At 49.5% G+C, this 57671-nt stretch carries 53 protein-coding genes; 11 read left to right on the forward strand and 42 right to left on the reverse strand.

Going from position 1 to position 57671, the window contains the following annotated elements; genetic code table 11:
* Positions 1 to 175: 175 nt before the first annotated feature.
* Positions 176 to 1627 (forward strand): 30S ribosomal protein S12 methylthiotransferase RimO, encoded by a 1452-nt coding sequence (gene rimO, locus KDN34_RS15350; RefSeq protein WP_212594577.1) that lies wholly within the window; start codon positions 176 to 178, stop codon positions 1625 to 1627.
* A gap of 67 nt (positions 1628 to 1694) precedes the next feature.
* Here the strand turns inward: rimO and KDN34_RS15355 are convergent, their stop codons facing one another.
* A complete protein-coding gene (locus KDN34_RS15355) occupies positions 1695 to 1910 on the reverse strand; it encodes a ribosome alternative rescue factor ArfA (RefSeq protein ID WP_212594578.1) in 216 nt (71 codons plus the stop codon).
* Between the two features lie 335 nt (positions 1911 to 2245).
* On the opposite strand from KDN34_RS15355, the gene KDN34_RS15360 reads away from it, so the two are divergent.
* Positions 2246 to 2878: a hypothetical protein gene (locus KDN34_RS15360; RefSeq protein WP_212594579.1), complete on the forward strand. Its 633-nt coding sequence runs from the start codon at positions 2246 to 2248 to the stop codon at positions 2876 to 2878.
* Positions 2879 to 2918: 40 nt separating this feature from the next.
* Here KDN34_RS15360 and pmbA read toward each other — a convergent pair whose 3' ends face one another.
* Positions 2919 to 4262 (reverse strand): metalloprotease PmbA, encoded by a 1344-nt coding sequence (pmbA, locus tag KDN34_RS15365; protein ID WP_212594580.1) that lies wholly within the window; start codon positions 4260 to 4262, stop codon positions 2919 to 2921.
* A 158-nt stretch (positions 4263 to 4420) separates the two neighbouring features.
* On the opposite strand from pmbA, the gene yjgA reads away from it, so the two are divergent.
* Positions 4421 to 4951, forward strand: a complete 531-nt coding sequence (gene yjgA, locus KDN34_RS15370) for a ribosome biogenesis factor YjgA (RefSeq protein ID WP_212594581.1) — start codon at positions 4421 to 4423, stop codon at positions 4949 to 4951.
* Positions 4952 to 5159: 208 nt separating this feature from the next.
* Entirely contained in the window at positions 5160 to 5429 is a 270-nt protein-coding gene (locus tag KDN34_RS15375; RefSeq protein ID WP_228730364.1) for a hypothetical protein, read from the forward strand.
* Positions 5430 to 6137: 708 nt separating this feature from the next.
* On the opposite strand, the gene KDN34_RS15380 is transcribed toward KDN34_RS15375, so the two are convergent.
* Complete coding sequence (locus KDN34_RS15380) at positions 6138 to 6350, reverse strand: SHOCT domain-containing protein (protein WP_212594582.1); 213 nt, start codon at positions 6348 to 6350, stop codon at positions 6138 to 6140.
* A gap of 247 nt (positions 6351 to 6597) precedes the next feature.
* The gene (locus KDN34_RS15385; protein WP_212593832.1) at positions 6598 to 7719 is read right to left on the reverse strand and encodes an ISAs1 family transposase; all 1122 of its coding nucleotides are present in this window, start codon (positions 7717 to 7719) and stop codon (positions 6598 to 6600) included.
* Between the two features lie 256 nt (positions 7720 to 7975).
* Here KDN34_RS15385 and KDN34_RS15390 point away from each other — a divergent pair, with 256 nt between their 5' ends.
* The gene (locus tag KDN34_RS15390) at positions 7976 to 8539 is read left to right on the forward strand and encodes a c-type cytochrome (RefSeq protein WP_212594583.1); all 564 of its coding nucleotides are present in this window, start codon (positions 7976 to 7978) and stop codon (positions 8537 to 8539) included.
* A 235-nt stretch (positions 8540 to 8774) separates the two neighbouring features.
* Here the strand turns inward: KDN34_RS15390 and KDN34_RS15395 are convergent, their stop codons facing one another.
* Positions 8775 to 9197, reverse strand: coding sequence for a hypothetical protein (locus KDN34_RS15395; RefSeq protein ID WP_212594584.1), 423 nt, complete (start codon positions 9195 to 9197; stop codon positions 8775 to 8777).
* A 239-nt stretch (positions 9198 to 9436) separates the two neighbouring features.
* Between KDN34_RS15395 and KDN34_RS15400 the strand changes: the two genes are divergently transcribed.
* Positions 9437 to 10465 (forward strand): DUF4382 domain-containing protein, encoded by a 1029-nt coding sequence (locus KDN34_RS15400; RefSeq protein WP_212594585.1) that lies wholly within the window; start codon positions 9437 to 9439, stop codon positions 10463 to 10465.
* A gap of 89 nt (positions 10466 to 10554) precedes the next feature.
* On the opposite strand, the gene KDN34_RS15405 is transcribed toward KDN34_RS15400, so the two are convergent.
* From KDN34_RS15405 to KDN34_RS15425, 5 genes are all read right to left on the reverse strand, one after another.
* A complete protein-coding gene (locus KDN34_RS15405; RefSeq protein ID WP_212594586.1) occupies positions 10555 to 13695 on the reverse strand; it encodes an efflux RND transporter permease subunit in 3141 nt (1046 codons plus the stop codon).
* Positions 13676 to 15277, reverse strand: coding sequence for an efflux RND transporter periplasmic adaptor subunit (locus KDN34_RS15410; RefSeq protein ID WP_212594587.1), 1602 nt, complete (start codon positions 15275 to 15277; stop codon positions 13676 to 13678). Before KDN34_RS15410 ends, KDN34_RS15405 begins: the two co-directional genes overlap by 20 nt.
* A gap of 26 nt (positions 15278 to 15303) precedes the next feature.
* The gene (locus KDN34_RS15415) at positions 15304 to 15627 is read right to left on the reverse strand and encodes a heavy metal-binding domain-containing protein (protein WP_228730365.1); all 324 of its coding nucleotides are present in this window, start codon (positions 15625 to 15627) and stop codon (positions 15304 to 15306) included.
* Positions 15628 to 16038: 411 nt separating this feature from the next.
* A complete protein-coding gene (locus tag KDN34_RS15420) occupies positions 16039 to 16491 on the reverse strand; it encodes a DUF2057 family protein (RefSeq protein ID WP_212594588.1) in 453 nt (150 codons plus the stop codon).
* 73 nt (positions 16492 to 16564) lie between these two features.
* On the reverse strand, positions 16565 to 16930 hold the full coding sequence (locus KDN34_RS15425) for a hypothetical protein (protein ID WP_212594589.1): 366 nt from the start codon (positions 16928 to 16930) through the stop codon (positions 16565 to 16567).
* 343 nt (positions 16931 to 17273) lie between these two features.
* Here KDN34_RS15425 and KDN34_RS15430 point away from each other — a divergent pair, with 343 nt between their 5' ends.
* The 3 genes from KDN34_RS15430 to KDN34_RS15440 all read left to right on the forward strand — a co-directional run bounded on the left by KDN34_RS15430 (position 17274) and on the right by KDN34_RS15440 (position 19016).
* Positions 17274 to 17870 carry a tyrosine-type recombinase/integrase gene (locus KDN34_RS15430; protein ID WP_212594590.1) on the forward strand — a complete coding sequence of 199 codons (597 nt, stop codon included), beginning with the start codon at positions 17274 to 17276 and terminating at the stop codon, positions 17868 to 17870.
* 403 nt (positions 17871 to 18273) lie between these two features.
* Positions 18274 to 18702 carry a DUF4844 domain-containing protein gene (locus KDN34_RS15435; RefSeq protein WP_228730366.1) on the forward strand — a complete coding sequence of 143 codons (429 nt, stop codon included), beginning with the start codon at positions 18274 to 18276 and terminating at the stop codon, positions 18700 to 18702.
* 89 nt (positions 18703 to 18791) lie between these two features.
* Positions 18792 to 19016, forward strand: a complete 225-nt coding sequence (locus KDN34_RS15440) for a hypothetical protein (protein WP_212594591.1) — start codon at positions 18792 to 18794, stop codon at positions 19014 to 19016.
* Positions 19017 to 19048: 32 nt separating this feature from the next.
* On the opposite strand, the gene KDN34_RS15445 is transcribed toward KDN34_RS15440, so the two are convergent.
* Positions 19049 to 20089: an IS481 family transposase gene (locus KDN34_RS15445; RefSeq protein WP_212594394.1), complete on the reverse strand. Its 1041-nt coding sequence runs from the start codon at positions 20087 to 20089 to the stop codon at positions 19049 to 19051.
* A gap of 463 nt (positions 20090 to 20552) precedes the next feature.
* Between KDN34_RS15445 and KDN34_RS15450 the strand changes: the two genes are divergently transcribed.
* Both KDN34_RS15450 and KDN34_RS15455 read left to right on the forward strand, forming a co-directional pair.
* Positions 20553 to 20972 carry a hypothetical protein gene (locus KDN34_RS15450; RefSeq protein ID WP_212594592.1) on the forward strand — a complete coding sequence of 140 codons (420 nt, stop codon included), beginning with the start codon at positions 20553 to 20555 and terminating at the stop codon, positions 20970 to 20972.
* A 121-nt stretch (positions 20973 to 21093) separates the two neighbouring features.
* Entirely contained in the window at positions 21094 to 21648 is a 555-nt protein-coding gene (locus KDN34_RS15455; RefSeq protein WP_212594593.1) for a hypothetical protein, read from the forward strand.
* A 197-nt stretch (positions 21649 to 21845) separates the two neighbouring features.
* On the opposite strand, the gene KDN34_RS15460 is transcribed toward KDN34_RS15455, so the two are convergent.
* From KDN34_RS15460 to KDN34_RS15610, 31 genes are all read right to left on the reverse strand, one after another.
* Positions 21846 to 22994, reverse strand: a complete 1149-nt coding sequence (locus KDN34_RS15460; protein ID WP_212594594.1) for an ABC transporter permease — start codon at positions 22992 to 22994, stop codon at positions 21846 to 21848.
* Positions 22991 to 24151, reverse strand: a complete 1161-nt coding sequence (locus tag KDN34_RS15465) for an ABC transporter permease (RefSeq protein ID WP_212594595.1) — start codon at positions 24149 to 24151, stop codon at positions 22991 to 22993. Before KDN34_RS15465 ends, KDN34_RS15460 begins: the two co-directional genes overlap by 4 nt.
* Entirely contained in the window at positions 24151 to 25128 is a 978-nt protein-coding gene (locus KDN34_RS15470) for an HlyD family secretion protein (protein ID WP_212594596.1), read from the reverse strand. Before KDN34_RS15470 ends, KDN34_RS15465 begins: the two co-directional genes overlap by 1 nt.
* Positions 25118 to 26518 carry a TolC family protein gene (locus KDN34_RS15475; protein WP_212594597.1) on the reverse strand — a complete coding sequence of 467 codons (1401 nt, stop codon included), beginning with the start codon at positions 26516 to 26518 and terminating at the stop codon, positions 25118 to 25120. The genes KDN34_RS15470 and KDN34_RS15475 overlap by 11 nt, the downstream gene beginning before the upstream one ends.
* Positions 26519 to 26605: 87 nt before the next feature.
* Positions 26606 to 28054 (reverse strand): metalloprotease TldD, encoded by a 1449-nt coding sequence (gene tldD, locus KDN34_RS15480; RefSeq protein ID WP_212594598.1) that lies wholly within the window; start codon positions 28052 to 28054, stop codon positions 26606 to 26608.
* Between the two features lie 37 nt (positions 28055 to 28091).
* Positions 28092 to 28937 carry a carbon-nitrogen hydrolase family protein gene (locus KDN34_RS15485; protein ID WP_212594599.1) on the reverse strand — a complete coding sequence of 282 codons (846 nt, stop codon included), beginning with the start codon at positions 28935 to 28937 and terminating at the stop codon, positions 28092 to 28094.
* Complete coding sequence (locus KDN34_RS15490) at positions 28861 to 33120, reverse strand: YhdP family protein (RefSeq protein ID WP_212594600.1); 4260 nt, start codon at positions 33118 to 33120, stop codon at positions 28861 to 28863. The genes KDN34_RS15485 and KDN34_RS15490 overlap by 77 nt, the downstream gene beginning before the upstream one ends.
* The gene (rng, locus tag KDN34_RS15495) at positions 33120 to 34592 is read right to left on the reverse strand and encodes a ribonuclease G (RefSeq protein ID WP_212596687.1); all 1473 of its coding nucleotides are present in this window, start codon (positions 34590 to 34592) and stop codon (positions 33120 to 33122) included. The genes KDN34_RS15490 and rng overlap by 1 nt, the downstream gene beginning before the upstream one ends.
* A gap of 132 nt (positions 34593 to 34724) precedes the next feature.
* Entirely contained in the window at positions 34725 to 35309 is a 585-nt protein-coding gene (locus KDN34_RS15500) for a Maf family protein (RefSeq protein ID WP_212594601.1), read from the reverse strand.
* Positions 35309 to 35797 carry a rod shape-determining protein MreD gene (gene mreD, locus KDN34_RS15505; RefSeq protein WP_212594602.1) on the reverse strand — a complete coding sequence of 163 codons (489 nt, stop codon included), beginning with the start codon at positions 35795 to 35797 and terminating at the stop codon, positions 35309 to 35311. Before mreD ends, KDN34_RS15500 begins: the two co-directional genes overlap by 1 nt.
* Complete coding sequence (gene mreC / locus KDN34_RS15510; protein ID WP_212594603.1) at positions 35794 to 36675, reverse strand: rod shape-determining protein MreC; 882 nt, start codon at positions 36673 to 36675, stop codon at positions 35794 to 35796. The genes mreD and mreC overlap by 4 nt, the downstream gene beginning before the upstream one ends.
* 45 nt (positions 36676 to 36720) lie before the next feature.
* Positions 36721 to 37770 carry a rod shape-determining protein gene (locus KDN34_RS15515; protein ID WP_212594604.1) on the reverse strand — a complete coding sequence of 350 codons (1050 nt, stop codon included), beginning with the start codon at positions 37768 to 37770 and terminating at the stop codon, positions 36721 to 36723.
* A 233-nt stretch (positions 37771 to 38003) separates the two neighbouring features.
* Positions 38004 to 40559, reverse strand: coding sequence for a DUF6701 domain-containing protein (locus KDN34_RS15520; RefSeq protein ID WP_212594605.1), 2556 nt, complete (start codon positions 40557 to 40559; stop codon positions 38004 to 38006).
* 22 nt (positions 40560 to 40581) lie between these two features.
* A complete protein-coding gene (locus tag KDN34_RS15525; protein WP_212594606.1) occupies positions 40582 to 41031 on the reverse strand; it encodes an MSHA biogenesis protein MshP in 450 nt (149 codons plus the stop codon).
* On the reverse strand, positions 41021 to 41809 hold the full coding sequence (locus tag KDN34_RS15530; protein ID WP_212594607.1) for a PilW family protein: 789 nt from the start codon (positions 41807 to 41809) through the stop codon (positions 41021 to 41023). The genes KDN34_RS15525 and KDN34_RS15530 overlap by 11 nt, the downstream gene beginning before the upstream one ends.
* Positions 41809 to 42309, reverse strand: a complete 501-nt coding sequence (locus KDN34_RS15535) for a type IV pilus modification PilV family protein (protein ID WP_212594608.1) — start codon at positions 42307 to 42309, stop codon at positions 41809 to 41811. The genes KDN34_RS15530 and KDN34_RS15535 overlap by 1 nt, the downstream gene beginning before the upstream one ends.
* A complete protein-coding gene (locus KDN34_RS15540) occupies positions 42299 to 42793 on the reverse strand; it encodes a type II secretion system protein (protein WP_212594609.1) in 495 nt (164 codons plus the stop codon). The genes KDN34_RS15535 and KDN34_RS15540 overlap by 11 nt, the downstream gene beginning before the upstream one ends.
* A 51-nt stretch (positions 42794 to 42844) precedes the next feature.
* Entirely contained in the window at positions 42845 to 43369 is a 525-nt protein-coding gene (locus KDN34_RS15545; RefSeq protein ID WP_212594610.1) for a type II secretion system protein, read from the reverse strand.
* 31 nt (positions 43370 to 43400) lie between these two features.
* On the reverse strand, positions 43401 to 44003 hold the full coding sequence (locus KDN34_RS15550; protein WP_212594611.1) for a pilus assembly FimT family protein: 603 nt from the start codon (positions 44001 to 44003) through the stop codon (positions 43401 to 43403).
* Positions 44004 to 44058: 55 nt separating this feature from the next.
* A complete protein-coding gene (locus KDN34_RS15555) occupies positions 44059 to 44556 on the reverse strand; it encodes an MSHA biogenesis protein MshF (RefSeq protein ID WP_212594612.1) in 498 nt (165 codons plus the stop codon).
* Positions 44556 to 45776: a type II secretion system F family protein gene (locus KDN34_RS15560; RefSeq protein ID WP_212594613.1), complete on the reverse strand. Its 1221-nt coding sequence runs from the start codon at positions 45774 to 45776 to the stop codon at positions 44556 to 44558. Before KDN34_RS15560 ends, KDN34_RS15555 begins: the two co-directional genes overlap by 1 nt.
* Complete coding sequence (locus tag KDN34_RS15565; RefSeq protein ID WP_324033318.1) at positions 45776 to 47533, reverse strand: GspE/PulE family protein; 1758 nt, start codon at positions 47531 to 47533, stop codon at positions 45776 to 45778. Before KDN34_RS15565 ends, KDN34_RS15560 begins: the two co-directional genes overlap by 1 nt.
* Positions 47530 to 48738: a tetratricopeptide repeat protein gene (locus tag KDN34_RS15570; RefSeq protein WP_212594614.1), complete on the reverse strand. Its 1209-nt coding sequence runs from the start codon at positions 48736 to 48738 to the stop codon at positions 47530 to 47532. The genes KDN34_RS15565 and KDN34_RS15570 overlap by 4 nt, the downstream gene beginning before the upstream one ends.
* The gene (locus KDN34_RS15575) at positions 48732 to 49631 is read right to left on the reverse strand and encodes an ExeA family protein (RefSeq protein ID WP_212594615.1); all 900 of its coding nucleotides are present in this window, start codon (positions 49629 to 49631) and stop codon (positions 48732 to 48734) included. The genes KDN34_RS15570 and KDN34_RS15575 overlap by 7 nt, the downstream gene beginning before the upstream one ends.
* A 14-nt stretch (positions 49632 to 49645) precedes the next feature.
* Positions 49646 to 51328 carry a pilus (MSHA type) biogenesis protein MshL gene (mshL, locus tag KDN34_RS15580; protein ID WP_212594616.1) on the reverse strand — a complete coding sequence of 561 codons (1683 nt, stop codon included), beginning with the start codon at positions 51326 to 51328 and terminating at the stop codon, positions 49646 to 49648.
* Positions 51329 to 51331: 3 nt separating this feature from the next.
* Positions 51332 to 51661: an MSHA biogenesis protein MshK gene (locus KDN34_RS15585; protein WP_228730367.1), complete on the reverse strand. Its 330-nt coding sequence runs from the start codon at positions 51659 to 51661 to the stop codon at positions 51332 to 51334.
* Complete coding sequence (locus tag KDN34_RS15590) at positions 51645 to 52301, reverse strand: MSHA biogenesis protein MshJ (protein WP_212594617.1); 657 nt, start codon at positions 52299 to 52301, stop codon at positions 51645 to 51647. The genes KDN34_RS15585 and KDN34_RS15590 overlap by 17 nt, the downstream gene beginning before the upstream one ends.
* Positions 52298 to 52900, reverse strand: a complete 603-nt coding sequence (locus KDN34_RS15595) for a PilN domain-containing protein (RefSeq protein ID WP_212594618.1) — start codon at positions 52898 to 52900, stop codon at positions 52298 to 52300. Before KDN34_RS15595 ends, KDN34_RS15590 begins: the two co-directional genes overlap by 4 nt.
* Positions 52897 to 53772: an MSHA biogenesis protein MshI gene (locus tag KDN34_RS15600; RefSeq protein ID WP_212594619.1), complete on the reverse strand. Its 876-nt coding sequence runs from the start codon at positions 53770 to 53772 to the stop codon at positions 52897 to 52899. The genes KDN34_RS15595 and KDN34_RS15600 overlap by 4 nt, the downstream gene beginning before the upstream one ends.
* 173 nt (positions 53773 to 53945) lie before the next feature.
* Entirely contained in the window at positions 53946 to 55841 is a 1896-nt protein-coding gene (gene csrD / locus KDN34_RS15605) for an RNase E specificity factor CsrD (protein ID WP_212594620.1), read from the reverse strand.
* Positions 55842 to 56000: 159 nt separating this feature from the next.
* Positions 56001 to 57248, reverse strand: coding sequence for a malic enzyme-like NAD(P)-binding protein (locus tag KDN34_RS15610; protein ID WP_212594621.1), 1248 nt, complete (start codon positions 57246 to 57248; stop codon positions 56001 to 56003).
* Positions 57249 to 57671: the final 423 nt, after the last annotated feature.

Below are 57671 nucleotides of genomic sequence, written 5' to 3' on the forward strand. Positions count from 1 at the left end.
AATCCGGTGTCTACGCTAGCAAAGCGGTGATATTTGGCAAGTGCAATCAACGACTCATTCAGCTGCGCTTCAGGGTGTTTTTTAATCAACTGATCTGTACCTTTTAGCTGGCTGCGGTATAATCGCCGCCTTCTTCGCCGGGGCACACCCGGCGGCGTTTTAACAGCACAGCGGAATGCCAATCTTGAAAAATCCTGTAGAAACTTTTGACCCCAAACAGACCACCACACTGGAAACACCGGCCAAGACACTGGCGCAGACCACCGTGGAGTCTGACGCTACCGCTGGCGGTAATCGTATTGGTTTTGTCAGTCTGGGTTGTCCCAAGAACCTGGTGGACTCAGAACGCATTCTGACCCAACTGCGCATTGATGGTTATGAAGTCACCAATACCTACGATGATGCCGATTTGGTGATTGTGAACACCTGTGGCTTTATTGATGCGGCGGTGGAAGAGTCGCTGGATGCGATCCGCGAAGCACTGGAAGAAAACGGCAAAGTATTAGTAACTGGTTGCCTCGGGGCAAAAGAAAATCAGATCCGCGAAGTCCATCCTGATGTGCTGGAAATTACCGGCCCACATAGCTATGAAGCGGTTCTGAATCATGTGCATAAATACGTGCCGAAGCCAGACCATAATCCGTTTACCTCGCTGATCCCACAGACCGGCGTCAAACTGACCCCCAAGCATTACGCCTATCTGAAAATTTCCGAAGGCTGCGATAACCGCTGTACTTTCTGCATCATTCCTTCACTGCGTGGCGACCTCGACAGTCGCGATATCGGCAGTGTGCTGGACGAAGCCAAACGCCTGGTAGAAAGCGGCGTCCAGGAGATCCTGGTGGTGAGTCAGGACACCTCTGCTTATGGCAAAGATAAAGCCGGGCGCACCGGGTTCTGGAACGGCATGCCGGTTAAACAGAACATCACCGAGCTGGCAAAGCAGCTTGGTCATATGGGGGCCTGGATCCGCCTACATTATGTTTACCCTTATCCTTGGGTAGATGAGCTGATCCCGCTGATGGAACAGGGCTTAATCCTGCCTTATCTGGATCTGCCGCTGCAACATGCCAGCCCACGCATTCTCAAACTGATGAAACGCCCGGGGCGCATTGACCGTCAGTTAGAGGCCATCCGTAAGTGGCGCGAGATCTGTCCAGATCTGGTGATCCGTTCTACCTTTATCGTGGGCTTTCCCGGCGAAACTGAAGAAGATTTCCAGATGCTGCTGGATTTCCTTAAAGAAGCCCGATTGGATCGTGTTGGCTGCTTCAAATACTCAGAAGTGGAAGGCGCTGCTGCCAACGATTTGGGTGAAGAATTAATCAGCGAAGATGTGAAAGAAGACCGCTATGCCCGCTTTATGGAAGTACAGGCGGAAATCAGTGCAGAACGGCTGGCGCGCCTGGTGGGCCGTGAGCTGGACATTCTGATCGACGATGTCGATGAAGAAGGTGCCATTGGCCGCTGTTATGCAGATGCCCCCGAAATCGACGGCATGGTGTTTATTAATGATGAAACCGAGCTGCAACCGGGGAACTTGGTACGGGCAGTAATCACGCACTCTGATGAACATGATCTGTGGGCCGAGCTGGTTGATATGCCAGATGAAACTGAAGCCGAATAAACGATAGCGTTAGAAGGAAGCGTGCCTCAGGGTGCGCTTTTTTTATGATAAAAATTGATAGTGGCCGTTAGTTAAGCCGCCCATAAAAATCAGAAGGGGCATAGCCCTTGTAAGCTTGCCCCTTCTGGTTGCGTTGTTGGCGTTGAAATGCGCCTTTGCCTTTTTTGGCTTTTTCCGTCCGGCAGCGAAACAGTTGACTGGTCACCAATGCCTTCAGCGCATTGTCTTTGATTTCGCCGCGGCCTACATCATGTGCCGGCAGCATTTGTACATCTTTTGCCATATTGGCTCCTATTGCTTACTGTCACCCATTGGACCTAGCTAACAGCCGATTGTTCAAAATCGCGCAAATAATACCCAATTTTTCCTAAAACACCAGCAGTTTACCGGACAAACTGCAACGCGTCATTTTGGAACAATCGCGACCTTATTACCCGTCGGCGACTAAATGGTTGTTAAAAATATTCATTCTGATGGCACATTCCGGACTGTATTTCTCTCGCCGCTTGTTTTAAATTGGACAAACAGATTAAACGATCCAACAGAGATCGCTGGGTTTTTCTGCAAAGCTGCAAGAAACGAACTCAATAATTACTTTCGATTAAAGGTTCATAATTGATGGCCGTTGGCATTAAAGGATTACTACGCTGCAGTTTGTTGTGCTTGTGTCCCCTCACCGCATGTTGGTGGCTGCCAGCCCATGCGGTTCCGGTCAGCATTCCCCCATTGATGACCGCAGCAGAAATGCTGACCCAACTGAATCAGCGCTTGGTGCATACTAAAAACGCCCCCGCTACACTTGGACATTGGTGCCACAGGCAACTGGCGGACACTGCAGAATTAACCGTTGAACAGGAAGACAAACGCCAACGTCAGGCACCTGCGGATGTCTATGATACGCTTAAAATTTCGCCATCAACCCCCGTCAATTACCTGAAACAACGCTTTATTTGTGGCGGTAAGGTCATCGCCGTATTTGATCATTGGTATCGCACCGATTTGATGACGCCAGCAATGACAAAAACGCTCGCTGAGCACAACAAACCGCTGGGAAGCATTGCCAGGGATGCGGGCTTTTTCCGCCGTAGTTTGAGCAATAATCCGTTATGGCCGGATGAAGGGGCATTGCCCGTATTTGTGCTGGAACATCAAGCGGTGATTTACCGCAGTGATAACACGCCGTTTAGCCTGGTTCAGGAACACTATACCCGGCAGTTGTTGCCAAGAGCGCAGCAGTTAGACCCCTACTAAAAAAGGCGCCAATCGGCGCCTTTTCCTTCACATTCAAGTATTAACTACCGGCAATCTTCATACTGTCGAGCAGGATAGCCCCAGTACGAATTGACGAGCGCATTTCGCGATCGCTAGAAACTGCCTGAATGTTGCGGTACATATCCCGCAAATTGCCCGCAATGGTGATCTCTTCAACCGGGTAACAGATTTCACCCTTTTCCACATAGAAACCGGCAGCACCGCGAGAATAATCCCCGGTTACCGTGTTCACACCCTGCCCCATCACCTCAGTGACGATCAACCCTTTATCCATAGTGCTGATCAGCTCCTGAAAACTCTTACCACTATCACTCACGGTCCAGTTATAGATACCACCGGCATGACCGGTATTCTCCATACCTAGCTTGCGAGCCGAGTAACTGGTCAGGAGATAACTCTGCAACACGCCCTGTTCAACAATGAAACGATCGCGAGTCGCGACCCCTTCACTGTCATAGTTGGCGCTGGCAAAGCCACCTTGTAATTTGGGCTGTTCCTGAATTGCCAGCCATTCGGGAAAAATCGGCTGGCCCAAGGCATCCAACAGAAAACTGGATTTACGGTAAAGTGTTGAGCCACTGATAGCGCTGACCAAGTGCCCCATCAAACCAGTAGCGACATCGGCGGCAAACAGCACGGGCAGATTTCCCGTTGCGATTTTGCGCCCCCCCAGGCGACTGAGGGTCTTGTCGGCGGCACTGACACCCACTAAATCGGCCGCCAGCATATCGTCAAACTGACGCGCTACCGTGTAATCGTAATCACGCTGCATATCGCCGTTATCATCACTGCCAATCACAACACAACTGAGGCTGTAGCGACTGCTGCAATACCCGTGCAAAAAGCCATGACTGTTGCCATAAACCCGCACGCTATTGTGGGCGTTAGCCGAAGCACCGTCGGAATTAGTAATGCGCTTGTCGCGACCGAGCGCAGCGGCTTCGGCAGCAATCGCTAATTGTGCCAGTTCTTCCGGAGTCGTATGTCGCGGATGATACAACTGCAAATCCGGAAACTCGGTCGCCATCAGCGCTTTTTCTGCCAAGCCAGAGGCGGGATCTTCGCTGGTATAACGGGCAATGCTGTCTGCGGCTTTTACCGCTTCGCGAATCGCTTCGGCGGATAAATCCGAAGTCGAAGAGTTGCCCTTGCAACCGTCGCGATACACGGTAATACCGAGGGCGCCGTCTTTATTAAATTCGACGGTCTCCACTTCCTGCAACCGCGAGGAAACACTCAATCCCTGTTGTTTACTGATTGCTACCTCAGCAGCGTTCACGCCCAACCCTTGGGCAAACTCCAGCGCCATAGCGACTGCATCTTTCAGGGACTGCAGTTCACCATCAATAAAATTTGCAGACACAACAATACTCTTCTTTGAAGACATGTTGCCTAGCATAACAAACACTGCTGATATTCGCAGCGCAAACTGGCAATCAAACGGTAAAAATCCACCACAAGACGCGCCTCAGCGACAATGTTACAATTAACAGCAGTAGCCAAATAGAGATGTTAAGTGCCATGAAAATCGTCGATGACTCCGAAAAAATGAAACAGCCCTATGACGATGATGAGAATTACGTCAGTAAATCCGCCCTCAAGCGGGAAAGTACCGCGGCGCAGGAGCTGGGAAAGCAGCTCCTGGGATTGAGCAAAGGTCAGTTAGAACGTATACCGCTGGATGAGACTATGCTGGATGCACTGGCATTAGCCAAACGCATTAAGGTCAATACCGATTCCTATCGGCGGCAAGTGCAATATATTGGCCGACTGATGCGCGATGTTGACCTGGACGCCGTCAAACAGGCGTTGGATAAAGTAACGAACCGTTCCAACCAAGTTGCCGCACAGGATCAAATTACTGAAAAACTGCGCGATAAACTGCTGGCAGAAGGTGATGAGGCCATTCAGCAACTACTGGATGAACAACCACATCTGGACAGACAGAAACTCAGACAGCTGGTGCGTCAGGCCAAGAAAGAGTTAGAAAAGACCCCAGAGTCAAAATCTGCGCGAGAACTGTTCCAGTATCTACGTCAGGAAATCGAATAGTCATAACGCCGGCAACTGCCGGCGTTATGCTGCTTGATCGCCAATAAATCACAGCCTAGTGGCGGTACCGCCAAAATAGCTATCTTATTTTTGCCCCATTCTAAGTCAGCACAATGTTCTGCCGACAAGTTTAGATCCAAACCATTGACCAAATTTTAGTAATGCTACAAAGTCAAAGCAGTATCAATGGTGATTGTGACAAGAGGGAATGATGCCTATTTATATTAAAAATGAATCATCAAATGAACTGCTCGCTGAAATTGCTAAAGATCTCTGGGATCTTCCTACTCAAATTAAAGAGTTGGAAATTTGGTTACTTTCTAATCCGCTAAATTTGACACCTTCGAATTACATAGTAGATATTGGCTTTTCCATCAGAGATAACGCTTGTGGTGGAGGTGCAATTTTATCCCCAAAAGCAATGGCTATTATGGGTAATCTGGGAGTAAAGCTGTACTTGTCCGAGTATGGTGATTAGAACTGAAGGTTGCCCCTTTTCGCTTTATCCGCGCTGCTGGTAACTAACTCTGCATGCTTAAAGTTGACGAAATTTTTGCTTAGCTACAGAGTCTTGAAGATGCTAGCGTCTTACCACGTAATAATACAGAATGAATAGAGTAACATGGGCGATTCACAATAATGTGCACAAGGAAGAATATGAATTTAATTCTAATGATAGTACTTTCATTAGTAGGGGCAGGGTCTATAGCCTACTGCTCTAGGAAGACAGACTTCAGCAGTAGCAAGCTATTTGTAATAGGTTTTTTTTCGCAAGTATTGGCTACTGTTATCCTATTTTGTCCCGTTATGCTTTATCAAATTCACATCGGTAATACCTATGAGATTAGCGATTTGGTCTTCATTATTGGAGGGACTCTATTTATCTGTTTTATCACAGGAATCAAATGTGCGAATGCCAGTGACTAACTCTATAAATACATAATCTATAGAATTGGTGTCAAAAAATTAAGATAATTCCAAAATTCGTAATTTTAGTTATGTGATATAAAATTGTTGCTTTTCTACATTGTGGAGGATGAATAACTCAGGTTTGCCCCTAAATTTGTTTCGAAGACACAAGAGTATTTGGACATTGGTTGGATAGTCGAATAAGATTTTGTATTGTCACAAAGTCGCTACCAATATTTGTAGCGACTCTGTCATGATAACGGCGTAGTGGATAAATTCAAAGATTACGCTTTATCTCATCTAATTCTTCTTTGGTAATTTCACCTTTTGCATAACGTTTTTTTGCAATATCCAGCGGAGTTTCAGATGCGTTAGAATGATAGCTTTTCGCAGATAACAGAAGCCAAACAATGCCAACTAAGATTGCAACCCAAATGATTATCATGAAAAAATGACTAAATCCCAAACTATAGCCGTATAACCCATTCATAAGTCACCTCGAAAATTACGTACAGCTTTCTTATTTCCTTAAATGTATTTCAGCAGATAACGGCGAGTTAAGTGTGTTAAAAATCCAATTATTTATGTCAAATTATGGATTTCCGTTGAACTGACACAATTAGTCATATCGTTGAAACTAATTGGTGTAGCTTTTGCCCTCCACAGCCCGTCAATCAAAGGCGAATTGCATCTAGATTTAATAGCTTGTCGCTGGGTCAGGGTAAGAGCATGAATGCTTAAATATCACCCAACGTCTTTAAACCTGCTGTTAGTACCTGCTCCAGATAATCAGTGCTACCGTGTGCACGCTTCTGTTTGCGTGGAATACTGATTTTTCGAGTTGTTTCCGCTTGGAGCATATTCAACGCTATCTTCCTTGCTCCGGACAATACCTCCGCCGCATTGCCTCTATATATTTGGCATTGGTCTTCCTTCATCGACGCGTCCAGCACCCAATGCAGGCTATTTTCAACCGCCCAGTGGCTGCGTACCGCATTGGCAAAACGGGCCTTGCTCAGTTTGGCTGAACTGATGTAATAACGGTACTCAAGGGATTCATTACCGCTTTTCGTTCGACGATAGCTCAGCGCAACACCGATACTTTTAAGCCCTTTCCATTCTGGGAAGGCGTCGGCTAAGCTGCCTGCGTCCATAACACAATAGGCTCTGGCTTCGTTACGTCCGTGCTGCTTCTCTAAGCAAAGCACTTCTTCGTTAATCTCGCTGGAAAGAACTTTACGAACGGCATCGTGCAGCGCTTTTTGATTACCTTTTACGGCAAGCAAATAATCACCACCGCGCTCAATAATTTGTTCAGCGATATCTGTCTGACATCCCATAGCATCTATCGATATCAGACAACCTTTAATATCCAACAGCGCCAGTAATGCGGGAATGGCGGTAATTTCATTGGACTTACTTTCGGTTTTAACTTGCCCAAGCACGACATTATTTTCTGTTGCGAAGGCATTTACCATGTGGATGGCTGACAGTCTATTCTGGCGATTATATGAACCACATAGCCGTTTACCATCTATCGCAATAAGCTGACCTTCAGATAACTCCACAACAGACTTCATCCAGTCGATAAAGCAATGCTGAAACTGATCGCTATCTATTCTCGATACGACTCGAGCAATAGTGTCATGAACAGGTAACCCATTCTTAAACAGGCCTTTTTCGATAAACCAGTTAAAGTGCAGATCGCCAAAATCTTCGATATCTTCCCAGCCTTGTGCTCCAGCTATTGAGGCACAAACCACGAGGAATAAAATATCAGTGAATAGGTGCTCGACTTTGGCTGACTGACGAGGGTCTTCTAAGGTACTAAAGAACTGTTGAAATGCACCGGAGTTCATAGGGCTCTCCACAAAAGAGAGTATAAGATCACAGCCAGTATGAACCGTCCAGCCCTTTGGGAGAATGTCAGTCTAATAGCTCAAATTATGTTCGTGATCTTGCCCTGGTCGCTGGGTGTATCATCACCTAAATAACAATATTTGCACTGACCTCTTAAAATTCAACTAACCTATTACTTTGGACATTATCTGATGTTTAACTTGTTGTATGGCAACAATCGCTTTTGTCTATAATGTCAAATAATATGGTTACGTAATGATGAATTTTATCAAACATTACTTGCTCATTTTTGTGTCATTTCTTGTTCTAATTTGTCTTGTGAGCACTGCGGTAATATATTCAGGTATCTATAACATCGGCGCAGATGAGCCGCACATACAGCCAGTGTATAAAGCCTTAAATGTGTTACGCCAACGCTCTATTGAGCAGCATGCTAAAGGGATTAGGGTTCCTAATTTGGATGACCCTGCTCTTATCTTAAAGGGCGCAGGTCAATATGCCGCTATGTGTACAGAATGCCATCTTGCCCCCGATATGACCCATTCAGAAATACGTCCAGGGCTCTATCCTCAGCCTCCTAATCTGTCGCTTCACCGCGTTGCACCCAATGAGGCTTTTTGGGTGATTAAACATGGCATAAAAATGAGTGCAATGCCTGCCTGGGGATTTAACCATGACGATCCTACCATCTGGAGCATGGTGGCATTCTTAATGAAACTCCCGGATTTAAGTCCTGCACAATATCGAGAGATGGTCACTAAAGCACCGCCTGATGATGATATGGAGGAAGAGAGTGATCATGAACATATGCACCGCTAGGGAACAGGAACTCAGATGAACAGACTCGTTGATTTTAAAATTTGGGCCTATGCAAACATATGATGGCTGGCTAATGAGGGTGGGATATTGGGTAGGCCGTATGTTGAAATGAAAGCAGCAGCGGCTCCGTATACCATTGAGGGCGTTCAGAATTCGGTGTCAGCTAATTGTGGCTGAATATCTAAGAGCACGTCTAGGCACCCTTAAAAGTACAGTATGCGGAGCCTACAGACTACTACTGATCATGATGTTGCATCTGTTCGTCATGCTCCATCATTTGTTCCATCATCATCTGCATGATACTCATTCGCTGCTCCATCATGTTCATGCGCTGACCCATATCCATGCCATTCATACCTTGATGTTGACTTTGGTCGCCGCCAGTTGATCCCATCATCATTTGCATGCCGTGTTGCATGGCCGCCATGTGTTGCATCAGCATCTGACTGCGCTTTTTGGGGTCCTTTTCGGCTTTAATATCCGTCATCATCGACTGCATATTTCCCATTTGCTTGTGCATGTCCTGCATTTGTTCGTTGCTCATTGGCCCCATCATCATGCCATTCTGCATCCCTTGACCAGCCATCGTATCGTTTGCTGCATATGCCCAACCGGTAAGCAAAGCAGACAAAACAAGCGTTGTAAGTAGTTTCTTCATGGTTTTCCTCCTAAGTGAGTGATGTGCGCCCACGTATAGGTAATAAGGATAGCAACAATCAGGCATTACTACGGGTTTGTGTAATCGGTCACATATTGATCAGCTATATTTTTAAGGTTAATCCATTCTTAAGATTATTTTCATATTTAAATACATTGACACAAATCATTACATTTATTTACCCGTAACAAGATGATCTGACCGTGTACCCACACTTTTAAAGGGTTCTGGAGAAGAAGATGAAGATGATGTACCGCAGTTGGTTATTTTTATCGGCCTGTGCACTACTGACCGCTTGTGGTGGTGGCAGCGGCAGTAGCAGCAATAATAGTGTTACCCCCACAAACCCCACCACTCCGGAACAAACTGGCTCTGTTACCGTCGCACTGACAGATTCACCGATGAGTGGCGTGACTACAGTAGGATTACAATTACACGAATTAGTGATGACCGATGCCTCTGGTGTTGAACATCGCTACTCACTGGGCGATATGCGTTTTAACTTGATGGATTATCAGGGCAGTGACAGTATCAATGTCGTTGATGGTCTGAGTATTCCCGTCGGTGACTACCATGATGTCTATATGACGGTGGTGCAAGGTGACGGCAACAATGGTTGCTATGTAGAAGACGGTCAGGGCATTCACGCATTGCAAGTACAGGATGATGAACTGCCATTGATGGATTTCTCTGTTGCGGCGGCTCAGCAATATAGCTTCACGATGGAAGTGGGGCTGTATATGGGGCTTAATCACGACAGCAACTATAACTATAGCCTCAGTCATGATGGCAGCTGGTCTGTGAATAATATGTCAATGGGCCATCTGATGGGTAATGTGGACCCTCAGTGGATTGCAAGTTGTGAAAGTACTAATGCCGCCTTAACGCCCACCAGTGGCATGTTCAGCCATATGGCATACCTCTATCCTGATACCGTGACTAGTCTGGCGCAGATGGGCGATGTCTATGCTGCGCCAACCGATGGACGTGTGGCTCCGGTTGCGGTTGCGCCGATGCAACAAGATAGCGCGGGAAACTGGTATTTTGCGATGGGCTATCTGCCAGCCGGAACATATCGCGTAGGTTATAGCTGTTTGGGGGATTTGGATAATCCAACCACAGATGACACCACAAATGGCTCATTCACTATGTTTGCGGATGCTGGTTCAGTGACAATTGATGCCGGTACCACCGGTGGCACCCAAACAGTGATGCAGTGTGGCATGGTAAGTGGCGGCCACTATGGCATGATGGGTAATGGTGGTTGATTTGTATTGAACAATAAAAACTCAGGTTAACAAGAAGGCCAGTCAGTAACCTACTGACTGGCCTTCTTTTAGTGCTAGATAATATAAGCCTAACTCAATGTCTGAGGTAACTTACGACGATATATCAGCAGATATAGCGCTGGCAGTACAAACAAGGACAATACCGGCGCGGTGATCATGCCGCCAACCATAGGTGCAGCAATTTTCTGCATCACATCATTGCCCGAACCTGCCCCCCACATGATAGGTAACAAGCCAAAGAAGATGGTCGCTACCGTCATGGCTTTGGGGCGTACGCGCATTACTGCGCCTTCAATCAAGGCTGCTTTCAGGTCGCTGACACTTTGATACATACCATTGTCCTGACGATGCTTAATTGCATTGTCCAGATACACCAGCATCACCACCCCAAATTCTGCCGCCACTCCGGCGAGCGCGATCATCCCCACCGCGACCGCAACAGACATGTTGTAATGAAGGGCATATAGCACCCAGGTACTGCCGACCAATGCAAATGGCAGCGATAACATGATCATGCTGGCCTGTAATGCGGAGTTAAAGGTCAGCATCAACAGAATAAAGATGACGGCGAGCGCCATCGGAATAACCTGTTTTAACTTGTCGGCAACCCGCTGCATATATTCATACTGACCGGCAAAACTGTAGCTGTAACGCGGCGGCAGTTTCACTTGGCTGGCCAGAATGGGCTTCACGGTGTTGATGTATTCACCGATAGACGTGCCACTGATATCCACAAATACCCAGGAGATCAGTCGTCCGTTTTCACTTTTGAGCATCGGCGCGCCGTCGGTGATTTCGATATCCGCAAGATTGCGCAGTGGCAGATAGTTACCGGATTTGGTGATGACCGGCAAATCGCGTAACTTTTCAATATTGTCACGTAAATCTCGGGGATAGCGCAGGTTGATCGGATAGCGCTCAGCGCCCTGCACCGATTCGCCAACATCGGCACCACCAATGGCGTAACGTACAATGTCCTGAATGTCGCTCAGGGTCATGCCATAGCGTGAAGCGACATCGAGCTTTGGCGTAATGTCGATGTAACGACCACCGCCAACGCGTTCTGCATATGCCGAGCGAGTATGCGGTTGTTGCGACAAAATGGCTTCAATTTGTGCGCCGATACGTTGTAGTTCATCGACACTGTCACCGGTGATTTTGATGCCAACCGGTGTCTTGATCCCGGTAGACAGCATATCAATACGCGTCTGGATGGGTTGTACCCAGGCATTGGTTAAGCCGGGGACTTTGACCGTTTTCTGTAATTGCGTAATCACGTCTTCCAGTTTGACGCCGGGACGCCATTCCTCCTTGGGCTTCAGCATAATGGTGGTTTCCAGCATCGTCAGTGGTGCTGGGTCAGTGGCGGTTTCTGCGCGGCCAACTTTACCAAATACCCGTTTTACTTCGGGGACGGTTTTGATCAGCCGGTCCGTCTGTTGTAGCAGTTCTGCGGCTTTACCGGCACTGATCCCCGGCAGCGTGGTGGGCATGTACAACAGATCGCCTTCTTCCAGGCTGGGCATAAATTCACTGCCCATTCGGGTGGCGGGATACCAGGCACTTGCGAGCGCCACTAGGGCGGCCAGGATCGTCACCTTAGGAAAGCGCAATACCAGATTTAATGCCGGTTTATAGCCGGCGATTAACACCCGGCTGATGGGGTTGGCCGTTTCAGAAGGAATTTTGCCACGAATAAATAGCCCCATCAGAATGGGCACTACCGTGACTGAAAGTATCGCCGCTGACGCCATAGCAAAGGTTTTGGTGTAGGCCAGCGGTGTGAATAGCCGACCTTCCTGATCTTCCAACGCAAACACCGGTAAGAAGCTCAAGGTAATAATCAGCAGTGAGAAAAATAACGCCGGCCCCACTTCCTTGGAAGCTTCCGCCACTATTTGCCAGTGTTCAGGGCCTTGCGGTGCACGATCATGTTCATGCCGGAAATGTTCCAGATGTTTGTGCATGTTCTCGATCATGACAATGGCACCATCGACCACCGCACCAATCGCAATGGCAATGCCGCCTAGGCTCATAATGTTGGCGTTCACTCCCATGTGATTCATGACGATAAAGGCCATCAGAATCGACATTGGCAGCGTAAAAATGGCAACCAGGGTCGAACGGGCATGCAGCAAAAACAGCAGGCAGACTAAACTGACGACCACCATCTCTTCAATGACCTTGTGGACCAGGTTATCGACAGAATTCTGGATCAGGTGTGAACGATCATAGGTTGGGACGATTTCGACGCCTTCCGGTAAACCAGCTTTCAACTGTTCCAGTTTGGCCTTGACGGCTTTAATGGTTGCCAGGGCATTTTCGCCATAACGCATCACGATAATGCCGCCGACAGTTTCGCCTTCACCATCAAGTTCGGCAATTCCACGGCGGGCCGCGGGACCTTTACGAATGGTGGCAACATCGCGCAGCAACAGTGGGGTTCCGGATGGACTGGCAATACCTAACGGAATTTCACCAAAATCTTTCAGGGTCTGACGATAACCTTTGGCGCGCACCATATATTCTGCTTCCGCCATTTCGACCACTGAGCCACCGACTTCGCTGTTGGCCTTGGTAATGGCAGATTTCACGCTGGCAATGTCTAGCTTATAGATGGCCAGTTTGTCCGGGTCGAGCACGATTTGATAGGTCTGCTCCATACCGCCAACGGTGGCGACTTCGGAAACCCCAGGGACACTCTGTAATTCCAGCTTCAAGTACCAGTCTTGTAAACTCTTGAGTTGCGACAGATCCAGCTTGCCGGTCTTATCGACTAATGCATATTCGAAAATCCAGCCGACACCGGAAGCATCGGGCCCCAGCGACGGCTGGACGCCATCCGGTAGCCGACTACTGATTTGACTCAGGTATTCCAGCACGCGTGAACGCGCCCAATAGATGTCGGTACCATCTTCAAAAATCACATACACATACGAGTCGCCAAACATGGAATAACCGCGGACGGTCTTCGCCCCCGGGACGGCTAACATGGCGGTCGACAACGGATAAGTGATCTGATCTTCTACCAGCTTGGGGGCCTGACCGGGATAAGAGGTTTTGATGATGACCTGCACATCCGAGAGATCCGGCAAGGCATCCAGCGGCGTTTTTTGTAACGCATGAATGCCCAGCACTGCCACAATCAACGCGATGATGAGGACCATCACGCGCTGACGGATAGCCATATCAATGATGGTCTTCAGCATTATGTGCCTCCTGATGCTGGCTGCTCAGACGCATCAAACTGCCTTTGAGACTGGCTTCAGAATCCAACAGGAACTGGCCGGAAATCACCACGTTTTCACCGTCACTGAGACCGTTGAGGATCTGCACCATGCCGCGGCTCATCATCCCTACATCCACCCGGCGTGCGACAAAATCGTTGTCTGCGGTTTTCACAATGACGCGGTTTTCTTTACCGGTCTGGATCAGTGCTTCTTGTGGCACGACCAGCGCATTTTCGTTCGCGCCGCCAAACAGGGATACCTTGGCGAGGGTATTGGGGCGCAGATGTTCGCCTTTATTTGGCAACACGACGCGCACCCGCAGACTGCGGGTCACCGGATCCAACTCGGGATAGATATAATCAATTTTCCCTTGCAGGCCCTTTATCCCCATGGCGGGAATGCTGACTTCCGCCGGTTGACCTACCGCCAGCCAGCTCTGTTCATTTTCAAACACGTCGGCTATCACCCAGACCTTATCCAAATCCACCATTGACAGAATTTCAGTTGATGGCTGCAAATACATACCGTCACGAATATCGAGATTTTTCACGTAACCATTGGACTCGGCATAAAAAGGTACGCGGAATTGCGTTTTGCCCGTTTTAGCTAACTGCTTAATCTGCTCTGGATTTAATCCCAGCAGCTCCAGTCGCGTTCCTGCTTTACGCAATAATTCCTGATAACGGTCGCTGTTACCGGAGCGCTTGAGCGTATCTTGCGCCAACAGATAATCGTCCTGTGCGTTAACTAAATCCGGCGAATAGATTTCGTAGAGCAGTTGTCCTTTTTTAATCTCGTCACCTTCAGATTGCACTGTGAGCTTCTCTACCCAGCCAGTAACGCGCGAGTGAATGTGGGTGATCTGGCTTTCGTCATAGCCGACTTCGCCGACGGTATCGACAAAGCGCCACATGGTTTGTCGGGTGGCTTTGGCGACTTTGAGTGCCAGCGCTTGCTGCATCTGGCCTGACACGTTGACTTGAACCGTATCCTGATGTCCCCCCATCTCCACTTTTTCTAGGGTCATGCCGCAGATAGGACAGGTTCCGGGGGTATCACTGACAATCTGTGGATGCATCGGGCAGACATATTTAATGGTGCCACCGTGAGAGGGCTGCGCTTTGTCGACACTACTGAAGACCTTTTGCACATTGGCCACTTGTTTGGCAGTTGTTGGCTTTACGGACATATCCATCGTCGCGGTTTTATCCTTGCCCTGTGACATGTCCATCTGCGCATGATCATGCGATGTTTGCAGGGCCATTGCTTGCGGATTCGCATGCTGCATTGCTGTCGCTGATGTTGCCGGTGATTGTTTGGGCTCAGTTGCTTCGTCTTTCACCAGAAACATGCCACAGATAGGGCAGCGACCTGGCTTGTCGCTGCGTTCTTGCGGATGCATTGGGCAATAATATTCTCCCTGGGTAGCCGCAGCAGTCTGGTGCTGATGATCTTGGTGTTCATCTGTTGCCGCCAGTGCATGTAGGCTCCACTGAGAGCCTGTTGCCAGTATCAGACTCAATACACAGGCTAGGTAACGACGTGAATATTTATTGCTCATATGCCTTATCTCCAACGATTATCGAATTACTGCTGATGCATGTTCATATTCGACATATCGTGCATATCAGTGTTGGCCTTGGTGGTTGGTGTCGCAGATTTTTCCTTCATCTGTATATTTGGCATAGTATTTTTACCCTGAGTGTCAGCCGGAACCATTTTCATGCCACAAATCGGGCAACTATCGCCTTTGTGACCCGTTTCTTCCGGATGCATCGGACAGTGATAGACCTGTGCTTGTTCAGCAGTAGCGTGATTATGCTCATGGGTAGCGGTATCTGCCGCATAACTGTAGCCAGTGGAACCTATGCCGAGTAAAGCCGCTAAAACCAGTGTTGTTAAAGATTTCATATTTGACTCCGAGATTGGTGAGGCTGCTAAGAAAGACAGTGATCACCAGAAAATTATTAAGTAAGTGTTTAGTTAACTTCCAGTAATGAACACAGTTTATTAGTCACATCGTGCATTCATATCCGGACGACTATCTGTTAATCGGAAATGAGGCTCCGGCGTAGCGACAGCTGTTTCAAACACCCTAGTTGTCGGCCAGGAACCGGCAGCTAGTTTTATGTTTGTCACAAATGTCACCAGACAATAGTCCCTGTTGCAGTATCCCTTGCAGTCATTGCGATGATGGTGGGTCGTGTCGGGAAGCACTTTGCAACATGTTGCCCATCTTCGCGTCAGGGGACTATTGACTGTTAAGTGTGACAAGTTGTGATATCACAACACCACGCCGAGCCTCGATAACTCCGTGAATGCTCAGCGTTGAGCTGCCAACAAATCTGCAATCACATTAGCTGCAGGCTGTAAAGAAAATCGGCGACTGTCTGCTTTATTGGTAGTGATATCCAGATAAGGGTGTTTTAGATAAGTTTGCGCATCAGCAACGTCATCTAGTGTTGGGGTAGTCAATGCAACGTTCTGGGTATCGACAGAGAACTGCAGATAGAGTGGTTGAGACTTAACCCAAGTGGCCGAGTCATCTGCAGTGATGCCAGAAAACAGATCGCGATAACGAACTACCAGAACATGAGAACCTTTGTTCAGTTGCAAGGTGTCACTGGTGTTGTTGTCTGAGTGCCCATCGATACTGAGTACCTGCAGGTCATCTGGCAAAGAGACTTGCGCGGCCTGAGTGAGTGGTGCAACGAACAGAGTGGACAAAGATAAAGCGGATGCAGCAATAGTTGCTAAAGTAGTTTTTGAGAACATGACCGTACTCCTAAAATTCTATAAACAGTAGTTACTTAGGCATTAAGCCTTTAAAACAAAATGTTAAAAAGAATTACAGGTAGTTAGGCGGTGGTGTTTGGACGCCAACAGTAGCAGTCTGTACACTCCATGTAGGACAAGAAATTTCTTGAGCCAACATAGGTTGTGACTGTAAAGCGGTGATAGGGGTGATGACAGAGATTAAATTACTGCAGTGATTGGCACAATTTCCTACCTGACCACAGTTATCTGCCGCTGAATTACAATGTTTACAATCCATTTTCCCCTGACAGCAGGCCATATTGGCATGAGCTTCTTGGGTATGGGATTGAGCGAACATTTGCTGTGACACAGGCATAGCAGCAACCAGTCTTGGCGCGAGCGCCTGACTGATCAGCATCATTGCCAGTGTTGTTAGTAACAGCAAGTTTCGCATCATTGAAAATTTATGCCGTAGTGAAGATTCGATGGGAAGATGACACATACCTTATATAAGGTTCAAGCACTAACTAAATTTAAATTTTTGTTTTTGATCAAGATCAATTATTTATTGGCTTTCTGGAACTTCTAAAAATGTTCACATATTGTATACATTCCACTCGTAAAGACAGCCAACAATAGAGTTATTATCTATGCACGGGGTCGATATCACCGTACATTATTTAACTCGAAAAATATGATTAGGTACCTAAATCTAAGAAGATTTTGTCGACCGTTTTAACAAATTGTCGGGTGTGGCTGCCAGACTTTATGTTGACCAACAAACCTGAGAGGAGGTCAGCATGAAAAAGTTATCTCCAGGAAAATGTAATGGCATAAAGCGCCCCTTCAAGCTAGAAGAAATCTGGCGGATCAGAACTCGACTTGAACTTGAAAACAACCTGATGCTAATTGCACTGCTAAACCTAGCCATTGATAGTAAGTTGAGAGCGAGCGATTTGCTAAATCTGCACGTTTACGATGTATCTTCGCAAGGAGTGATTTATGAAAGGGTACAATGCGTTCAGCAAAAAACAGGCACCGATGTGCATTATGAAATAACCCCGAGAACGCAACAAAGTATCAGTCGGTGGATCTGCTTTGCTTCCTTAGATTCGGGGAGCTTTCTGTTCCCCAGTAATCGCCATAAAGGGCAACCTATCAGTTACTCGTTCTATCGCTCCATTATCAGGAATTGGGCCTCAAAACTTGGGCTGAACGCCGATTATTATGGAACACATTCTATGCGCCGAACGAAGGCAACACTGATCTACGCCAGAACAAAAAATATTAGGGCCGTACAGCTGTTGTTAGGGCATTCAAAGCTAGATAACACCATCCGTTATCTAGGGGTTGAACTTGAGGATGCTTTGCGACTTTCAGAAGAGACAGAATGTTAGGACAATTGAAACAGGCTTTTCTTGCCTCTGAAAAGCCTGTGCCCCATTACGATTCAGCAGTGTGATTTTGGGTTAACTCTGAAACACAATGATTGACCATACTTTAGTAATGGAGCAAAGTTTATACAAAACCAGTAGGTTAGCGCTGACTAAGTATGTTGCTTTCAGGCACACCTGAAATGTTAGCGTCGCTAGTGAAGCGAGCTTGCACGCAGCCACCGCCAGCCAACTTCAAGTGAGGAACAAACATTCTCAAGGTTGGCGGAATACGGAGAGTTCAGATACAAGGAAGTCAAATAGTCCATCATCATGCGCACCTCCTACGTAATCTGCCACTCACAAAACAAGCCACGGCAACGGACACGGAAAACCGCGCCGTTGCGTTATGATCGTTTGTGAGAACATGAAAAAAATCAGCATATTGCTTTTATTCATAATTAGTCTTTTCGCCATGGCAGGTAACAATATAATGATTCATAACAATACAGAGCGTGTGCAAAAGCTTGAAAAGTTGTTAGTTGAAAAGAAATTTACTGCTGATGAAAAGCTTTTTTATCCTGGTGCTCCCTCAGAAGAAGTTAGGGCAACATGCGAACAAGCAATGAATATTGTAATCCAAGCTTTAATTGATACTCCTGAGGCGGGTATAACGGAAAACGAGTTTTGGAGCCTCCTGGAAAAAGCTGCCACGGTATATAAGCAATTTGACTCAGAAGAAATGGATCGCGGCCTAAGTTACATGGAAGAAATAATGGACATTTACGACATCGAAAGTTCCGATGGTAGGTTAAACACTTGGAGGTATGGGTTTGATCCAGCAAATTCTCACTAACAAGTTAAATCATCGGAAAATCACTCGCTGGCTGCGCCAAAGCGCTCGCGTTTTCCGCTGTTTAAAGCGTTAAATTACTAAGAGATATCGTGAAGAAATTAGCAATTTTAATAATGACAGTTCTTTTATCTGGTTGTGTCGGGGTGGCGACAATGTACAACCCCGAAACGAACCACGAAGATTTAAAATTCAAACTTATGGGGCGGGGGGTTCTTTTTGATTACAAAGAAAAGAACCATAATTATTCTAAATCTGACGTGGTTGCGGCTTGGGGGCAGCCTGATAGTAAGTGTACTAGCTCAGACCTGATCTGACAGTTACCCATTTTTCTGGTGCCTCCGTCAGATTAGATTTGAGCTAAATTCTTTTCAGCCCAAATCGCTTTCCCATCAACGAGTGTCGCCATTGGTGTTCGGCCACAACACATTTTTCCCTGATGAGTCCGTTCATTGTTGTAATACGCCAGCCATTCGTCCAGATCTTTTTGCAGTTCCTCCATATTTCCGTAAAGCTTTTTACGAAACGTTACCTGATAAAACTCATTCAAAATCGTTTTATGGAAGCGTTCACAGATACCATTGGTTTGCGGATGACGCGCCTTAGTTTTGGTGTGCTCTATGTCGTTAATCGCTAGGTACAACTGATAGTCGTGTTGCTCTACTTTGCCACAGTATTCTGTTCCTCGGTCAGTCAAAATACGCAGCATGGGTAATGCTTGAGCCTCAAAGAACGGCAGCACTCGGTCATTGAGCAAATCAGCCGAAGTGATAGGCGTTTTCGTTGTGTACAGCTTGGCAAATGCTACCTTGCTATAGGTATCAACGAAGGTCTGCTGATAGATGCGACCAACACCTTTAAGATTGCCGACATAGAACGTATCTTGCGAGCCCAAATAGCCTGGATGGAAGGTTTCAATTTCACCACAAGCTTCATCATCCTGTTGCTTGCGTTCCAGCGCTGCGACCTGCGCATCTGACAAGATAATACCTTCTTGCTCGACCTTGGCTTCCAAAGCCTTTAAGCGCTTTTTGAAGTTCTCTAAATCGTGCCGCAGCCAGATAGAACGAACACCACTCGCCGACACAAATACGCCTGTTTTGCGCAGTTCATTACTGGTGCGTGATTGGCCGTGGGCAGGAAATGCTATCGCATGTGCGATGACGGCTTGTTCGGTTGCATCATCGACACGGTTCTTGAGGTTAGGCGCTCTTCTGGACTGATTGATAAGCGATTCAACACCACCACTTTCAACCAATTCCTGGTAGCGATAGAAGGTGTCTCGAGATACGCCCATCACCTTACAGGCCTTAGAAACGTTTCCCAGTTCTGCTGCGAGATTGAGTAAACCCGCTTTGTGTTTGATAATCGGATTGTTAGTATGAAGCATGAGAGTTGCCTTATGTTTTGATTTAAGATTCGACACCTTTATCAAAACGGGTAACTCTCATCTTTTCAAGATGATGTGTCAGATCTAGTCTGGACTAATACAAGTAAAGACTTGATAGGTAATACCGAATATTGGCAGTACAAACAAGATAGCCTGGCTTGGGCGGGTATTATTCCTATGGTGGTAATTCCAATACCACTCGTAGTGCCAGTTGGCAAAAATAGTGTAACTCTAGGTTTCTATGGGAATGAGCTTATCTCGGCCACAAGCCAAGACCGGGAGGGTAGTTTAGCTGTGTGTGGTATGTTCCTTATAGATCATCCATCAGGCTTTAAATTTGGTTGTTTTACGGGGTCGAAGTAGTCGTAATTTAACAAGCGCATGTTGTTCACCCCTGAGAGGCTGGGACCTCCGTTCCGCTACGCTTCACTACGGCCCTAAATGCGGGCGTTAGGTGTAAACGATGCAAGTACCACTTTATGATGAAGTACACGGATTAGCCCTCGACATCGTCAATGCTTCGGCTCGTGGCGATGAGGAAGAGGGCGCCATAGCTTATGCGCAGCTAAAAGAACTTTGTGAAAACAACGATGGTTGTGACAATGACCATCCGTTGCAATGGGAAGCATTGGGCGATTTTTCACACGACCATGTTGAAGCTATTGCGGCGTATGACAAGGGGCTCAGGTGTGCACAACGGCTGGGTCTCCTTGAGTACATTGCATCAATTAAACTCGCGATGGCTGAAAGCTACAGTGAAGTAGGTAACTCGGCCGAGGCTTTCGTGCTTGCTAATGATGCAATGGCCGATGCTGAGCATGCAGCTGAGTCAGAATTGCAGGCTGCAATTAAAGATTTTCTGAACGAGCATGGTAACACCTAACCATACGTTCAACGCGGACAGTTTGCAGCGGGGCATTTGCTTCGCAAATTTTACGCCCCGCTGCAAAGCACTTCCGTTCTGCCGATTAACTTGGCGTTAGGCATTAGGAGAAATTATGGTCATGGAAATACTGACGGCGATTCTAGTCGTTGTCACTGGGATTTACGCGTATTTGACATATAAAATGTCGAACATGAGTGAGCGTTCTGTACAGATGATGAAAGAACAAACCGAAGCGATGTCTCGTCCTTATTTGGTAGTTCAACCTATCGTAAGACCTCATACACCTTTCTTGTATTTAAAAATCTACAATAGTGGCAAGACACCTGCATTAAACGTAAAACTAGAACTGGATAAAGACTTCTATCAGTTTGATGAGGCTGATAAAAATCTGAGGGAAGCAAGCGCATTTTCATCTACTTTTGATAGTTTTGCGCCAAACCAAGAGTTATTTTTCGCTCTTGGTCAAGGCTGGCTTATCTTTGGTGAGTCAAAGCATTCTTTGCCCGAACAGTTCGTAGTCACGGCATCTTATAGCTATATGGACAAAGTAGTGGTTGAAAAAAGTCATATTGATCTACGTCCATTTGCACGAAGCGAAGGCGAAAAAAATCCTATCGTGGAAGAACTTGAAAAAATTAGAAAAGCTCAGGAAAAGTTGGCAAAAAATGCCTAACAAGCGACTGCACTCGGAAATTTTACTCGCTTCGCTCCCAAAATTCCTGTGAGTGGGGCGTTAAGTTAAGCCATAGAAATTTTCATCCGAAAATGACAAATTAGAGTTAAGACGCTAACTCGGAAATGTCCAAAAGTGATTTAATAAACTAACTCACATGTCTCCAAAGCGTACCTCGAAATCCTTATTGAACACATTCACGCATTCACTTGCGGCAATTGCTGCAAGCGGCGTTTTACCCCCCACCAGGCGAGCGGCAGATACAATAATAACAAGGCCCACAATTGCAACCAGCGAGGCAGAACCTGACTCCAATCAGCGCCCATCTGATTCAGTTGTAACATGCCCATGATGCCCGGCACCGCGGGCACCAGTTGTGATACCCAGATCAACGGTTCTGGGATGAGAGTTAGCGGCCAGACAAAGCCACTGGCAAACAGGATTGGCATCGAAGACAGCACCAATATCTGCGTTGGCAGATCGCGGCGATTAAACAGGGTGCTTAAGGCCACGCCACAACAGGCAGTTGCCAGCAAAAATGGCAGCATCAGCAACAATACCTGACCAAGCGAGGCCAGTAGCCCGACACCATACAGGTAGTAGCACCAGCCGATATATAGAGCACTGAACACACAATACAGCAGGGTGAAGGAGCCGATGCGGCATAACACTATGCCCAATGGGCTGAGCTGGTGCCAGTAACCTGAGCGTCGCCACTGACCTGCACCTAAAATACCGGTGCCGATCAATAGCGTCTGATGCAGGATCAATAAGAACAATCCTGGGATCACGTAAGCCGGATAGCCAAGGCCTTTATTAAATACCGGCACGGCATTCAGTGCGATGGCGTCCAGGCTCTTTTCCGCTTTGGTTGGGTTAGTCCCTTGTGCCAACAAGCCACGTAATTGCACTTTGTGTGCGATGTCTAACCCCGCCTGCGTTAGCCCCTGCACTACGGCGGAATAGATCAGAAAGTAACTGGCATCACCACCGTAACCAAGGGTAACTTGATTGCCACGCAGCAATTTATGACGGAAATCTTCCGGGATCACCAGAATACTGCTGGCGCGACCATCCTCCAGCCATTGGCGGGCGTCATCGATAGAACCTGCATATCCCTTCACGGAGATCCCCGGATTAGCGTCGGCATGACGGATCATCTGCCGCGATAATGAAGAATGATCCAAATCCACCACGACCAATGCCTGCGCCGTTGGCACGTTATTCAGATAGGGAGACGGATATAAGATGGCGTAAAAACTGATGCCACCGAACAATGTTAGCGCGATGGCGCGGTCTTTCATCACCGACAGTAAATCGAGCCCAATCCAGCGCCACCAGCTCATAGCGGTACTCCGGAGGTTTGACGTTCAGGCAGCAGCGTGCGGCCGTAACGACGGGCAAAATACCAGGCGGGCAGCAGCAACAGTAAAAAACCGAGATAACCGCGGCTTTGCTGCAGCACAGTAAGCAGTCCCTGGCCGTGACTCACCAACGCAATATGCGTTTCAATGTAATGGCTGGAGGGAATTAATGCGCGCCACCACTGTGCCACCAGCGGCATATTCGATGTGGGAAAGGTGATGCCCATAAACGCAAATGCCGGTGCAAACAGCCCGCTGCACATACTGATGATCCGCGCACTGTCAGCCATAACAAAAAACATCGCCTGTACCCACAACCAAACAGCAAGCAACATGATCAACTGCGCGGGCAGTAACCACAGCAGGTTACCGGCAATCGGCAATCCCAGATAACCGTACATCATCACCAACAGCAGCATACCGTGGAGTAGCATCAAAGGGGTATAGAACAGCCATTTAGCGGCCAATACTCGCAGCAATCCCAGTCGATAACAGTCTGCCAGCGATTGCTCGCGCAGTTCTCGGCTAAGACTATTGGCATAACAAAGCATTGCCACCAATTGCCACAATGCGATCAGCATGGGCGGCACTAAGAATCCCACATAATTCATATTGCGGTTGAACAGTGCGGTATTTTGCGTGGCGACCGGCGTCAACCGCACCGCTACCTGCGCTGGATTAACCCCTGCCGCGAGCAACTTCAATCTGGCAAGTTGTTGCAGTCCATCTGCCAGCGTTAACTGCAACTGACTGGATAACAACTTACCCACCAGCAAAAACTGGCCGTTGTAACGCAGGTCGATGGTAGGTTTGTGTCCCGTCAGCAGGTCATGTTGTAGTGCGTATGGCAGCCGCACTACGGCAAAAACTTCGCCGCTACGCATGGCTGCCACAGCTGCTTGCAAATCCGTGTAAGCAATAGGTTCAGTCACCGAGTTGGCATCAATATAACGGCCTAACTCGCGGCTGACACTGGAGTGGTCTTCATCGACCAAGGCGACCGGCAATTGCCGTGGCAAGGCGGCAGAAAACAACCACCACAGAAACAGAAATCCCAGCAATGGAACGTAACTTATCAAGGCCAACTGCCAGCCATCACGCTGCAGGGCCTGAAACTCCCGTTGCAGCAACTGCCACATTACTTATCTCCGGCCAGCAGCACCGACATTCCCACTCGCAGATCAGGGATCGGTTGGGTAGGACGCAGTTCGACTTCGAAAGTACGCATATCAAAATCGTGACCGCTTTCAGTGGCACGCCAGGTAGCAAAATCCCCCAACACGCTGATATAGCTCACCTGATATTGGTAATCCTTACCCAAAGCCGGGATCCGTAACTGCTTTTTATCGCCTTTATGGAACTGGGCCAACTGATCTTCGCGAACCTGAAATACCGCCCAACTGTCACGCATATCCACCAGTGTCACCACTGGGAAGCCGGTAGGTGCCAGTTCGCCAGGTTGCAGTAACACATCGGTAATTTCGCCGGCTTTTGGCGCCTTCATCTGACTGTCCGCCAGTACTGCATTGACCTCCTGCACCGCACCGGCGGCACGTTTGGCATTCCCCGCAGCAGCAGCTTTCTGTTCATCACGCGCACCTTCAGCCGCCATGTCATACATAGCCTTGGCGGCTTGCTCGGTATATTTGGCGGCTTGCCATTGGGTAAAGGCTTCATCGCGTTTCTGCCTTGCCAGTACACCACCGTTAAACAGATTTTCAACGCGATCATAAGTCGTTTTCGCCAACTCGCTGGCAGCTTTGGCTTTGAGCCATTGTTCTTTCGCGGCGGCAATCTGTTGCTTACGGGCACCATTATCGGCCTCTTGCTGCATTGCCTTGGCTGCATCAAGGGCGCCACTGGCCTGGGTCAGTTTGGCGTTGAGCTCTGGGCTCTCAATGGCAAAAAGCAGCTCCCCTGCGGCCACTTCATCACCTTTACGGACTAACACTTGCTCCACACGACCAGCAACCTTTGAGGACACATTGTATTCGCGCGCTTCAATCTGCCCCTGTAACAGATGGGGTTTAGGGCTATAGGCGAGGATTAGTCCATAAATCAGTGCGGCTGCCACTGCCGCCAGTGTCACTGTTGCCAGTAAAGGATTAACCCGCATGACCTGTCTCCTGCTGCTTACTGTGTCCGATAAATTCATCCAGTTGTCCGCTGACTGCCATCAAGCGTGCATAAGCCTGCAGATAACGATAATGTGCCGCTAATTCCTTGGTTTTGACGGCGCTGAGTTTGATTTCTGCGTCGACCCGCTCCAGCGAGGTGGATAATCCCTGACTGAACGCAAGTTCCCGCAGTTTGAGATTTTCCTCGGCCAACGCTTTGGAGCTCTCGAGGGCGTTGATCTCTTCTTGCGCCTGCAACATCTGCCGGTAACTCTGGTCCACCAATAAACTCAGGTCCTGGGTAGTTTGCGCGCGGGTATAACGTGCCTGCAATAAAGCACTTTTTGCGGCCTGTACCTTGCCGCTGAGCCCTTCGCGAGTAAGTAATGGCACTTTCACGCCGACCCCCACCATCCAGTCGGGCGTCATCTGTGACAGTAAGGAGTCATCTTCATACAGCGTGTAATTACCGTATAGATAAACCGTGGGCTTGTATTTGCCTTTTTCAAGATCAATCAAGCCTTTGGCCTGCTGTTCTTTGGCATTCAGTAGCTTCAGCGCTGGGTGCTGCTGTAGCGTTAACTCGGTCAACTGTGGCAGTGATAACGGTGTTTGCAATACAAACATTGGCGAACTGATGCTGGCGTCTGAGTCATGTAGCAACCGCGACAAGGCAATACGCGCCATTTCATACTGCCGCTTCACACTGCCAAGCGTCACTTGGGCATCGTCCAGCGCCACCTGGGCATTCAGCCGTTCCACCTTGGCAATCTGCCCCTGCTGTTCCAGCTTTAATGCATGTTGGTAGTGCTGCTGCAGAGAATCGACCAGTTGCTGCTGGGTTTGCACCAACGCGCCAGCCACGCTGACGGCGTAGTAGCGGTCAACCAGGGTGGTAAACAATTCGCGCCGACTCAGTTCTTGCTGTTGTTGTTCTTCCGCGACTTTGGCCTTTTGAATTCCCTGAGCGGCCGTTATCTGTCCGCCAGTGTAAATCGGCCACATCGCCTGCAGACTGGCATTAAATACATCCTGCTCAGTAAACGGGGTGACAAACATTGAGCTGGGAATGGCACTGAGGATCGCAGCGTATTCGCTGGGAAGCGAGGAGACATCAAGGGAAGCAAGCGGATTGAGTTTGCGCAAATCCAGTTCTATCGGCTGCTGCATGTGAGTATAACTGCCGTTGATACTGAGCGAAGGCAGATAGAGACCGGTGGCAGCATCCTGCTCGGCCTCGGCTCGGCGCAACTGCTGATTATCGGCAGCAAGTTTATCGCTGACGTTAAGCAGGCGCTGCCAGGCACTGTCAAAACTGAAATCTTCAGCAAAAACCGACGGCAGCACCAGTGGCCACAACAGCAGCCAGGCGAATCGCAATCTCTTCATTGACACCTCTAGAGTAAATACTCTAACTCCTTGTCGAATGATAACATTTAAGCAGCGGCCATGCTACCGGCTGCAGACGCATCCAAATTAAGCAGTGCCACCGACGGTGAGTCGATCCAATTTCAGTGTTGGCTGACCAACTCCTACCGGAACGCTCTGACCATCCTTACCACAGACGCCGACACCTTTGTCCAGTGACAGGTCGTTGCCCACCATGGAGATTTGCCCCATCGCTTCCGGCCCATTGCCAATGAGAGTGGCACCTTTAATCGCGTGGGTGATCTCACCTTTTTCGATGAGATAGGCCTCGGAGGCGGAAAACACAAACTTCCCGGAAGTAATGTCGACCTGACCACCACCAAAATTAGGCGCATAGATACCTTTTTCAACTGAGCGAATAATCTCAGCCGGATCCGATTCGCCCGCCAGCATATATGTGTTGGTCATGCGTGGCATTGGCAGATTTGCATAAGACTCACGACGACCATTGCCTGTCGGCTGTTGTCCCATCAGTCGTGCATTGAGTTTGTCCTGCATATAGCCTTTCAAAATGCCGTTTTCAATCAATACGGTACGATGTGTTGGCGTGCCTTCATCATCAATAGTGAGCGAGCCGCGACGATTGGCCATAGTGCCATCATCAACAACCGTGACTAATGGCGATGCCACCTGCTGCCCAATGCGGCCACTAAAGGCGCTACTACCTTTACGGTTAAAATCGCCTTCCAGGCCGTGACCTACTGCTTCATGCAGCAACACCCCAGGCCAGCCGGGGCCAAGTACTACCGGCATTTCACCGGCAGGCGCATCGACGGCATTAAGATTGACCTGCGCTTGACGCACCGCTTCGCGGGCAAAGGCAAAACACACGGGTAAACCATCATCCCCGGCTACCATCAACGCCTGATAATCATGACGACCACCGCCACCGGAGCCACCGCGTTCACGTCGACCATTTTCTTCCAGGATCACTGAACAGTTAAAACGCACTAATGGTCGAATATCGGCCGCCAGGGTACCATCACTGGCCGCGATCAGGATCTCTTCATAGACCCCGGAAAGGCTGATCACCACTTGGATAATCCGCGGGTCAAGACTGCGTACATAGGCATCGGCCTGCTTTAACAACTGGATCTTAGGGGCTTCAGTCATTGCCGCAATCGGGTCTTCGCTTTGGTACAGTGACTTCACGCCGCGACGCTTCCAGGCATGCACTTTGCCTTTGCCACCACTTTGCGCGATGCCTCGAGCGGCTTCCACAGAGGCATTCAAAGCCGCCGGTGTGATATCGTCAGCATAGGCAAATCCCGTTTTTTCACCGGTAATAGCCCGAACCCCGACGCCACGTTCGATGTGGAAGCTGCCCTCTTTGACAATGCCATCTTCCAGTACCCAAGACTCGTGACGGCTGCCCTGAAAATAAAGATCAGCAAAATCCACCTGATGCCGGTGAATGCGCTCAAGATATCGGTGCAGGTCTTCCAGTGTCAGTCCCTGCTGCAGCAAACTTTGTCCTACCTGGGTTAACAATGACATGTATGCTCTCTCAATGGGCCTCAGCCCGTATTCCTGGTTAATGCTTGGCTGGCGGCAACAACGCCGGCAGCGAAAATCGATTGTGTTGTGATACCGGCATGTTACTGCGGATTTTTTGCAGCTCGTCCATATCCAGCCGTGCCTGCACCCAACCGGTGTTCTCTGGTAACTGTGCCATAATCCGGCCCCAAGGGTCGACGATCATGCTCTGCCCCCATGTTTCGCGACCACCTTGGTTATGACGGCCCCACTGCGCCGCCGCCAGCACATAACACTGCGTTTCAATTGCCCGCGCCCGCAACAACACTTCCCAATGGGCCGCCCCAGTGACTCGGGTAAAAGCTGCTGGCACCAGTATGATCTGCGCGCCCGCCTGACGCAATGCCCGGTAAAGATCGGGAAAACGCAAATCGTAGCACACTGACAGGCCGATACGACCAAAAGGGGTATCGACCACACAGACACGATTGCCGGGACAGAAAGTATCGCTCTCCCGGTAATTGCGGGTGTTATCACTGATATCAACATCAAACAGATGCAGTTTGTCATAGTCGCCCAACACTTGTCCTTTATCATCGAACAGGTAAGTGCGACTGTAAACCCGACCATCGCCACTGGCGACAGGAATGGTGCCGGCAGCAAGATACACCTGATGCTTTGCCGCTAATGCCGCTAACTGTTGTTGCAGGGGTGTTTCATCACCCTTACCCGCAAAGGCCAACTGCTCACCTTCATGACCACCGAATAACAAGGCACATTCAGGCAACACGACCAACTGTGGCTCGCCGGGCTGTCGCGGCAATTGCTCAAGCTGCGAGTTGATAAACGCCAAATTCTCTGCGGGCTTGCGACTGCTCTGACACTGAAGAAGATTTACCTGCATCTGCGGGTTCCTCTGTGGGCTTTGGGGTCGGTTCGGATGTTTTAGGTGCTGTGGGGGTGGTTCCGTTCTGTTTCTCTGTTTCAGCCGGTTTCGCATCAGTGGTCGCTTCGGCTGATTTTACTGTTGCTGTAGTCTCGGATGATTCGGTTGTTTTGGCTGCGCTATCGCTGGCCGCAGGCTTAGTCTCTGCAGATGTTGCTGGGGCAGGCGATTTCGTAGTCGCGCCAGCAGCATCATTTGCGGCAGGCTGTTCTGAAGCTGGTAACGCGCTTTTAGGAATTTCGATCTCTTTACTCTTACGCTCCAACTCTTCCAGCTTAGGTTCAGACATGGTGCCGGTTAGCCGGAAACGTATTTCAGAGATCACTTCAATCACCGGTTCTAACACCTTGGTTAACGCAAAAGCGCCAATGCCCATGGTCCAGGCACTGGTACTAAGCAATACCACGGTCGGCACGCTGGAGGCTAACTTAGGTGCAAAGCGGATATCATAGTTAAGGCTTTCTGTATTAAGGTCAGTGTAGCCCCGCACCTTCATATTACCGGCAATAGCATCCATTTCGGTGTTAGTGGTTTTTACCATCCCATTATCGATGCGTAAATCACCACCAAAGGTATTGAAATATAATCCTTTACCAAACACATCGGAGAAATCCAGCGACAGTTTACGTAGCAGCGAATCCAGGCTGAACAGCGAGAAAATGCGGGCGCCTTTGTCACTGATTTGCTCCATATGGCCTTTACCCAATTCAAAATGCACATCACCATTGAGTGTCGGCAGATTGAAATCGACGGGGCCGCCGTGCCACTGCAACGCCGCCTTCATTTTTAACGGCGAATCTTTCACCCCTGGATTAACGTCAAACAGCTGCGCCAATTGTTCAAAATTGGGGGAATCAATATTGAAGTTCACCTTGGTCTGATTGTCACCGGCAGTGGATAACCAGTCCCCCTGACCTTCCAGCTTTCCTTGTGGAGCGGACACGGACAACGTTTGAATATGATAGCCTTTTGGCGCTGGTGCACTCTGTAGCACCAGATGTCCCAGGGCAATATTCTGGAAACGGAAATCATCCACATCCACGGCTAATGGCGGCAAATCATCAGGCTGTTGCGCAGTCGCCGCTTCTTTGATGTCGGAAGCACTGCCAATCGGGTGCAGTGGATTCAGATACAAACGTGACGCCTTGAGTTTCACGCCTTGACGATACCAGTCCGGGAAAATTTCGACACTGCCAGAAAACTCCGGTGACAATCCTTCAAACTGCCATGACTGGTCTGTCGGGTGTGCGGTCATTTGTAACTGGGTAAATTTTTGCCCCAGTAAGGTCAGGTCATTGATCTTCGCCTGAATGCCTTTCAGTGGCGGGAAGAAAGCGACATCCGTTGCGTCTTCGGTTGTGCGCTGTTCATCCTCTGCAGTCGCAGCAGTGTTCACACGCTGAGGCTCAGTCGCAGTTGATGCAGCCGCCTGGGGTTTAGTGTCAGTAAATGCAGTAATGACTGGCAACCACTGAGCAAAATCCACTTTATCGAGGTCGAGCCGCAACTGGCCACCATCTTTGACTAACTGATCACCACTGCGGAATAATCGCCCCAACAACAGATCATAATGTTGCAATCGATTGCCGGAATCGGCAGCAAAGCCGCCCCAAAATTCCGCTTTATCGCCAATGCGAATTCCCAACGACGCTTGCTGATCATCCCCCAGCAGTTCTGCCTGCAAGGCCAGCGGCTCGCCTTTATCTTTTGCAAAAGGTGCCGGTAATGTCAGCTCGGTGTTTGCCAGATCAGCATCCACGTTGGCCTGTAAGGTGTAGCCGCCATCATCAAAAATCAGTTGCAGCGCACCCGACCAAGCGGTGCTACCTTGATAGAAAGGTGTTAGCGGGTTATCCAGTTCCGGCGGCAACCGCGACAACTGCCAGTTACCTTTGGCGTGAACGTTCACCGCAAATTTGTCATTAAGGTTACCGGTATCAAAGGTAATCGTCGCCGGCTGACCGTACAGTAGGGCGGTAATGCCCTCACCGGTAACCACTTCGTTATGGAAGGAGACGATGCCGTTGACCTTATTGAGTTTTACCCCAGGCTTACGGATGAACACCGGCGTATCGGCAAATGCAACCTGTCCTTGTATATCAGCCGTGCCGCCAGCATAAAGTGGAATATCCAGTTTGAGTTTACCGTTGACGCTATCCTGAATTTTCACCGTATCCAACGTCGCGCCCACGCTATCTTTTAATGGTGAATTCAACATCACCGCCGCGATATCCCAGCCTTTGGCTGCGATATCAGCATCGACGAGCAAATGACTATGAACTTCTAAGCTGGGGATACTAACGTTGGCACCACTGATATCAATATTTTGTAGCTTACCCGCAAGCACTTTGATCTCCATTCGGGCATTTTCAAACAAGCCATCAATGGTTAAATCTTTCGTGCTTGGCCAGTCTGGCTGAAAAGCAAAACGTCCGTTTTCCATGGTAAAACCGGCCTGGAATATTCCACTATGATCGTCAAAGGGAAAGTTAGCCAAAGGCCCGCGCCATACCACCGCAGCGTTGTCACTGTGACCGGCTTTCAGCGCTTGTTCCAGATAGTGACTCAGGTCTTCACCCATTTGCCGTCGTGGGAAATACCGCCCGGCGTTATCCGCCTTGTGTAACTGCACGGCTGCGGCCAACGCCATGGTGGCCTGATCACGTAAATCCAGTCGCAGTGACGTATCCAATTGCAGGTCTTCATTGCTAACCTGCAGATCTGCGACAAATAATTGCAGCGTATCGGTATCAAAACCGGCAGCGAAAGCTGCGCCGTCAAACACCAACGGCGCCTTAAACTCTTTGGGAATCTCCAGCTGATAATGCTGCGATGGTAAGTCCGCATTGAGATAACCATTCCGCCAGCTGAGGCGTAAGTCGAGCGGCGCAATCCCCGGGATCTCGCCGACTGCTTTCCAGGTAAGCCCTTGTACCGGCAACGCTGCTTGTAAGTCGCCATCAGCACCGCGGTATAACTTCAGTGGACCCAAGCTGCCCTGCGGGGTCATCGCCAGGATTTGCTGCAGCATCACTTTGTCGACACCAGGCACTACCGGCAACAGCGGCATTAAGTCCGCCACCTGTATTTGATTCAGCTGCCCAAAAAACTGTTGCTGCTGCTTTTGCAGCTGGAGTTGCAACGGCTGCCAGGACTTGCCATTGGTTTTGAGTTGCAGATTGTGACTGTCTAGCCGCCAGCCACCTTGCTGCGGTTGCCAGCTTATACTGCCACCGGCGATATCGAATCGTTGTTGCTGATTATCCAAGGTCCACTGAAACCAAGATGGGCTAAATTGGACTAATCCTGACTGCAACGAGCGGTTGGCAAACTCGACCCAGCCCGCTAAGTTGATCACACCTTCCAGCGGGATATCGGCTAACCCCGGTTGTTTACTTTGCTGCGCTGACGCCCAGCGGCCAATATCCAGTGATTGTGCCTGTACATAAGCCTGACCGTGAATAGTGTCTGGTTGATAACCATCACCATTCAAATCGATGCGTAAAGTCAGGTGTTGCTGTGCCTGTTGTGAGTCATCAAGATACAGCGCGCCGCTGCCCTGATGCGATTGACCATGATTCTGCCAGCGCAGATCGCCAATATGGATGGGCCGATAATGGATCTCTTTGGATAACAGCTGCACCGTAGCATCACCAACGGAAAAGCGCTCCAGTTGTTCCAGCAGCAAAGAGTACAACCAATCCATATTGCCGCCACGTTGGGGAGACGTATTGTCCGCGGCGGCCGCATTCAACTGATCCATGTCGAGCGCCAGTTTTACCCCGTCAAAGATGACATTTTCCACTTGCGGCTTGGCCGTGAGCAGGGTTTCCCAGAAATCTAATTTAACCTGGACATTCTGCACCACCAAGGTGATTGGCAGATGTTCCTGTTTTGGCAATACCAGTTTTTCGATAGTGAGCGATGGACCATAAGCCTGCCAGTGCGCCGACAGTTGCCCCAGTTCGACACGGACACCGTAGTGTTGCGCTATGTAGGCGGTAACTTGCTGACGAGCCTGATCCAATTGCGGCAACAACCCCCGGATCAAGCTCACCAATAAAGCAAACAGCAGCAGTGAGACCGCCAGCATTTGCCAACAGAAACGACCAATCTTATAAGGGCTAAAGCGTAAATTCACTACACCATTACCACGTCATATTTGCTCTGCACATACATGGGTTCACATTGAATACGTACCCGTTTACCGATATACACTTCCAGCTCGGCGACTGTATGTGCCTCGTCTGCCGACAACACTTCGTAGACCGCAGGCGCACAATAGATAAGAAACTCATCGGCCTGATAGGTTCGATTCAAGCGGATAATTTCCCGGAAAATATCAAAGGACACGGTTTCAACCGTTTTCATCGTGCCGGTACCGCGACAAGCCGGACACTCACCGCAAAGAACATGTTCCAGACTTTCCCGGGTACGTTTGCGGGTCATTTCCACCAGTCCTAAACCGGAAAAACCAGAGCCAGAGATATTGGTTTTCACTCTGTCGGCGCTGAGTGCTGAGGTCAGGCTACTGAGCACCCGTTGTTTGTGTTCCTCTTTCATCATATCAATAAAGTCGATAATGATGATGCCCCCCAGATTTCGCAGACGCAGCTGACGAGCGATGGCCTGAGTCGCTTCGAGATTGGTATTAAAGATGGTTTCTTCCAGATTGCGATGCCCCACAAAACCGCCGGTGTTGATATCTACCGTCGTCATCGCTTCGGTCTGATCGATGATCAGATAACCACCGGATTTAAGCTCGACTTTGCGCTCCAGCGCCCGCTGGATCTCATTTTCTACATCATAAAGATCGAAAATGGCCGCTGGACCGCTGTAATGCTCAATCTTGCCCGCCACATCCGGCATAAATTCTTGGGCAAACTGCAGCAATTCTTCATACGTGCTTTGTGAGTCCACTTGCACCGAGTCTAGATCCACTCCGACAAAATCCCGGACAATCCGCACCGGCAAGGCCAAGTCCTGATACAGTAAAGTGGCCCCTTGGCGTTTACGACGCTCACTGACTTTGGCCCACACCCGCCGCAAAAATGCGGCATCCTGCGCTAATTCTTCTGCGCCTACGCCCTCTGCTGCGGTGCGGATAATAAAACCGCCGTCAGCGTCGACGAACGGCAACGCAATCTCCTTGAGACGCGCGCGCTCTTCTTCGGATTCAATCCGCTGCGATACCCCAACGTGACTGGAGCCCGGCATAAATACCAGATAGCGAGAAGGTAAGGTGATATCTGTGGTTAATCGTGCGCCTTTGGTGCCCAATGGATCTTTTACCACCTGCACCATGATGTCCTGGCCCTGGCGTACCAGCTCAGCAATATTACGCACCACAAAATTGCCTTTTTCGGCATCAGCAACACATTCGGTATGTGGAAAGATATCAGAGGCATGTAGGAATGCGGCTTTATCTAGGCCGATATCGACAAATGCGGCTTGCATCCCTGGCAACACCCGGCTGATTTTGCCTTTGTAAATGTTGCCAACCAAGCCACGTTTCATGCGCCGTTCAATGTGCACTTCCTGCAGCACGCCGTGTTCCACCAGCGCGACTCGGGCTTCGGTAGGTGTCACATTGATCAGCAGTTCTGATCCCAGCTTGCCGGGAAGCCGCTGTTTCACTTCACTGCTGTGTTTCACATTAAGCCCTTATTGAAAGTCGATAGGATGATTTTATCGTTAGCAGGCGGGGAAATCTGCCAGAAATTGCGATTTTATGTCAATGTGGCCTTACAGCAGCTGCATCTTTTGTAACAAGATTCTGGTCTCCACCAGTGGCAATCCTACCACAGCAGAATAACTGCCGTTGATACGGGAAATAAAACTTCCGCCCAGCCCCTGTATACCATAGGCACCCGCCTTATCCATAGGCTCGCCACTGGCAACATATGCGGCAATTTGTGCTGCCGTCATATTGCTAAACGTCACTGTGGTTGCGACCAATGCCGACTCAGTGCAGTGCCCATCAGTAACCGCCACCGCCGTCATGACCTGATGTTCGCGGCCACTCAGTTGACTAAGCATTGCTATCGCTTCTTCAGCATCAGCGGGCTTACCGAGGATATTATCGTCGACAACAACGATGGTGTCGGAACCTAATGCGACAGTATTGGGGTGTTGCCAGCGGTTGAGTCCTGCTGCGGCCTTTTCTGTGGCTAAGCGCATGACAAAAGTGGCCGCGGCTTCTCCCTGATGACGCGACTCATCAATATCCGTGGCGAGTACATCAAAGGAAAAGTTCGTAACTCCCAGTCCCAGTTGAGCCAGTAATTCACGGCGACGGGGCGAGGCTGATGCCAACAACAATTTTTTCATTATCGAACCTTGTAACGACGCCGAAACCGCCGCAGCACCCAATATATCCAGGGCCACAGCACCATGCCCGAAACCACGGGCAGCAATTGCTCAAGGTCAAATTCGCTGTGGAAAATAATAAACTGCAGCCAGAAGACAATCAGATGATAGAGCAACAGTAAGAAAGCGATAATCAATGCCTGTTGCCATACGGAAAAATTGCGTAACTTCTGATAGTTAACAACTATGATGTAGATGATCAACGAAAAAGTCAGCGACCGGATACCGAGGTAAGCGCCCAACAATACGTCCAATATGGTGCCCAAGACCCACGCGGTCAGGATGTTATAACGGTGCGGCAATGCCATTGCCCAATAGATCATCACCAGCAATAACCAATCAGGACGGGATGCTTCAACCAGTTCCGGCACCGGCATAATCTGGAACAACAAGCCGATTAACATCGAGAACCACACCACCAAACTGCCGCGAGTATTTTCCAGCATCATGGCGTTTCTCCCTTGGTGTCAGCGTTAACTGCCGGCACCGCATCCTCTTTGTTAACTGGAGCAGAATGCTGTTCTGGCCAGATCAGCAGCAGATAACGGATGCGATCCAATGCTGCCATTGGCTGCGCCATCACTTTCAGATAGCTTTGACCATCATCATCCTTTACCGAGATCACCCGTGCGACCGGGTAACCTTCCGGAAAGCGATTGCCAAGACCTGAAGTCACCAGCAGATCACCAACTTTGATATCGGTGCTTTTCGGCACATAACGTACCTCAATTTCATCCACTTCACCGGTACCATTGGCGATCAGTCGCACATCATTACGGGTGATCCGCACCGGGATCCCCTGCTCAGGATCCGACAGCAATAACACCCTTGCGGTGAGCTCACTGACCTGAACCACCTGACCAACAATTCCCTGCGCGTCCACTACCGGTTGGCCGACGAACACCCCATCGCGAACACCATGGTTGATCACCACGTATTGATGGAAAGGATCTGATGCCACTTCCATCACTTCGGTCACCATCTTGCGCGAGTCCATATGAACCGGCGACCCTAGCAGCGCGCGCAGGCGTTCGTTTTCCTGACGCAGATGTTCAAAACGTTGCAAGCGTTCGCTCATCAGCAACTGTTGCCGCATCAGTTCCTGGTTTTGGGTTTGCAACATATCGCGGGTAGCAATGGCTTCAGAACCCCAATCCAGCAGGAGTCCCGGCACATTGGCGAGGTATTGAATAGGACTGAGAAGGGACGCGAGTGATTGTCGAACTGGCTCTAATCGATTACTGGTCAACAGCAATACCACCGACAGAATAACTGCCAGTGTCAGACGAAACTGATTGGACACACCACGGACAAAAATAGGTTTCATCACAAAAACCAAGGCGGTGATTTCACCGCCTTGTTTATCGACCTATCAGGTCTCTTCCGAGAACAGGTCGCCGCCGTGCATATCAATCATCTCAAGCGCTTTACCGCCACCGCGAGCCACGCAAGTGAGAGGATCTTCTGCCAGCATGACTGGAATTCCAGTTTCCTGCATCAGCAGCCGGTCGAGGTCACGTAACAACGCGCCACCACCAGTGAGCACCATACCGCGCTCAGAGATATCAGACGCCAGTTCTGGTGGTGATTGTTCCAGGGCCACCATCACGGCACTCACAATACCTGACAACGGCTCTTGCAGCGCTTCAAGGATTTCATTGCTGTTAAGCGTGAAGCTTCTAGGTACACCTTCTGCCAGGTTGCGACCACGTACTTCAATCTCCAGCACTTCATCACCGGGATAAGCGGTGCCGATAGTGTGCTTGATACGCTCTGCGGTCGCTTCACCGATCAGGCTGCCGTAGTTACGACGAACATAGTTGATGATCGCTTCATCAAACTTGTCACCACCAATACGGACGGAAGAAGAATAAACCACGCCGTTCAGGGAGATAATAGCAACTTCTGTAGTACCACCACCGATGTCAACGACCATAGAACCAGTCGCTTCGGATACTGGTAAACCAGCGCCGATCGCCGCGGCCATGGGTTCTTCAATCAGATAAACTTCGCGGGCACCGGCCCCCATAGCGGATTCTTTAATGGCACGTCGTTCCACCTGTGTTGCACCAACAGGAACACACACCAGCACGCGTGGGCTTGGACGGAAGAAGCCGTTGTTGTGCACCTGTTTAATAAAGTGCTGCAACATCTTCTCAGTCACGTAGAAGTCGGCAATCACGCCGTCTTTCATAGGACGGATCGCCTGAATATTTCCCGGTGTTCTACCGAGCATCTGTTTAGCTTCCATCCCTACAGCGGCAACAGATTTCTGACCGGAACTATTACGCTCAGCGCGGATCGCCACTACAGAGGGTTCATTCAGCACTATGCCTTCGTTACGTACATAAATAAGTGTGTTGGCTGTACCCAGGTCGATCGAAAGATCATTAGAAAAAATGCCACGCAGCTTTTTGAACATGTAACTTGCCTGTATTCTGTGGAATCAGAAGAGAAGGATTTTAAAATCAGCTAACTTTATCAATGCCACCCCCATACCACAAGCTTTGCTGACCCAACATTTGCGAATATTCGGATTTTTTTTAACTCGAGTCATGATGGTGGCCGATGACAATATTCAGTACTGTAAAACTTGGCGGATTTAGCGCTAGTTATTTGGCGGAGTCAAGTTATTTACCGACAGCTTAACTACGCTCATCTGACTTCGCGCCAGTTAATAATTCGGTCATTGCCACGATAGCGACCAAAATAAGCACTGGATCTGGGGTCGAGTAATTCACTGTTTACACCGTTCCAGCTCCAATACCATTGCAGCCATTCCGGCACGGGTAAAGGCGCGGTGACTTTACCCCGATAAGCACCATTGGCCTGCCACAGTAGCTCAAATTGACCACCGCTAACGGAAGCGTCGCCGCCACGGCTGATGCTTTGACCACTGCTTAATGCCGGATCAAACACATAGCCTAGCGCTGCATTGTCACTTTGCGTCACCAATGTTGGGGTCACGGTACTACAGCTATCATTGGTATTTTGTTGCCAATTGCTGCCATTCCAGTATTGCGACTGGCCTGTCATCGACAGTGTCTGGTTTTCCGGGCCATAGGTGTTAGCCACGACAATGCGGCCATGACGCATATCCAGGGGACCCAGTTGCTGAGATACGCAATCAGCGGCGGTCTGACAATCACCTGCGGATGTCGCATTCATGTCGGGCGATAACATCGGCACACTATCGCTGTCGCTGACGTCAACCCCAAGGATCAGATGACTAAAGGGGCCATCGACACCCGGGGCGGTTGTCCGAGCAAAGGTTGGGGTTCCCGCGTAAGTCAGGCTACCGAGCTGCCAGCTCGTGCTGAGACTGCTCAAACGTCCAGAGAGATCAACACCATCATCATTGTTTTCTGCATGCAATACCGGCACACCTTTCGCAAACGCGTCGATGTAGTTGCTGGTTTTGGTACCTGCACTATTCAGTGCCGTCAGGGTAAAACTGAGCGAAAACGGTTGGTCCATGTAGCTAAAGGAGCCACAACTGTTGCTCATCGCCACACTGGTTAATTCAAATGCAGCAGGATAAAAGCGCCCAATTGCCACTGAATAAGCCGGGGCAAGTACAAAGGCATTACTGCCAAGATAAGCTTGGTCACTGTAAGCACTAAAACTGAATACACCCACCTCGCTGACACTCTGATTGACTAACGTCCCAGCAGTACCCACATGTTGATCGTAACTGCTGACCCCCAAGCTACCTGGAAGCCCGGCTGTTGGTGCAACTAACTGATGACCCAGTGAGACATTGGCCATCGCAAAAGAGGGGGTATCAGCATTGTCACAGATGTCGGTATCACCATCTGACTGCCAGGCTTTGGCGGTGACGATTAACGGGAAGCTGGCTCCGGCTTTTTTGTAGGCAGCACAGGTTGCATAATCGGCATTTGTGCACTCAGCATTACTTTCTTGCGGTGTAACACACAGCCCCACTGGAAAACTGACAAACTCGTCAGCACCGCTCACATCCATTCCTGCATCGTCGCCGCTACCGAGATACTGCGCGTTAAGTTGCATTTTACCGGCATCAGCGTAGTCCACATTCACCGTTGCTTGGCCTGAGCTATTAAACGTCAGCGTCTGACTGCTGGCAGCCGTGGAGGATGTGGCAACAGTTTGGTTGTTCACTGTCATCGGTTGCGGCGTATAACCGCTAAAACTGGAAGGATTGATATAGTCGCTCCAGAAACGGATAGCTTTGCTGCCCACAAACGCGGGGATACACTGCTGACTGCTGTCATCTTTTTTAACCGCACTGATGAGCACGGTTGCTGGCTTGGCGGCAAGTTTATCTGGTACATCAAATACCAAACCCGCTTCAGCAAAACTCATGGTACAGGCCGCTGTAGTTGCCGTGCCACTACCTGCAACACATAACGTATTGTCTGTTGCGGTGGGAGTAGAATCTGCAATGCCAATCGTAATAGGTGCAGTATCATTTTTCTTTAACTGAATCGTGGCGACACCATCGGTAAAAGAAAGCCCATTACCCCCAACCCAATACCCATTACTGACAGCAGTCGGGCTGACACTGGCGTTAATAGTCCCAGAGTAATAACTGCTGCAACTACTGTCTTTACATACATAAACAGTGATGGTTTCCGGAGCGCAGACTAAGGGAGATGACGCATAATGCAGTTCAAAATGATCGATAGTATCAGTGCGCTGTTTAATACACATGCCACCGAAATCGGCCTGATCCACTACGCTAAGATCAACCGTAATCGAATTCCCTTTTGGGTCTAAGATGCCGCCCGCGGCAATTGCGCCATCGAGCTTAAAGCTACCATTAACGGTGGCTCCGGGTGCCAAATACAGGATGCCGTTGATGTGCGAATCACCCTGGATATCCAAATTATGACGAATGTAGATTATCAGATTGGCACCGCTGCCTATGGTATTAAGATTGGCATTTCTCAATGACAGATTGTCAAAATATAAACGTGTAGATATGCCTGATACGCTTAATTGATCATCTGAACTGCCATTACCAGTGACCGAACCATTGGCATAGTTATAATCACCCGGCGTAAAAGCACAATGAGCACTCTTACTGCAGTTTAAATCACCCAAGCTGCTGCCTAAAGATGCCGGGGGATAAAGGCCATTGGGATCATGACTACCTGTTGGAGGATCGGTGAAAATATCGTAACAATAAGGCACATCTGCTGCAGCAGTGAAGTGAACAAAAAGAAGCATGGAAATTAAAAGCCGCCAACATTTATTCACGGGCCTCAACCTCCACACTGCGATTAACTCGTAAACACTGATTGCTTGCACCATCACAATTACCGGTTTCACACACAGCGGTGCTGCGCACAATATATTGGGTGACATCATCGGCCGTTTGACTGACACAGCTCAGAGATACACGGCAGCCATGAAACCCTGTTACATCTGGCGGAACCCAGCTTGCGCCAACCGCGGCACAACCGCTGCTTGTGCCGGTAACAGGAAATAATTTTGCCAACGCCGCGTCAGCGCCGCTATTGGCCGCATTAAAAGCCCGCAAACTCCAGACTTCAATATTGATGCCTTCATCAGCATTGCTGCCAATACGCAATAATGCTGCCGCCAATATCGACATCAGCACAATCACAAAAATCGCAATCACCAGAGCGCTGCCCTGCTGGCGCGAATAGCGCTGGCATTGCAAGAGTTTATGGGACATTGAACACCTGCACCTGGTGCTGATATGTGAAGGACTCTCCCAGAATACTGAATCGGGGATGCAGCTGTACAATGGCGTTGTTGGTTAAACTGGCCGGAGCCAAGGCCAGGGGTAATTCTGTGGCAAAATCATTGCTGAGATCTTCAGCCATCAACACGCCGGTAGTAGCCGGTGGCAAAGGCTGCGTCGCAGCGTATCCATAATTGTCATAACGACGGATCTGACCACTAGCAAAAAAACAGTAACTGACCGGTTGTTCTGCTGCATACCAACGTTTGCCGGGAGAGGCTTCGGCAAAACTTACGGTACTATTGAATACAATCTCGGTAACGGCACCAGTTGTTGAGAAGCTTTTTATATCGAAACGCTTGCCATTGGTTGCAGCATAAACATCCGCATTGGAAAGGGGATACACCAGCAGTTGCATGCCATTTTGCAAAGAGGTTGGCGGCGTAAACACGCGCATAGTATTGCTGCTGTTATCTGGTGCCTGAGGCAGACTCAGATAACTTCCCGCAAGACTTACCGGCAAAAATTCCAAACATTGAACGCTACCATTATCTGCGAGACGCACACTGCCAGGAACGGCATTCTGTAACTCCCGCGTCATGCGCGCCAGAACAAAACGACTGCTGCCGATGATGCGATCCACCGCGCTGGAATCCATAAAGATGCGCGTACCAAAGATGACAAAACTGCTGATGCCAACCACCAAAATGCCCAAGATGATAATCACGGTTACTAATTCGACCAGCGTAAACCCTTTGGCGTTATGCATCAGTAGTTACTCCTCACCGCATCAAAGCGAATAGCCTCGCCCGCGGGTGTAGTCACCACCACAGTGATCAATTTCGTTTCAGTGGCGGCGCCAGATGTCACGCTGACTTGCAAGCCAAATCCCGGATAAAGATCCGCATAGGTTCGACTGCTGTTAAGCATTAAAGAATCCTGGGTTAACCCGTTATAATCATCCACATCGTCATAATCATTCCGCGACTCGGCATCAGGACCAAACGCGGTTGAACAACTTAATCCCGTACTACTGTCACAAGCTGGAGTGCCGCCAAAGCCACTGTGTTCATCATAGGCTTTACCCCAGATTTCATTCATCACAGAACCTGCGAGTTCACTGGCGCGTACCCGTTGCAATGTCGAAACAGCATGATCGCTTTGAGGAAATAGCACACTGGTGAGTAATACGATAGCAATGCTCAGCACCAGCATACCGATGACCATTTCAATTAAGGTAAATCCCGCAGACTTAGCCTCAGTCTTCATGAATGTACCCCTCAGACTCTATGGCAATGCCTACAGTGTCATCGGCAATTATCTGCAAACAGCTGCCGCTACAGGAAACAGCTCCCGCATTAAAGGTACTGCGGCCATCACTATCAAATTGCAGGGTGAAATTGGCGCTGGCGGTGGTGAGTAACTGAATTTGCGTATTGCGAGGGAGTGATTGTTTGGCATCACTAAATATTAGCGATGCACAATCACTTTGCAGATGATGGAGCTGATAACCACTGCTATCCACCTCAAGTTGGTAACAGCGATCAGGATTGTTGATGGCGAGCATCTGCACGCGCCGCAACTCACTGATGAATTCCTGCCGCAAGGCATAGGCGCTGAACGAGCCAGCGCCGATGAATCGTGGTAACACCACCACCGACAGAATTGCCAGCAGCAGGATGGTCACTACCAGCTCAACTAGCGTGAAGCCGTGCTGTCGTTTTGGCAGGTTTAAGTTTGTAGGAAAGATCATTTGCACGATTGAATTCCTTAACTCAACTGCCATTGTTGTGATAATTATTTATCAGCAGCCAGTGGTAACTACTTCTACTTTTGGTTGAGAAGCACTAGTTGCCTCAGTGTATGTCAAACTACAAGTATTTCCATCAGCATCAGCATCAGCAGGCGCGCCCTTTTGCCATATTTTTGCTGTACCAGCGGCATTACTGGTACCAGCCGTAACATTTATAATCCAGTCATTTGCAACATTATCAGTAGGCCCTGTACCAGCACCTAGATCTATATCAGCACCGTTCTTTAATCCATTAAGAGTTGCAGGCAAATAACCATACACCACATCGATTACATTACCTTGATTGTCTTTAACATTTGTAGAGTCACTAGGGCTTTTTTCTACTCCAGCCAACGCAGCCTTTGAATACACCAAAGAGTTAGCCCCCTGAATAGCCCCTTTAAGTCCCTGAAGTGCAGATACACGGGCATCTGATTGCAGATTAATAAACTTAGGTGCTGCGACAACGGCCAGGATCCCCAGGATAATGATCACGACGACTAATTCGATCAATGTAAAACCTTGTTGCTTTCTCATAAAAAACATCCCTTAAGCATTTATAAAAATATTAATTGGTAAAACTCAATACCTGGCCGGTACCCGGATTATAGGTAATGCCTTTAGCACCCGAGGTGGTCAAATCCGGGGTAGGCGTTGGCACACCGCTGGTTTGATTCAGTGTCAATGAAGACACCTGATAAAACACACACAAATCTAGATTGCTGACAACGGTACCGCTGATAGAGGTGGCGCTGCCGCCCTGACCGCTCATCACCTGCACCACATAACGCTGATCTTGCGCATTCTGGGTAGCCAGCACGTTCTTTGGCGCACTTTGTAGCACGTTATTGAACACTTCCTGACAGCTAGAACTCGACATTCCCGTTGCTGAAGTATTGGTCAAGCCAGTCGGATAACCAAAACGCGTATCCAACGCGATACTGGTGCCATCCAGCGTCACCGTATTATTACGACGACCATCAACTTCCCATTGGGAACGTACAAAGGCAACTGCCGTGGCCAAACCACCAGTGACGCCTTCAAGACTGGCATTCTCAGCATCGTCGGTTACGTTAAGAAAACGTGGAATAGCCGTCGCCGCCAACAGCCCCAGTATCACGATCACGATGACCAGTTCAATTAATGAAAAACCTTGTACATTCCGTTTCATCTAAGACTCCTTTTCAACAGGAAGCTCAATTTTATCAACTATATATTTAATTGCATCACTGTTCTGTCTGCGCCGTCAAAAAAATGACTCTTCCAGTCGACAATTGATAGTTAATGCGTTGCCCCGAACTACCACGATACTGACATTCTTTAGTATCTGTTTGATAACTCACGTCTAATCCGGTCTGAACCGCTGAAGCGCCTAACAGTTGCAGCCACAGTTGATCGCATCCGGTGACATCCAAAGTTACCGGTAACGGCCAGCCACCTTTGTCCATCAGCAGTGACTCGTGTTGACTGGTCGCTTCTGGCAGTTGCCAGTCAGCCTTTAACATGGCCGGCTTGCCCTGTGTCAGCCATTGCGAGCGCACCATTGCCAGCAGATTCAACAAGCGATTATGTTCAACCTGTAATCCATTATCTGCCACCTGTTGCAGCCCATTAAAATAGCGGCTGCCAAGAATGCCCAGAAACAATAACAACAACACCAAGGCAATCAGCTGGCGGAACACCGACATCAAATCATCATCAGCGCTGCGCTGCGACCCTGCCATTAATGGCCACCTTTGACCACACTGAGCATATCCCACATTGGCAGATAGATGCCCAATGCCAGTACCAGCACAATCGCCGCCACAATGCCGATCAGAATCGGCTCCAGTTTGGCGGTAAGGTTCTTCAAATCAAAATCCACTTCACCTTCATAGAAGTCAGCAGCGTCATTTAACAGTTGATCAATCTGACCGGTTTCTTCACCGACAGCAACCATTTGCAATACCAGCGGCGTAAACAGGTGGCTGGCATTCGATACCCGCAGCATCGACTCCCCGGCCTCAATCCCGCGGCGCATGTCGACGATTTTGTCATGCATGTAACTGTTATCCACCGCATCGGCGACCAAACTTAGCGCCTGCGTCATCGGCACGCCTGCGGTGAGCATCATGGCGAAACTCCGACAATAGCGGGCGAGCGTGGAACGTTCAATAATCGAACCGACGGCAGGAATATGTAACTTCCATTGATCCCACTGCTTTTCACCGGATGCTGTGTTGTGCCAATAACGGATTCCCAACACTACCGCCAGCAAGCCAACGAGCAACAACGGCCAGTAATGCACAAATAGGTTGGAGGTTCCGATAAGGATGCGGGTGGGCAGCGGTAACTCCGCGTGAAATCGCGCGAACATCTCGGCAAATTTGGGGATGACCATGATATTGAGGATCACCAATGCCAGCGCCACTGCGATCAGCACAAACATAGGGTAACGCGTTGCGGATTTGATCCGACGGAGGGTTTCCTGTTCGCGATCGATATACACAGATAACTGCAGGAACGCATCTTCCAGCATGCCGGTGTTTTCGCCAACATGAACCATCGACACAAACAGCGCATCAAACACATCAGGATGATGATTCATCGCCGATGACAACGTACGCCCGGCGGTCAGTTGTTCCGAGACATCCTGTAGGGCCTCTTTCATCCGCTTGGAGTGAGTAGTCTCAGACAAGCCCGCGATCGCGCGTAAGATTGGGATGCCGCTGCGCGTCAGCGAATACATCTGCCGAGTAAAAATTTGTAACTCATCCAATCCGACTTTGCGGCGCAACAGACTGGCAAAATCCAGCTGCTGCTTGGGCTTAATCTCCTTCAGTTGCAAGGGGATCACCGCGCGAGACATCAGCAAGTCGGCGGCCGCACTCTCTGACGCCGCTTCTAGCTGGCCGCTAACTGCGGCGCCGTGACCGTCTCTGCCACGATATTCATATAGTGCCATCAGCGGCCCTCATCCCGAGACTGTAGTGACTGCGCCAGAGATTTAGGATTGTCGGTAACATCTTCCACCAGCTTAGCGACTTCTTCGATAGTTGTAAGTCCCCGCTGCAGGTATTCCAACGCCGACGCTAATAGCGGTGTAAACAGCGGACTGGCTTTTGCAGCATCGGCAAATACCTGCGGATTACCAGTACGCATCGCGTCGATCATCGCTTCATCGAGTTCCAGTAATTCAAACACGCCGATACGCCCCCGATAACCGGTACCGGAACAACTCTGACAACCGGTACCAATACGGAAAGTGGCTTCACTAAAATCCTGCTGACTGACACTGGCAAGCCAGGCGCGCTCTTGCGGCGACGGCTGATAAGGTATTGCACAGTTTTTACACACGCGCCGCACTAAACGCTGGGCAATGATGACTCGCAATGCACTTGCCACCAGATAACCGGCGGCCCCCATATCCAGCAAGCGCAAGGCGCTGGTGATGGCGTCATTGGTGTGCAATGTAGACAATACAAAGTGACCGGTCAGCGCACCGCGCAAACCGATTTCCACGGTTTCGCGGTCACGCATTTCGCCGACCATGATAATGTCCGGGTCCTGACGTAAAGTGGTTCGCAGTACGTTGGAAAAATCCAGCCCAATCTTATGGTTGACCTGCACCTGGTTGATACGCGGCAACTGGTATTCAACTGGGTCCTCAACAGTAATAATTTTACTCTCGGCTTTGTTGAGTTCGCTGAGAATGCCGTAAAGTGTGGTAGTTTTACCGCTACCGGTAGGCCCGGTGACCAGTAACATACCATGAGGCCGTTTTATCTGCCGTCGCACCCGGTTAAGAATTGCCGGAGGCATCCCGGTTTCATTGAGGGTCAACAATCCGGCTGATTGATCCAGCAAACGCATTACCACGGATTCGCCGTGTGTGATCGGCATGGTGGACATACGGATATCAATCTGGTGGCCTTTAATTTCGATATGAAAACGACCGTCCTGTGGCAGGCGCTTTTCTGAGATATCCAACCCCGCCATTAGCTTAAGTCTTAGTACCAGCGCTGAGGCAATATTGACTTCCTTCAGCACGGTCTCCTGCAGCAGACCGTCGACACGCTGGCGAATGCGCAATGACTTGTCGCCAGGTTCAATATGAATATCGGAAGCACGCACTTGCACCGCATCTTCAAAAATGGTCTGCAACAACTTAACGACGGTGGTTTCGTTATCGCTGTCACCTTGCGTCAGCGTCGCGAGATCAAACTGTTCGTCAGCGGCGTATTCTTCTTCCAACTGCCCCGCCATTTCCGCGATATGGCCGGTCAGGCGATACAGGTTATCAAATGCATCGAACAGCTGTTGCTCTTTGACCACGGCTAATGTCAGACGTCTGGGGGCCAGTAGCAGCTCCAGTTCATCCAACGCCTGCAGATCAGCAGGATCGCTCATTGCCACCTGCACTGAGTCGCTGGTTGCCGAGATCACCAAGGCCCGAAAGCGTCTGGCTTGCCCTTCGGTGAGCAGATTGACCACGCTTGCAGGAATCGCCAGGCGACTGATATCCATCAGCGGAATATTCAGCTGCTGCGACAAAAATTGCAGTAGCTGATCCTCAGAGATGTAAGCCATATCAATCAGCGTACGCCCGAGCTTGCGGCCGGTTTTCTTCTGCTCCGCCAGTGCACTCAGTAACTGTTCTTCCGTGATGATCTGTTCCTGAACTAACAGGTCACCAAGGCGCATTTTCAGCTTTGGCTTCACTGACTATCTCCTATCTGGGCGATTCGGTTTTCTATATAAGCTCGAGCTTCCACTGACAAATTATCTCGTTTTAATGCCTCACGGTAAGCGTCAGCGGCAGCAGGGTAACGCTGTCCAGCGTCCAACCCGTGCGCCAGCCCCATCCACCAGCGGCCATCATTGGGGGCGGTTTCAATCAACTTATGATAACTTTGCTGCACCAGCGGCCAATTTTTGTTTTCCTGCCCAAGTTTGGCTAACGTCAGCCACTTATCGGTGGCGAAGCCCGAGTCATCAGCAATGTGATGCAAACTGGCGGTGGCCGCTGCTGTTTTGCCCTGTGCTGACTGCACGCGGCCAAGCAGCAACCATAACTGCTGTTGCGTGGGATAAGCGCTGACGCCAGTTTGCAGCAACTCTTCGGCTTGTGGCAATTGACCACTGCCATAATAAAGTGCCGCCAGTTGTGTTCTGGCTTGATGCAGTGCCGGATAAATCTCAAGCGCTCGCTGAAATGCAGCGACTGCGGCTTCCAAATCGCCATTTTGCTGCGCTGACATGCCATGTTGATACTGCTTCCGGGCTAACTGTTCGGGAGTGAGTTTCACTTCCGTAATTTGCATCTGTTGCGGCTTCGCGGTAGCGACACTTGCCTTCGCCGCGACAGTAGTGTTCTTAACGGATGAGGATGCAGCTTGCGATTTAGCGGGGGTTAACCCTGTGGTTTTTACCGTGTGTTCAATGGCGACGTCAGGCACGCTTTGTGTAGTTTCTGTCGCACTTGCGCGCGGGGATGGCAAAATCTTTGCGGTCTCAGCAACCGCCTCATCAGCAGTTACTGGCGCAGCAGACGGAGCGGCTAGGGTTGAACTAGTCTCATCAGCGATACCTGCTGGTGACGCGTCAGCCGCCTTGTCGGCGACAACCGGTGACACATTCGGTAACGCAGTTGGCTCTAAGCCTTTAGACGCGAATGGGACAGCCGCTGTATGGGTGCTGGCGGTGACGGCTGGCAGATTGCCAGAAGCTGGCTTCCCCGAGATTTGGCGCCAGCCATAAACCCCCATGGCAACCAACACTACGCCAATGACGACGCCAATGAAGATGCCACGCCAAGAAGCTGTAGCCGATACAGTGGCTGTCGTTGTGTTGGGGATCCCGTGCAAACTATGAGGTTGCTGGCGTTTATCGAGATCTTTCAACATCTGATTGACGACACTCACCATGCCACTCCTTTTAATAGTCCGACGGCGACTAATAACACCAGCACCACAGTCCCGGTCCATAACCAGCGCCAATCAGGCGCGTGAGTGGCATCTTCGGTATCAGCGATGGCGGCCCGCAAGTGCTTATCACTGACTTGCTCGAGGCCAGCACCATAACTCAATAACAAGGCTTTGTGCGCTAACACATTAATGAGTCGCGGGATCCCTCTTGAGGCTTGCGCCAATAATTTTTGCGCTCTTGGGCTAAACAAAGGGCGGCCCTGATAACCTGAAACTGCCAGCCGATGCCGTAAATAAGCGCAGACTTCTTCCCGCTGCAACGGACGCAGTTGATAACTAAAAGTGATACGTTGCCGTAGTTGGCGAAATGCCGGTTGCGCCAGCCGCTGATCCAGTTCCGGCTGACCAAATAACACCACCTGCACCAACTTACGTTGCTCAGTTTCCAGATTGGTAAATAAGCGCAGCGCCTCCAGACTATCATCCGGCAACGCTTGAGCTTCATCGAGGATCAGCACAATCTTTTTATCCTGAGCGCTTAGTGCTAACAGTTGTTGCTGGATCAGACCGGTCAGATGTAACTGGTCACGCACTTCATCCAACACAATTCCCAGTTCCTGAGCCACTGCCGCACGCAACTCCTCGGGACTGAGATAGGGATTGGGCAACCAAGCGCAGACAAACTCATCCGAAAGTTCATTGAGTAACTTGCGGCAGATTAAGGTTTTACCGGTGCCGACTTCACCAGTGACTTTGATAAAACCTTCGCCGGTTTGCAGCGCGACCTGTAACACCTGCAATGCCTCGACATGCGGCGCTAACCCGAAAAAAAATTCGGTATTCGGAGTCAGGGCAAACGGCATGCTATGCATACCAAAGTGCTGCAAATACATGACACCTCAGCCTGTTAGTTACTCTGCGGATACCAGCGATTTAGCAACGACTGGGATCGTTTTAGCTCCTGTTTCCAGGTATCCCCCTCTACGACAGTGGGCTTTAACAGGATCACTAATTCTGTCTTCTCAATTGCTTTTACTTTGTTAGTAAACAGCTGCCCCATTAACGGAATATCGCCCAGCAAGGGCACTTTAGAGACCTTCTCAGAAGTGTCACTCTTCATGAGTCCGCCAATCACAACCACATCGCCGGACTTGGCGCGGATGACCGTATCAGACTCGCGAATTTCACTCTGCGCTAATGGCAGGTCCAACGTTGAATCCCCTACTTGAATGCTTTTTTGCTGGTCATTCACTTCGGTCACCGAGGGGTGGACATGCAGTAACACATTGCCGTCATCATCGATTTGCGGCGTGACGTCCAGCGCAATCCCGGAGAAAAATGGGGTTAACTGAACATCCGGGGTGGTCACTGAAGTTGATGAACTGGCCACGGTGGTAGACGACACATCAGTGACATAATACTCATCGGTACCGACTTTAATCACCGCCTTCTGATTATTAGAGGCGGTGACACGGGGACTGGACAACACATCCACATCCCCCTGAGTATCCAGTAAGGTAATCAAGGTCGAAAAATCAGCGCCTGTCAGCGACAATGAGGTCACGCTACCCAGTGTTTTGGAGATGGTGTCGCTGAAAGACCCGGCACTGGTATTAAAGCTGACTTTGGTATTGCCGTTACCCAATGCACTGCCGAGCACGTCCTGCCACTGAATGCCCTGTTGATAACCATCGGACAACCGCACTTCGAGAATTTTAGCTTCCAGAATCACCTGCCGTTGCAGATGCTCCTCGGATTGCTTGAGGAAGTTATGGATCTGCCGTAGTTCATCAGGGTAGGCGCGCACTGTGACCAACCCGGCCTGTGGACTGACGACCACACTGCGGCCATCGTCACTTTTACCAATAATCGCTTCCAAGGTTTTTTGTAGCTGGCCCCAGAAATCGGTCTTGGTTTTGGAACTGATGTAAGTGCCGTTAGTGGTGTTGCTCTGATTGTTATAGCCATTATTACTGTTGTTGGAGCCACTGCTGCCGCTGCTACCGAACATATTGTTGTTATTGTAATTGCGGTTGTTAGTGTTGTTATTGTTACTGTCGGTGATGCGACCGGAACTGACGGATGTCAGAGACAGGCCAATGCGTTCCATATCGAGATAATTGACCGGGAAAGTTTCCGTGCGCATACCGGCGGGAAAGATCTGCAACACTTTACCGTCCTGGCTGATCTCATAACCATAGATATCCTGCACCACTTTCAGCACTTCACTGAGGGTAACGCCCTTTAATGACAGCGAGATAGTACCGGTAACATTGGGATGGATGGCAACGCTCAGCGGTGTCCCTTCGACCAGGCTGGCAAAAAATACCTTGGCATCCACATCGTGTGCCGACACATTAAACCGCCGCTCTGCAGCGACCTGAGTATGCAACCCCGTCAGTAAGCCGTTACCGGTCAGTTCCTGTTGCAATTGAGCCGGCAATGGCGCCGCTGGCGGCACTGTTTTGCTGGGAGCTGGCTGCAATGATTCTTTCAACGCAGAGCGCGACGCCTCCGGCGCCGGACGCGAGGTCTGACAAGCCGCCAACGTCAAAGCAAGCAACGGCACGATAAAAAAAAGTCTGCTCATGAATTATCTCTTCTTATTTGGCTCGGTGATTGTCTGAAACAGGCGTAACTTGCGGCCATCCGCCAGCACGACTTCGTTAGCATGTATCGCGCTGATGCTTGTTCCCTGCAGCCGGTCGCCCCGGCGATAAAGCTGATTATTAATCACCGCACGGGTCCCGGAAGGTCCTTGAACTACGCTATTCAGCACTAACGTGACAGGCGCGTTAGTGCTACTGCTGGACATACTCTGCAGCCCATACGGCGGCAAAGTAGGGTCCCGCAGACTGGCAGCCCCGGCCATCACGGGTAAAAGTGTTGAAATTGTCACAACCGCTTTAATGGGATGCCACACTGATAAAGTCCTTATTAATGCTGACGGTATAAAGGGCGAGTTTGACGCTGGCTTTCGGGAACTGCTGCACCTGATAGTCCAGGCTCTGCCAGTAGAGCTTTTCAGGCATATTTTCGACGGTACGGATGAATTTCAGCACCGAAAAATAATCGCCATCAAAGGTCAAATTGATGCCATGGCTGTATAGATTCATCTGCCCATGTTGATCATCACCGACCACCAGTAACGGCGTCGGCGCAACGGAATGAAACGCTTCTAATTTCACGCCCTGCGTTTGCGCCAACAGCTTCGTCAGCAATGATGGCATGCGTTCCGCCGGGATCAGATCAACGGTTTCATTGTTCAGGCGTTGGTCCTGTGCTGCGATTTGCTGCTTTAATTGCGCAAGTTGTGTTCGCAGTGGCTGATTGGGATCCTGCGCCAGTCGGTTCTGCATCAGGGAAATTTGCTCGGTGTTGCCCTTCACCATTTTTTCTGCGGCGTGCAACTGTTGCTGCTGTAACAGATGTTGCTGCCACCAGGATTCCAATGGCAGATACAAAACCACTGCTATCACCAACCAACAGGCCAACGCGACCATTACCCGTTCGCGCCGCGAAAGATGATCAAATTTTTGTGGCAGTTCGGCTAACGCACTCATTTTTTATCCGCCTCCTTGCTATCGGTGGTCAGCTTGAATGCCAACGGTTGGTGTTCGCCACGATTCATGGTCATGGAGGCGAAAGCCTTACCTTGGAAACTGTCAGTGTGACTGAGGCGTGCCACCCAATGCGGCACATTTTCTGGCTTCAGCGTATAACCTTCAAACAGCAATTTTGGGGGTTCAAATTGTATGTGTGACAGCCAGATACTGCCGTCAGCGACCTGTGCCAGCTCTTGCAACATGTCGGTAAACCCCACCGATTTAAATTGCTCACGCTTATCCAATTCTGTCAGCAGTAATGACTTTAATTGGTGTTCCTGAGTTAACTGTGTCACTTGCTGCTGCAACAGCGAATCGGGCTGATGTTTAGCTAAGGCTTGTTGCAGTGCGTTTTTTTGCTGTTCAAGAGCAGCATTTTGTTGTTGCACCGTCTGCAGTTGTTGCTGCAGCGTCTGCTGCTGCCACCAGCCCAGGATTAACGCCACAGCCCCTAACAACACAAGCAGTAATGACAAGGATACGGTCTTAGCAAAACTCAGGCGCAATTTCGCCGGTAACAGTTCGGGGGAAAATAGATTGACCCGGGTCTTACTCATAAACGCCCCCGCAGTAATTCCGTTAAGGCCAGTTCCGCCATTTTTGCCCCGACGTTTTCACAATTCACCGTCGCCACCGGTTGGTTAAAATTAACCGCAATGGCATGCGCCAGTGCCTGTGACGCCCCTTCGACGAGCAGCTCAATTGAGGCGACCGGAGGCTGTCTTAACTGACTCTCAAAAAAGTCCATCGACCGTTGAATTTCCAGACTCAGATTATCAGCAATACCGTAGCGAAGATCCTCAGCCGTGGCGCTATCCAACTCCTTAAAACCGCGGATCCGGCGATGCATATAAAGCTCGCCACTGCGCACCACAGTCAGCAGCACTTCCTCGCCGGGAATATGGCTGATCACTAGTCGTGCTTGGGAGGCGTCGGTAAACAGATTAGCGGGCATAAGCTCTTCGACTGAGATGCCCGCAAAGCTCATTCCCTCGGCATCCGCCGCCTGCACCATGGCACTGAGCTGAGGTTTGTCGGTGATCACCACTTGTAATTTGTTGCTGCCGGCAAGGGGAGACTCAAAATAATCGAGATAAATATTTTGCGGTGGCATTGCCACAATGTCCTTCACCGACCATAGCAGCGCCTGTGTAATTTCGTTGTCAGGCACAGCGGGTTTATCCACTGCCACCTGTTGGTAGGATTCCTGACCCAGTACCACTTGCAGCAATGACGGACCAATATCTGCTGCCAATTGACGAAACAATAATGGCCAGTTTCGAGGACGCGGATAGCGGGAAATAAGAGGTGATGTATCGGCAGCTGACTGAAACACCCACACATGTTCAGCACCCAGAAATACCCCTGTTGGCTTAGTTGCCTGTTGGGCTCTGAAAAAAGGCATTTTTATTAGTGAGTTTTTTGCCATATTTAGATTTGATTCCACATCCTGTAAAAGTCGTCTGATAGCGCCCGTACCAGCAATTCAAAAGCGTCAAAAAAATGTCAGCGACGCCATTTTACACACTAATTTTTTCATTTTATAAGGAATATTTGCGTAAACCCTGCAGCAACGCAAGCTCTGGTCAATAAATCGCATGGTTATGCCGGCTCTGGATCACCAAACCACGGACCTTGTGCGGCACTGACCCCCAGCACCCGCAACGTCTGCCACTCTTCTAGCTGTTCAACCCCTTCGGCCATAATTTCAATATCGGTTTTATGAAGGCCCCCTAGTAAACTACGAATAAATAGCTGATTTTCTGTGCGTAAATGGATCTGTTTGATCAATGAACGATGCAATTTCACCAACGTAAAGCCGCCTTCCACAATGTACTGACTGCTGATCACTTGTTGCCCAACATGATCGACGCACAATCTGGCCCCCATTTTGCGGATTAACCGCAGTTTCGGCGCTAACGCTGCCGGTGCGCCGCTGGCAACCGCTTCATCAATTTCAAAAATCAGTCGAGGTGCCAGGTCGCGATATTCCAGCAGTAAGGTTCGTAGCCAACGCATAAACTCGGCATTCAACAGCGAATCTTCGGATAAATTAATGCTAAACACGGCATCGGCATTGGCTTTGGGTAACAGATCAAACACCACGCGTTCAATGGTCTGGCGTTCGATTTTTGCTATCAGCCCACATTTTACCGCCATCGGTAAGAACAAAGTGGCTCTGACCAGATTGCCATTAGGCTCTTTCGCGCGAGTAAAAACTTCCTGATGATGGAGGTTACCATCTACATCAACAACCGGTTGTGTAAAGGCGACAAAGCGTCGCTGCTCCAGTGCCAGCTCCAGAAAACTGCGCCAGCGCACCGAACCTCTGGCAAATTCAGCATCCACAGCGCCTTTGTCGTACATAAACCAGGTGTTGATGCCCTGAATTTGCGCTGCTCGCAACGCCATTTCTGCTTCTTCCAGCAATTGTTGCTGATTATCACCCAACTTGAAATAAGCCGCACCGAGATGACAGCTGTTATTACGATTTCCCATCTCCCGCGGCAACAGGCTGGAACACAATTTCATTACCTTTGCCGCCAGTTGTTCCGCTTCCGCCAAACTGATCTGCGTCACTACAATCGCTAACTGGTTGTAACTGCGCCGGGCAAAAACACTGTTGGCCTGGCTATGAAGCAAACGGCTGATGTGGGCGACATTCAGGTTAAGATAATCCACCATCTGACCATCACCGTTCAGTTGTTCCAGTTCTTCAAACTCCAGTAATAACAACACGCCGTGCGCCATCATTCCGTGAGCGTTACTCAAGGCATTAAGGCGGTTATCCAGCAGTAAGCGGTTACCGATGTGAGTATCATGATCGAGGAAGGTGTTAGTGCGAATAAAATCATCAAAGCGGGCCCTTTCTTTGCGCGCATCCGCTAACTCATCCAACAGTTTACTCAACGCCCGGTTGATGAAACGCGGACGACTGGCACTGCTCAGATTACGCGCTCGGGAATAATGCCCCTGCAAAATCAGGCGGCAACGTTCGGCAACTGTTTCCATCCCGTCCAGTTGCTGCGAATACCAGTGGTAGCCCAAACGCAATACCACCACCAAAGTTAACAGACTCAGCAGCATGACGACCCAGTCGCCCATTTGCGGGTAATAATGGTGAAAGGGAGAGCGTAGCAGTAATTCCACGTCGATATTATGTGCCGCGTCCACCGTAAAACGCATGCTATAGCGACTGCTTTCCACAATCGGGCCGCGGTATTGTTGCAATAATTTGCGCCCCTGCCACAGACGCAACTCCACCACATCCGTTAACGCCAACATACTGGGTAACCAGGGATCAGCATCCTGGAGTTGGTTATCTTGATACTGATGTTGCAACTGTTGCTGTAAGACCTGCACCTGAAGCAATTGCTGCTGACTGACAAAACGCCAGTAACCAGCCGCAGCGAACGCCATACCAACAAATAACAACGTCAGCACAGACCACAGCCAAAAGCGGGTCAGACGGGTGGTCAGCATACGGGTCAGATTCATTATCAGGCGTTCCTGCCAATGTTATTGGGCATCCGAACACAGCTCAGTCCACCTGAACTGCGATTTTACCTGTTTGATTATTAAGCGGTATTACACAAATGGCAACAGTGATAACAAGGAGAGCGGCAGTGGCACACCATCGCGCCACTGCCATTGAGGTTAGAGAAGGTAATCTGCCGGCAACACTTTAATCTGTGCCGCACCTGAAGCGATAGCTGCTTCGGCGACCGCGCGTGCGACACGAGGTAACAAACGTGGATCCATTGGCTTTGGCAATACATAGGTCGGACCAAAACTCAGAGAGCTGACGTTAGGATAAGCCGCCAACACCTCTTCTGGTACCGGCTCACGAGCCAAACCTGCAATCGCCTGCACCGCCGCCAGTTTCATTTCGTCATTGATACGACTGGCTCTGACATCCAGTGCGCCACGGAAAATAAACGGGAAGCACAACACATTGTTGACTTGGTTAGGGTAATCACTGCGACCGGTTCCCATAATCAGATCATCACGTACGGCATGAGCCAGTTCCGGTTTAATCTCGGGATCGGGGTTAGAGCATGCGAAAACAATCGGTTTTTCTGCCATTAATGCGATGTCATCGGCACTCAATACGTTAGCGCCAGATACGCCCAGGAACACATCAGCCCCTTTTATGACATCCTGCAACGTACGTTTGTCAGTGTTGTTGGCAAACAGTGATTTGTATTCATTGAGGTCGGTACGCCGTGTATGGATCACGCCTTTGCGGTCGAGCATGTAGATGTTTTCCCGCAAAGCGCCACATTTTACCAACAATGACATACAGGCAATCGCTGCGGCTCCGGCGCCCATGCAGACAAATACAGCTTCAGCGATCTGTTTACCCTGGATTTCCAACGCATTGAGCATGCCTGCAGCAGTTACAATCGCAGTGCCATGTTGATCGTCATGAAATACCGGGATATTACAGCGTCTGATCAGTTCCTTTTCGATTTCAAAGCATTCAGGGGCTTTGATATCTTCCAGATTGATCCCGCCAAAGGTGTCAGCAATCGCTTCTACGGTATTGATAAACTCTTCATTGGTGCGATGTTTAACTTCAATATCGGTCGCATCAATATTGGCAAAACGTTTGAATAACAGTGCCTTACCTTCCATCACTGGCTTTGACGCCAAAGGTCCGAGATTACCAAGACCAAGAATGGCGGTACCGTTGGTAATCACCGCAACCGTGTTGCCTTTATTGGTGTAACGATAGGCATCGTTGGCATTGGCGGCAATTTCTCGTACGGGTTCTGCCACCCCTGGACTATAAGCTAACGCCAGATCCATGCTGGTAATGGCTGCCTTTGTTAATGCAACCGCCGTTTTTCCGGGAACAGGGAATTGATGGTAATCAAGTGCTTTTTGACGTAAATCGCTCATGGTAAATCCTGATACAAAGGCAAAATTATTCTAGTAATTATGACCAGCCGAAAGGGCAACACTGGCATTTATAAACACCAGAAAACAGAGGGCTGTAAAGATACTCGAAAGCGCGGGTTAATTAAACAACTTGTGATATTTTTTTGCTCTAAAAATAATAATTTATAGATAGATATTAAACGAGTTATCAAACCGTAAAAGCGATATGGAATTTAGCCGTCAGGAATGTAGAAAAGCTACGCTGGATGACGACAATTCCTCAGTAGTCTGGTTGAAAACAGCAGAATATTTAATTTAATTACCGATAACTGGTAATTGCTGTCAGTAGGCGGTAAGACAGGTTTGACCAGCCTACAGCATTGTCAAAACGGCAAACAAAAAGGCGCCATAATGGCGCCTTTCCTGAATCTGTTGTCAGAGCAA

The organism is Shewanella yunxiaonensis, from assembly GCF_018223345.1.
GTDB lineage: Bacteria > Pseudomonadota > Gammaproteobacteria > Enterobacterales > Shewanellaceae > Shewanella > Shewanella yunxiaonensis.

What these genes read in the sequence shown, in the direction of transcription:
- yjgA (WP_212594581.1), top strand. Translation starts at nt 4,421, where the DNA reads ATGAAAATCGTCGATGACTCCGAAAAAATGAAACAGCCCTATGACGAT.
- KDN34_RS15380 (WP_212594582.1), bottom strand. Translation starts at nt 6,350, where the DNA reads ATGAATGGGTTATACGGCTATAGTTTGGGATTTAGTCATTTTTTCATG.
- KDN34_RS15470 (WP_212594596.1), bottom strand. Translation starts at nt 25,128, where the DNA reads ATGCGGGTTAATCCTTTACTGGCAACAGTGACACTGGCGGCAGTGGCA.
- KDN34_RS15390 (WP_212594583.1), top strand. Translation starts at nt 7,976, where the DNA reads ATGATGAATTTTATCAAACATTACTTGCTCATTTTTGTGTCATTTCTT.
- KDN34_RS15360 (WP_212594579.1), top strand. Translation starts at nt 2,246, where the DNA reads ATGGCCGTTGGCATTAAAGGATTACTACGCTGCAGTTTGTTGTGCTTG.
- KDN34_RS15570 (WP_212594614.1), bottom strand. Translation starts at nt 48,738, where the DNA reads ATGGTGAGTGTCGTCAATCAGATGTTGAAAGATCTCGATAAACGCCAG.
- KDN34_RS15575 (WP_212594615.1), bottom strand. Translation starts at nt 49,631, where the DNA reads ATGTATTTGCAGCACTTTGGTATGCATAGCATGCCGTTTGCCCTGACT.
- KDN34_RS15595 (WP_212594618.1), bottom strand. Translation starts at nt 52,900, where the DNA reads ATGAGTAAGACCCGGGTCAATCTATTTTCCCCCGAACTGTTACCGGCG.
- KDN34_RS15465 (WP_212594595.1), bottom strand. Translation starts at nt 24,151, where the DNA reads ATGTGGCAGTTGCTGCAACGGGAGTTTCAGGCCCTGCAGCGTGATGGC.
- KDN34_RS15430 (WP_212594590.1), top strand. Translation starts at nt 17,274, where the DNA reads ATGAAAAAGTTATCTCCAGGAAAATGTAATGGCATAAAGCGCCCCTTC.
- KDN34_RS15405 (WP_212594586.1), bottom strand. Translation starts at nt 13,695, where the DNA reads ATGCTGAAGACCATCATTGATATGGCTATCCGTCAGCGCGTGATGGTC.
- KDN34_RS15610 (WP_212594621.1), bottom strand. Translation starts at nt 57,248, where the DNA reads ATGAGCGATTTACGTCAAAAAGCACTTGATTACCATCAATTCCCTGTT.
- KDN34_RS15435 (WP_228730366.1), top strand. Translation starts at nt 18,274, where the DNA reads ATGAAAAAAATCAGCATATTGCTTTTATTCATAATTAGTCTTTTCGCC.
- KDN34_RS15400 (WP_212594585.1), top strand. Translation starts at nt 9,437, where the DNA reads ATGAAGATGATGTACCGCAGTTGGTTATTTTTATCGGCCTGTGCACTA.
- KDN34_RS15535 (WP_212594608.1), bottom strand. Translation starts at nt 42,309, where the DNA reads ATGAAGACTGAGGCTAAGTCTGCGGGATTTACCTTAATTGAAATGGTC.
- KDN34_RS15590 (WP_212594617.1), bottom strand. Translation starts at nt 52,301, where the DNA reads ATGAGTGCGTTAGCCGAACTGCCACAAAAATTTGATCATCTTTCGCGG.
- KDN34_RS15540 (WP_212594609.1), bottom strand. Translation starts at nt 42,793, where the DNA reads ATGATCTTTCCTACAAACTTAAACCTGCCAAAACGACAGCACGGCTTC.
- KDN34_RS15550 (WP_212594611.1), bottom strand. Translation starts at nt 44,003, where the DNA reads ATGAAACGGAATGTACAAGGTTTTTCATTAATTGAACTGGTCATCGTG.
- KDN34_RS15500 (WP_212594601.1), bottom strand. Translation starts at nt 35,309, where the DNA reads ATGAAAAAATTGTTGTTGGCATCAGCCTCGCCCCGTCGCCGTGAATTA.
- KDN34_RS15355 (WP_212594578.1), bottom strand. Translation starts at nt 1,910, where the DNA reads ATGGCAAAAGATGTACAAATGCTGCCGGCACATGATGTAGGCCGCGGC.
- tldD (WP_212594598.1), bottom strand. Translation starts at nt 28,054, where the DNA reads ATGTCATTGTTAACCCAGGTAGGACAAAGTTTGCTGCAGCAGGGACTG.
- KDN34_RS15485 (WP_212594599.1), bottom strand. Translation starts at nt 28,937, where the DNA reads ATGCAGGTAAATCTTCTTCAGTGTCAGAGCAGTCGCAAGCCCGCAGAG.
- KDN34_RS15525 (WP_212594606.1), bottom strand. Translation starts at nt 41,031, where the DNA reads ATGTCCCATAAACTCTTGCAATGCCAGCGCTATTCGCGCCAGCAGGGC.
- KDN34_RS15555 (WP_212594612.1), bottom strand. Translation starts at nt 44,556, where the DNA reads ATGGCAGGGTCGCAGCGCAGCGCTGATGATGATTTGATGTCGGTGTTC.
- KDN34_RS15545 (WP_212594610.1), bottom strand. Translation starts at nt 43,369, where the DNA reads ATGAGAAAGCAACAAGGTTTTACATTGATCGAATTAGTCGTCGTGATC.
- KDN34_RS15600 (WP_212594619.1), bottom strand. Translation starts at nt 53,772, where the DNA reads ATGGCAAAAAACTCACTAATAAAAATGCCTTTTTTCAGAGCCCAACAG.
- KDN34_RS15420 (WP_212594588.1), bottom strand. Translation starts at nt 16,491, where the DNA reads ATGTTCTCAAAAACTACTTTAGCAACTATTGCTGCATCCGCTTTATCT.
- KDN34_RS15455 (WP_212594593.1), top strand. Translation starts at nt 21,094, where the DNA reads ATGGAAATACTGACGGCGATTCTAGTCGTTGTCACTGGGATTTACGCG.
- KDN34_RS15410 (WP_212594587.1), bottom strand. Translation starts at nt 15,277, where the DNA reads ATGAGCAATAAATATTCACGTCGTTACCTAGCCTGTGTATTGAGTCTG.
- KDN34_RS15425 (WP_212594589.1), bottom strand. Translation starts at nt 16,930, where the DNA reads ATGATGCGAAACTTGCTGTTACTAACAACACTGGCAATGATGCTGATC.
- mshL (WP_212594616.1), bottom strand. Translation starts at nt 51,328, where the DNA reads ATGAGCAGACTTTTTTTTATCGTGCCGTTGCTTGCTTTGACGTTGGCG.
- mreD (WP_212594602.1), bottom strand. Translation starts at nt 35,797, where the DNA reads ATGATGCTGGAAAATACTCGCGGCAGTTTGGTGGTGTGGTTCTCGATG.
- KDN34_RS15475 (WP_212594597.1), bottom strand. Translation starts at nt 26,518, where the DNA reads ATGAAGAGATTGCGATTCGCCTGGCTGCTGTTGTGGCCACTGGTGCTG.
- KDN34_RS15530 (WP_212594607.1), bottom strand. Translation starts at nt 41,809, where the DNA reads ATGCATAACGCCAAAGGGTTTACGCTGGTCGAATTAGTAACCGTGATT.
- KDN34_RS15520 (WP_212594605.1), bottom strand. Translation starts at nt 40,559, where the DNA reads ATGCTTCTTTTTGTTCACTTCACTGCTGCAGCAGATGTGCCTTATTGT.
- mreC (WP_212594603.1), bottom strand. Translation starts at nt 36,675, where the DNA reads ATGAAACCTATTTTTGTCCGTGGTGTGTCCAATCAGTTTCGTCTGACA.
- csrD (WP_212594620.1), bottom strand. Translation starts at nt 55,841, where the DNA reads ATGAATCTGACCCGTATGCTGACCACCCGTCTGACCCGCTTTTGGCTG.
- KDN34_RS15445 (WP_212594394.1), bottom strand. Translation starts at nt 20,089, where the DNA reads ATGCTTCATACTAACAATCCGATTATCAAACACAAAGCGGGTTTACTC.
- KDN34_RS15515 (WP_212594604.1), bottom strand. Translation starts at nt 37,770, where the DNA reads ATGTTCAAAAAGCTGCGTGGCATTTTTTCTAATGATCTTTCGATCGAC.
- KDN34_RS15560 (WP_212594613.1), bottom strand. Translation starts at nt 45,776, where the DNA reads ATGGCACTATATGAATATCGTGGCAGAGACGGTCACGGCGCCGCAGTT.
- KDN34_RS15395 (WP_212594584.1), bottom strand. Translation starts at nt 9,197, where the DNA reads ATGAAGAAACTACTTACAACGCTTGTTTTGTCTGCTTTGCTTACCGGT.
- KDN34_RS15385 (WP_212593832.1), bottom strand. Translation starts at nt 7,719, where the DNA reads ATGAACTCCGGTGCATTTCAACAGTTCTTTAGTACCTTAGAAGACCCT.
- KDN34_RS15415 (WP_228730365.1), bottom strand. Translation starts at nt 15,627, where the DNA reads ATGAAATCTTTAACAACACTGGTTTTAGCGGCTTTACTCGGCATAGGT.
- KDN34_RS15450 (WP_212594592.1), top strand. Translation starts at nt 20,553, where the DNA reads ATGCAAGTACCACTTTATGATGAAGTACACGGATTAGCCCTCGACATC.
- KDN34_RS15375 (WP_228730364.1), top strand. Translation starts at nt 5,160, where the DNA reads ATGATGCCTATTTATATTAAAAATGAATCATCAAATGAACTGCTCGCT.
- KDN34_RS15460 (WP_212594594.1), bottom strand. Translation starts at nt 22,994, where the DNA reads ATGAGCTGGTGGCGCTGGATTGGGCTCGATTTACTGTCGGTGATGAAA.
- rimO (WP_212594577.1), top strand. Translation starts at nt 176, where the DNA reads ATGCCAATCTTGAAAAATCCTGTAGAAACTTTTGACCCCAAACAGACC.